At 63.5% G+C, this 54,225-nt stretch carries 56 protein-coding genes and 1 pseudogene (1 of these 57 only partly in view); 31 read left to right on the top strand and 26 right to left on the bottom strand.

Annotated features, from left to right (window positions below; translation table 11 throughout):
• The 3 genes in view from JOZ06_RS02490 to JOZ06_RS02480 are tightly spaced (each overlapping or abutting the next) and all read left to right on the top strand, a layout consistent with a single transcriptional unit that may run on beyond the window.
• Window positions 1-1,370: the 3' portion of an efflux transporter outer membrane subunit gene (locus JOZ06_RS02490; RefSeq protein ID WP_293228307.1), read on the top strand. The gene continues 88 nt to the left of window position 1, outside the view; 1,370 of the gene's 1,458 nt are visible here — the last part of the coding sequence; the start codon falls outside the window, past its left edge; its stop codon occupies window positions 1,368-1,370.
• Window positions 1,363-2,523: an efflux RND transporter periplasmic adaptor subunit gene (locus JOZ06_RS02485; protein ID WP_293228306.1), complete on the top strand. Its 1,161-nt coding sequence runs from the start codon at window positions 1,363-1,365 to the stop codon at window positions 2,521-2,523. Before JOZ06_RS02490 ends, JOZ06_RS02485 begins: the two co-directional genes overlap by 8 nt.
• A complete protein-coding gene (locus tag JOZ06_RS02480; RefSeq protein ID WP_293228304.1) occupies window positions 2,520-4,061 on the top strand; it encodes a DHA2 family efflux MFS transporter permease subunit in 1,542 nt (513 codons plus the stop codon). Before JOZ06_RS02485 ends, JOZ06_RS02480 begins: the two co-directional genes overlap by 4 nt.
• A 63-nt stretch (window positions 4,062-4,124) precedes the next feature.
• Here the strand turns inward: JOZ06_RS02480 and fabI are convergent, their stop codons facing one another.
• Window positions 4,125-4,913, bottom strand: a complete 789-nt coding sequence (gene fabI, locus JOZ06_RS02475) for an enoyl-ACP reductase FabI (RefSeq protein WP_293228303.1) — start codon at window positions 4,911-4,913, stop codon at window positions 4,125-4,127.
• A 192-nt stretch (window positions 4,914-5,105) separates the two neighbouring features.
• Here fabI and trxA point away from each other — a divergent pair, with 192 nt between their 5' ends.
• The 4 genes from trxA to JOZ06_RS02455 all read left to right on the top strand — a co-directional run bounded on the left by trxA (window position 5,106) and on the right by JOZ06_RS02455 (window position 8,143).
• Window positions 5,106-5,432: a thioredoxin TrxA gene (gene trxA, locus JOZ06_RS02470; protein WP_293228301.1), complete on the top strand. Its 327-nt coding sequence runs from the start codon at window positions 5,106-5,108 to the stop codon at window positions 5,430-5,432.
• Window positions 5,433-5,545: 113 nt separating this feature from the next.
• Entirely contained in the window at window positions 5,546-6,802 is a 1,257-nt protein-coding gene (gene rho, locus JOZ06_RS02465; RefSeq protein ID WP_293228300.1) for a transcription termination factor Rho, read from the top strand.
• Between the two features lie 110 nt (window positions 6,803-6,912).
• On the top strand, window positions 6,913-7,530 hold the full coding sequence (locus JOZ06_RS02460; RefSeq protein WP_293228299.1) for a trimeric intracellular cation channel family protein: 618 nt from the start codon (window positions 6,913-6,915) through the stop codon (window positions 7,528-7,530).
• 4 nt (window positions 7,531-7,534) lie between these two features.
• On the top strand, window positions 7,535-8,143 hold the full coding sequence (locus JOZ06_RS02455; RefSeq protein ID WP_293228297.1) for a CoA pyrophosphatase: 609 nt from the start codon (window positions 7,535-7,537) through the stop codon (window positions 8,141-8,143).
• Here the strand turns inward: JOZ06_RS02455 and JOZ06_RS02450 are convergent.
• Window positions 8,129-10,009 (bottom strand): diguanylate cyclase, encoded by a 1,881-nt coding sequence (locus JOZ06_RS02450; protein WP_293228296.1) that lies wholly within the window; start codon window positions 10,007-10,009, stop codon window positions 8,129-8,131. The genes JOZ06_RS02455 and JOZ06_RS02450 overlap by 15 nt on opposite strands.
• Window positions 10,010-10,067: 58 nt before the next feature.
• Entirely contained in the window at window positions 10,068-10,910 is an 843-nt protein-coding gene (gene nadC, locus JOZ06_RS02445; protein WP_293228294.1) for a carboxylating nicotinate-nucleotide diphosphorylase, read from the bottom strand.
• 110 nt (window positions 10,911-11,020) lie between these two features.
• Here nadC and JOZ06_RS02440 point away from each other — a divergent pair, with 110 nt between their 5' ends.
• Together JOZ06_RS02440 and JOZ06_RS02435 are read left to right on the top strand one after the other, a co-directional pair.
• The gene (locus JOZ06_RS02440; RefSeq protein WP_293228292.1) at window positions 11,021-11,680 is read left to right on the top strand and encodes an energy-coupling factor ABC transporter permease; all 660 of its coding nucleotides are present in this window, start codon (window positions 11,021-11,023) and stop codon (window positions 11,678-11,680) included.
• A 15-nt stretch (window positions 11,681-11,695) separates the two neighbouring features.
• A complete protein-coding gene (locus tag JOZ06_RS02435; RefSeq protein WP_293228291.1) occupies window positions 11,696-12,073 on the top strand; it encodes an MAPEG family protein in 378 nt (125 codons plus the stop codon).
• A gap of 28 nt (window positions 12,074-12,101) precedes the next feature.
• Here the strand turns inward: JOZ06_RS02435 and JOZ06_RS02430 are convergent, their stop codons facing one another.
• The 4 genes from JOZ06_RS02430 to JOZ06_RS02415 are packed head-to-tail and all read right to left on the bottom strand — an operon-like array spanning window position 12,102 to window position 15,510.
• The gene (locus JOZ06_RS02430) at window positions 12,102-12,704 is read right to left on the bottom strand and encodes an HAD family hydrolase (RefSeq protein WP_293228290.1); all 603 of its coding nucleotides are present in this window, start codon (window positions 12,702-12,704) and stop codon (window positions 12,102-12,104) included.
• A 14-nt stretch (window positions 12,705-12,718) separates the two neighbouring features.
• A complete protein-coding gene (murB, locus tag JOZ06_RS02425; protein ID WP_293228289.1) occupies window positions 12,719-13,747 on the bottom strand; it encodes a UDP-N-acetylmuramate dehydrogenase in 1,029 nt (342 codons plus the stop codon).
• Window positions 13,725-15,152: an MATE family efflux transporter gene (locus JOZ06_RS02420; protein WP_293228287.1), complete on the bottom strand. Its 1,428-nt coding sequence runs from the start codon at window positions 15,150-15,152 to the stop codon at window positions 13,725-13,727. The genes murB and JOZ06_RS02420 overlap by 23 nt, the downstream gene beginning before the upstream one ends.
• A 55-nt stretch (window positions 15,153-15,207) precedes the next feature.
• Window positions 15,208-15,510 (bottom strand): hypothetical protein, encoded by a 303-nt coding sequence (locus JOZ06_RS02415; RefSeq protein WP_293228286.1) that lies wholly within the window; start codon window positions 15,508-15,510, stop codon window positions 15,208-15,210.
• A gap of 425 nt (window positions 15,511-15,935) precedes the next feature.
• Here JOZ06_RS02415 and pcnB point away from each other — a divergent pair, with 425 nt between their 5' ends.
• The 8 genes from pcnB (at window position 15,936) to JOZ06_RS02375 (ending at window position 23,136) form a co-directional block, all read left to right on the top strand.
• On the top strand, window positions 15,936-17,294 hold the full coding sequence (gene pcnB / locus JOZ06_RS02410) for a polynucleotide adenylyltransferase PcnB (protein WP_293228284.1): 1,359 nt from the start codon (window positions 15,936-15,938) through the stop codon (window positions 17,292-17,294).
• Complete coding sequence (folK, locus tag JOZ06_RS02405; RefSeq protein ID WP_293228283.1) at window positions 17,291-17,800, top strand: 2-amino-4-hydroxy-6-hydroxymethyldihydropteridine diphosphokinase; 510 nt, start codon at window positions 17,291-17,293, stop codon at window positions 17,798-17,800. The genes pcnB and folK overlap by 4 nt, the downstream gene beginning before the upstream one ends.
• Window positions 17,797-18,423 carry a deoxynucleoside kinase gene (locus tag JOZ06_RS02400; protein ID WP_293228281.1) on the top strand — a complete coding sequence of 209 codons (627 nt, stop codon included), beginning with the start codon at window positions 17,797-17,799 and terminating at the stop codon, window positions 18,421-18,423. The genes folK and JOZ06_RS02400 overlap by 4 nt, the downstream gene beginning before the upstream one ends.
• 27 nt (window positions 18,424-18,450) lie before the next feature.
• Window positions 18,451-19,242 carry a 3-methyl-2-oxobutanoate hydroxymethyltransferase gene (panB, locus tag JOZ06_RS02395; RefSeq protein WP_293228279.1) on the top strand — a complete coding sequence of 264 codons (792 nt, stop codon included), beginning with the start codon at window positions 18,451-18,453 and terminating at the stop codon, window positions 19,240-19,242.
• A 16-nt stretch (window positions 19,243-19,258) separates the two neighbouring features.
• Window positions 19,259-20,095, top strand: a complete 837-nt coding sequence (panC, locus tag JOZ06_RS02390; RefSeq protein WP_293228277.1) for a pantoate--beta-alanine ligase — start codon at window positions 19,259-19,261, stop codon at window positions 20,093-20,095.
• Between the two features lie 11 nt (window positions 20,096-20,106).
• Window positions 20,107-20,487 carry an aspartate 1-decarboxylase gene (panD, locus tag JOZ06_RS02385; RefSeq protein WP_293228275.1) on the top strand — a complete coding sequence of 127 codons (381 nt, stop codon included), beginning with the start codon at window positions 20,107-20,109 and terminating at the stop codon, window positions 20,485-20,487.
• Between the two features lie 146 nt (window positions 20,488-20,633).
• Complete coding sequence (locus tag JOZ06_RS02380; RefSeq protein ID WP_293228274.1) at window positions 20,634-22,466, top strand: ricin-type beta-trefoil lectin domain protein; 1,833 nt, start codon at window positions 20,634-20,636, stop codon at window positions 22,464-22,466.
• Between the two features lie 196 nt (window positions 22,467-22,662).
• Window positions 22,663-23,136, top strand: coding sequence for a GFA family protein (locus JOZ06_RS02375; RefSeq protein ID WP_293228272.1), 474 nt, complete (start codon window positions 22,663-22,665; stop codon window positions 23,134-23,136).
• Between the two features lie 25 nt (window positions 23,137-23,161).
• On the opposite strand, the gene rraA is transcribed toward JOZ06_RS02375, so the two are convergent.
• Window positions 23,162-23,647, bottom strand: a complete 486-nt coding sequence (rraA, locus tag JOZ06_RS02370) for a ribonuclease E activity regulator RraA (RefSeq protein WP_293228271.1) — start codon at window positions 23,645-23,647, stop codon at window positions 23,162-23,164.
• On the bottom strand, window positions 23,635-24,366 hold the full coding sequence (locus tag JOZ06_RS02365) for a type 1 glutamine amidotransferase (RefSeq protein ID WP_293228269.1): 732 nt from the start codon (window positions 24,364-24,366) through the stop codon (window positions 23,635-23,637). Before JOZ06_RS02365 ends, rraA begins: the two co-directional genes overlap by 13 nt.
• Window positions 24,367-24,541: 175 nt before the next feature.
• Here JOZ06_RS02365 and JOZ06_RS02360 point away from each other — a divergent pair, with 175 nt between their 5' ends.
• Window positions 24,542-25,378: an aminoglycoside phosphotransferase family protein gene (locus JOZ06_RS02360; protein ID WP_293228267.1), complete on the top strand. Its 837-nt coding sequence runs from the start codon at window positions 24,542-24,544 to the stop codon at window positions 25,376-25,378.
• Window positions 25,379-25,423: 45 nt separating this feature from the next.
• Here JOZ06_RS02360 and JOZ06_RS02355 read toward each other — a convergent pair whose 3' ends face one another.
• The 6 genes from JOZ06_RS02355 to JOZ06_RS02330 all read right to left on the bottom strand — a co-directional run bounded on the left by JOZ06_RS02355 (window position 25,424) and on the right by JOZ06_RS02330 (window position 32,406).
• A complete protein-coding gene (locus tag JOZ06_RS02355) occupies window positions 25,424-26,914 on the bottom strand; it encodes a DegQ family serine endoprotease (RefSeq protein ID WP_293228265.1) in 1,491 nt (496 codons plus the stop codon).
• A gap of 119 nt (window positions 26,915-27,033) precedes the next feature.
• Window positions 27,034-27,666 (bottom strand): endonuclease III, encoded by a 633-nt coding sequence (nth, locus tag JOZ06_RS02350; RefSeq protein WP_293228263.1) that lies wholly within the window; start codon window positions 27,664-27,666, stop codon window positions 27,034-27,036.
• Window positions 27,663-28,355, bottom strand: a complete 693-nt coding sequence (rsxB, locus tag JOZ06_RS02345) for an electron transport complex subunit RsxB (protein ID WP_293228262.1) — start codon at window positions 28,353-28,355, stop codon at window positions 27,663-27,665. Before rsxB ends, nth begins: the two co-directional genes overlap by 4 nt.
• A gap of 86 nt (window positions 28,356-28,441) precedes the next feature.
• Window positions 28,442-29,308 carry a GyrI-like domain-containing protein gene (locus JOZ06_RS02340; RefSeq protein ID WP_293228260.1) on the bottom strand — a complete coding sequence of 289 codons (867 nt, stop codon included), beginning with the start codon at window positions 29,306-29,308 and terminating at the stop codon, window positions 28,442-28,444.
• Between the two features lie 360 nt (window positions 29,309-29,668).
• Window positions 29,669-31,633 (bottom strand): acetate--CoA ligase, encoded by a 1,965-nt coding sequence (gene acs / locus JOZ06_RS02335; protein WP_293228258.1) that lies wholly within the window; start codon window positions 31,631-31,633, stop codon window positions 29,669-29,671.
• Between the two features lie 227 nt (window positions 31,634-31,860).
• Entirely contained in the window at window positions 31,861-32,406 is a 546-nt protein-coding gene (locus JOZ06_RS02330; protein ID WP_293228256.1) for an acetate uptake transporter, read from the bottom strand.
• A gap of 435 nt (window positions 32,407-32,841) precedes the next feature.
• On the opposite strand from JOZ06_RS02330, the gene JOZ06_RS02325 reads away from it, so the two are divergent.
• The 3 genes from JOZ06_RS02325 (at window position 32,842) to JOZ06_RS02315 (ending at window position 35,775) form a co-directional block, all read left to right on the top strand.
• Complete coding sequence (locus JOZ06_RS02325) at window positions 32,842-33,747, top strand: LysR family transcriptional regulator (protein WP_293228255.1); 906 nt, start codon at window positions 32,842-32,844, stop codon at window positions 33,745-33,747.
• A gap of 24 nt (window positions 33,748-33,771) precedes the next feature.
• Window positions 33,772-34,251 carry a hypothetical protein gene (locus tag JOZ06_RS02320; RefSeq protein ID WP_293228253.1) on the top strand — a complete coding sequence of 160 codons (480 nt, stop codon included), beginning with the start codon at window positions 33,772-33,774 and terminating at the stop codon, window positions 34,249-34,251.
• A 72-nt stretch (window positions 34,252-34,323) separates the two neighbouring features.
• Complete coding sequence (locus JOZ06_RS02315; protein ID WP_293228251.1) at window positions 34,324-35,775, top strand: protein adenylyltransferase SelO; 1,452 nt, start codon at window positions 34,324-34,326, stop codon at window positions 35,773-35,775.
• Between the two features lie 67 nt (window positions 35,776-35,842).
• Here the strand turns inward: JOZ06_RS02315 and JOZ06_RS02310 are convergent, their stop codons facing one another.
• From JOZ06_RS02310 to JOZ06_RS02300, 3 genes are read right to left on the bottom strand one after another with little or no spacing between them, the layout of a single operon-like run.
• Complete coding sequence (locus JOZ06_RS02310; RefSeq protein WP_293228249.1) at window positions 35,843-36,565, bottom strand: UDP-2,3-diacylglucosamine diphosphatase; 723 nt, start codon at window positions 36,563-36,565, stop codon at window positions 35,843-35,845.
• A 54-nt stretch (window positions 36,566-36,619) separates the two neighbouring features.
• Window positions 36,620-37,120, bottom strand: a complete 501-nt coding sequence (locus tag JOZ06_RS02305; RefSeq protein ID WP_293228248.1) for a peptidylprolyl isomerase — start codon at window positions 37,118-37,120, stop codon at window positions 36,620-36,622.
• A 54-nt stretch (window positions 37,121-37,174) separates the two neighbouring features.
• Window positions 37,175-37,726 (bottom strand): peptidylprolyl isomerase, encoded by a 552-nt coding sequence (locus JOZ06_RS02300; protein ID WP_293228246.1) that lies wholly within the window; start codon window positions 37,724-37,726, stop codon window positions 37,175-37,177.
• A 142-nt stretch (window positions 37,727-37,868) separates the two neighbouring features.
• Here JOZ06_RS02300 and JOZ06_RS02295 point away from each other — a divergent pair, with 142 nt between their 5' ends.
• Window positions 37,869-39,530: a SulP family inorganic anion transporter gene (locus tag JOZ06_RS02295; protein ID WP_293228244.1), complete on the top strand. Its 1,662-nt coding sequence runs from the start codon at window positions 37,869-37,871 to the stop codon at window positions 39,528-39,530.
• A gap of 567 nt (window positions 39,531-40,097) precedes the next feature.
• On the opposite strand, the gene JOZ06_RS02290 is transcribed toward JOZ06_RS02295, so the two are convergent.
• Together JOZ06_RS02290 and tsaD are read right to left on the bottom strand one after the other, a co-directional pair.
• Complete coding sequence (locus JOZ06_RS02290; RefSeq protein WP_293228243.1) at window positions 40,098-41,990, bottom strand: ATP-binding cassette domain-containing protein; 1,893 nt, start codon at window positions 41,988-41,990, stop codon at window positions 40,098-40,100.
• Between the two features lie 17 nt (window positions 41,991-42,007).
• On the bottom strand, window positions 42,008-43,033 hold the full coding sequence (tsaD, locus tag JOZ06_RS02285) for a tRNA (adenosine(37)-N6)-threonylcarbamoyltransferase complex transferase subunit TsaD (RefSeq protein ID WP_293228241.1): 1,026 nt from the start codon (window positions 43,031-43,033) through the stop codon (window positions 42,008-42,010).
• Between the two features lie 118 nt (window positions 43,034-43,151).
• Between tsaD and JOZ06_RS02280 the strand changes: the two genes are divergently transcribed.
• Window positions 43,152-43,568: an OsmC family protein gene (locus tag JOZ06_RS02280; RefSeq protein ID WP_293228239.1), complete on the top strand. Its 417-nt coding sequence runs from the start codon at window positions 43,152-43,154 to the stop codon at window positions 43,566-43,568.
• Here JOZ06_RS02280 and JOZ06_RS02275 read toward each other — a convergent pair.
• The 4 genes from JOZ06_RS02275 to JOZ06_RS02260 all read right to left on the bottom strand — a co-directional run bounded on the left by JOZ06_RS02275 (window position 43,547) and on the right by JOZ06_RS02260 (window position 46,681).
• A complete protein-coding gene (locus JOZ06_RS02275) occupies window positions 43,547-44,338 on the bottom strand; it encodes a metal ABC transporter permease (RefSeq protein WP_293228237.1) in 792 nt (263 codons plus the stop codon). The genes JOZ06_RS02280 and JOZ06_RS02275 overlap by 22 nt on opposite strands.
• Window positions 44,331-45,125 carry an ABC transporter ATP-binding protein gene (locus JOZ06_RS02270; protein ID WP_293228235.1) on the bottom strand — a complete coding sequence of 265 codons (795 nt, stop codon included), beginning with the start codon at window positions 45,123-45,125 and terminating at the stop codon, window positions 44,331-44,333. The genes JOZ06_RS02275 and JOZ06_RS02270 overlap by 8 nt, the downstream gene beginning before the upstream one ends.
• The gene (locus JOZ06_RS02265) at window positions 45,126-45,995 is read right to left on the bottom strand and encodes a metal ABC transporter solute-binding protein (protein ID WP_293228233.1); all 870 of its coding nucleotides are present in this window, start codon (window positions 45,993-45,995) and stop codon (window positions 45,126-45,128) included. It abuts the gene before it with no gap.
• Window positions 45,996-46,390: 395 nt separating this feature from the next.
• Window positions 46,391-46,681: a hypothetical protein gene (locus JOZ06_RS02260; protein WP_293228231.1), complete on the bottom strand. Its 291-nt coding sequence runs from the start codon at window positions 46,679-46,681 to the stop codon at window positions 46,391-46,393.
• Here JOZ06_RS02260 and JOZ06_RS02255 point away from each other — a divergent pair.
• Together JOZ06_RS02255 and JOZ06_RS02250 are read left to right on the top strand one after the other, a co-directional pair.
• Window positions 46,680-47,006, top strand: a pseudogene (locus JOZ06_RS02255) (ProQ/FINO family protein); the annotation flags it as partial. The gene JOZ06_RS02260 and the pseudogene JOZ06_RS02255 sit on opposite strands and share 2 nt — an antisense overlap.
• Window positions 47,007-47,170: 164 nt before the next feature.
• A complete protein-coding gene (locus tag JOZ06_RS02250; protein ID WP_293228230.1) occupies window positions 47,171-48,274 on the top strand; it encodes a glycerate kinase in 1,104 nt (367 codons plus the stop codon).
• Here the strand turns inward: JOZ06_RS02250 and JOZ06_RS02245 are convergent.
• Window positions 48,271-49,131: an ion transporter gene (locus JOZ06_RS02245; protein ID WP_293228228.1), complete on the bottom strand. Its 861-nt coding sequence runs from the start codon at window positions 49,129-49,131 to the stop codon at window positions 48,271-48,273. The two genes, JOZ06_RS02250 and JOZ06_RS02245, sit on opposite strands and share 4 nt — an antisense overlap.
• A gap of 119 nt (window positions 49,132-49,250) precedes the next feature.
• Here JOZ06_RS02245 and JOZ06_RS02240 point away from each other — a divergent pair, with 119 nt between their 5' ends.
• From JOZ06_RS02240 to JOZ06_RS02230, 3 genes are all read left to right on the top strand, one after another.
• Window positions 49,251-49,721, top strand: coding sequence for a hypothetical protein (locus tag JOZ06_RS02240; RefSeq protein ID WP_293228226.1), 471 nt, complete (start codon window positions 49,251-49,253; stop codon window positions 49,719-49,721).
• Window positions 49,718-50,128, top strand: coding sequence for a YchJ family protein (locus JOZ06_RS02235; protein WP_293228224.1), 411 nt, complete (start codon window positions 49,718-49,720; stop codon window positions 50,126-50,128). Before JOZ06_RS02240 ends, JOZ06_RS02235 begins: the two co-directional genes overlap by 4 nt.
• Before the next feature lie 212 nt (window positions 50,129-50,340).
• Window positions 50,341-50,631, top strand: a complete 291-nt coding sequence (locus JOZ06_RS02230) for a hypothetical protein (protein ID WP_293228222.1) — start codon at window positions 50,341-50,343, stop codon at window positions 50,629-50,631.
• Between the two features lie 270 nt (window positions 50,632-50,901).
• On the opposite strand, the gene dcd is transcribed toward JOZ06_RS02230, so the two are convergent.
• The gene (gene dcd, locus JOZ06_RS02225; protein ID WP_293228220.1) at window positions 50,902-51,471 is read right to left on the bottom strand and encodes a dCTP deaminase; all 570 of its coding nucleotides are present in this window, start codon (window positions 51,469-51,471) and stop codon (window positions 50,902-50,904) included.
• 146 nt (window positions 51,472-51,617) lie between these two features.
• Here dcd and JOZ06_RS02220 point away from each other — a divergent pair, with 146 nt between their 5' ends.
• The 3 genes from JOZ06_RS02220 (at window position 51,618) to JOZ06_RS02210 (ending at window position 54,006) form a co-directional block, all read left to right on the top strand.
• Complete coding sequence (locus tag JOZ06_RS02220; RefSeq protein WP_293228219.1) at window positions 51,618-52,553, top strand: dihydroorotate oxidase; 936 nt, start codon at window positions 51,618-51,620, stop codon at window positions 52,551-52,553.
• A 98-nt stretch (window positions 52,554-52,651) separates the two neighbouring features.
• Window positions 52,652-53,434 (top strand): class III extradiol ring-cleavage dioxygenase, encoded by a 783-nt coding sequence (locus JOZ06_RS02215; protein ID WP_293228217.1) that lies wholly within the window; start codon window positions 52,652-52,654, stop codon window positions 53,432-53,434.
• A 47-nt stretch (window positions 53,435-53,481) separates the two neighbouring features.
• Entirely contained in the window at window positions 53,482-54,006 is a 525-nt protein-coding gene (locus tag JOZ06_RS02210) for a transposase (RefSeq protein ID WP_293228215.1), read from the top strand.
• Window positions 54,007-54,225 lie beyond the last annotated feature (219 nt).

Genomic DNA, 54,225 nt, shown 5'->3' with positions numbered 1-54,225 from the left:
CGCCCGACCCGGCGCCCCGTCTCGTCCAGGCGGGGCAGGCCGATTTCATGCTGCATGGCGACGCCGCCGCGCCCCGGCTCGACTGGTGGTCGCGCTATCACGATGCGCAACTCGATCGCTTGATCGCTCAGGCACTAGAGGGTTCGCCCAGCATGGCCCGCGCAGAGGCTCGCGTGCGCGCGGCGCGGGCCGCGGCAGGCGAAGCCGACGCCGAGGGGGGCGCCAGCCTGTCGGCCAACGCGAGCGCCTCGCGCCAGCTATATAGTCAGACGTCGATCTATCCGCCGCCGGTGGCCGGCAATTACCGCAACAGCGGCCTGCTGCACCTGGACTTCGCCTACGATTTCGACTTCTGGGGCCGCCATCGCAAGGCGCTGGAAGGCGCGCTCGGCCGCGAGGCTGCGGCGCGTGCCGATGGCGCTGCGGCGGCACTTACCTTGTCAGCCAGCGTGGCCACGGTTTACTTCCAGTGGCAGGCGGCTCAACAGCGGCTGGCGCTGACCCAGGACATCGCCACGGCTCAACAGCGCCTCTTGGCGGTGACTGCGGCGCGGGCCGGCACCGGCATCGCCAGCCAAGACGACGTTCAGCCGCTGTACGCCAACGCCGAGGCGCCACGGCAGAATCTCGTGGCGCTACGAACGCGGACGCTGTTGCTGCAAAACCAATTGCACGCGCTCTTGGGGCCGGAAACGCCGCTGCCGGTATTGCAGGCGCAAGCCTTGCCCGCCGACGAGATCCGCTTGCCCGGCGGCTTGTCGCTTGACCGGCTGGCGTGGCGGCCGGACGTCGTGGCGGCCCGTGACCGTGTCGAGGCCGCGCTGGCCGATGTGGATTCGGCGCGCGCCGCGTTCTATCCGGATTTTAGTCTAAGCGCGTTCATCGGCTTGAACAGTTTGCAAATGGACACGCTGCTGCATAGCGCGAGCCGCGAGCAGGCGGTGACGCCGGCGCTGCATTTGCCGCTGTTCGATGCCGGCCGGTTGCGCTCGATGCTGGATAGCCAGCGCGCCGCCGCCGCCCTGGCCGTGGCCGATTACGATCAGGCCGTGACCGATGCCGTCAAGGAAGTGAACGACGCCATGCTGCGTTTGCAGGGCAGTCAGGATCAATGGCCGGCGCTGCGTCATCAACTGGCGGCGCGCGAGCGCAACGTCGTCAACGCGATGGCGCGCCAGGCGGCGGGGCTCGCCGACCAGCGCGACGTGCAGCAAGCTCGTTTGGCTTGGCTCAACGTGCGCATTGAGGATATCGATCGACAGGAACAAACGCTGATGGCTCAGATCGACCTGAGTCGTGCCTTGGGTGGCGGCTACGACCGCGACAGCATGGCCGCCGTCCAACGAGAAGGAGCAAAGAACCATGAGTGAAGCCATTTCGCAGCCGGACGGCAACAACCGTCGACGTAAGCTGACCATCGCCGCCGCCGTGTTCGGGGCCATCGGCCTCGGCTATGGCGGTTGGTATCTGCTGTTTGGCCAATACGCCGAAAGCACCGACGACGCCTACGTCAATGCCAACATGGTGTACGTCAACACCCAGGTCACCGGCACCGTCACCGCGCTCGGCGCGGACGACAATCAGCCGGTGCGCGCCGGCCAGCCGCTGGTCACGCTCGACGGCGCCGACGCGCAGACGGCCCAAGCGCTGAGCGCAGCGCAACTGGGCGAAACCGTGCGCCAAGTGCGCGGCGCCTATGTGGCGGTGGCGGCCGCCGAGGCGACCGTGGCCCAACGCCAGAGCGATCTGACGCGGGCGCAGGGCGACCTCTCGCGCCGCCAAGCCTTGCCGGTGGGGGAGTCGGTATCGCAGGAGGAGCTGGCCCATGCTCGCGATGCCGTCCAGAGCGACCAGAATGCCCTGCTGGTGGCCGAGCGTCAGCTGGATCAGGCGCGCGCGGCAGTTGCCGGGGCCGTCTTGCGCCAGCACCCTAGCGTGATGCGCGCGCGCGCCGCCTATATTCAGGCGACGCTCAACGTGCTGCGCAATCAGATTCCCGCCCCGGTTGACGGCTATGTGGCCCGGCGCAGCGTGCAGGTCGGGCAACGGGTGGCGCCCGGCAGCGCGCTGATGGCGGTGGTGCCGCTGCAGGCGGCCTGGATCGACGCCAATTTCAAGGAACCGCAATTGCACAATATCCGCGTCGGTCAACCGGTGTCGGTGAACGTCGATCTGTATGGCGGTCGCGTGACCTATCACGGCACGGTGGCGAGCATGTCGGCGGGGTCCGGCGGCGCCTTCTCGCTCTTGCCGGCGCAAAACGCCACCGGCAACTGGATCAAGGTGGTGCAGCGGGTGCCGGTGCGTGTGGCGCTCGATCCGCGCGAGCTCGCCGCCCATCCGCTACGGGTCGGCTTGTCGGCGGAGGTCGAAGTCGATACGCACCATCGCGACGGCCGTGTTGACGCGGCGCTGCCGCTGCCTAACGTGGTCTTGAGCACGCCGGTGTTCGCTGCGCAACTGGCGACCGCCGAGCATCAGGCCGACGCTATCGTGGCGCGCGAGGCAGGGAGCGCGCCATGACAGAACTCGCCGCCCATCGCTTGACGCCGGGGGGGCTCGCGCTGCTCACGGTGGCGATGTCCTTGGGAACCTTCATGGAGGTACTGGATACCTCGATCGCCAACGTGGCGGTGCCGACCATCGCCGGCAACCTGGGCGCCAGCGCCAGCGACGGCACCTGGGTGATTACGTCCTATAGCTTGGCCGCGGCGATCGTGGTGCCGATTACCGGCTGGATCGCGCGCCGCTACGGCGAGGTGCGCACCTTCGTCACGGCGGTGGTGCTGTTCACGCTGGCGTCCGCCTTGTGCGGCTTCGCCACCAGCCTGCCGATGCTGGTGGGATTCCGCTTTTTACAGGGGCTTGTGTCCGGGCCGATGGTGCCGCTGTCGCAGACGCTGCTGTTGTCCAACTATCCGCCGCAGAAACGCGGCATGGCCATGGCGTTGTGGTCGATGACCGTGGTGGTGGCGCCGATCTTCGGCCCGCTGTTGGGCGGCTATATCACCGATAATCTGAGCTGGCCGTGGATCTTCTATATCAACGCGCCGGTCGGCGTGTTCGCCGCCATGACCACGTGGACGTTGCTGCACAAGCACGACACCCCGACGGTCAAGGTGCCGTTCGACGCGGTGGGGCTGGTACTGCTGGTGGTCGGCGTCGGCAGCCTGCAGCTGATGCTGGACAACGGCAACGACCTCGATTGGTTCAACTCCAACGTCATCACCACCTTGAGCGTCCTGGCGATTGTCGCGCTGACCTTCCTGGTGATCTGGGAATTGGACGACGCGCATCCGCTGGTGGACCTGACGCTGTTCAAATACCGCAATTTCCGTTTCGGCGTGCTGTCGCTGGCGCTGGGCTTCATGAGCTTCTTCGGCATGACGGTGCTGTTGCCGTTATGGCTGCAGACGGTGATGGGCTATACCTCGACCTGGGCCGGGGTCGCCACGGCGCCGGTCGGCATTCTGGCGCTGGTGTGTTCGCCGCTGTTGGGGCGCTTCATGCACCGCCTCGATCTGCGCGTGTTCTCGACGCTGGCGTTTGTGGTGTTCGCCTGGACCACCTGGTGGTTCTCGCGCATGACCTTGGACGTGTCGATCGGCGAACTGATGTTGCCGCGGCTGGTGCAGGGGGTGGCGACCGCCTGTTTCTTCGTGCCGATCAACCAGATCATCCTGTCGGGCATCGAGCCGCGGCGCTTGGCGGCGGCCTCGGGGTTGTCCAATTTCTTCCGCTCCTTGTCGGGCAGCATCGGCACCTCCATCGTCATCACCCTGTGGGACCATCGAACGCAGATGCACGAGGTGCGGCTATGGGAGAACATCACGCCCAACAGCGTCGAGGCCGACCATTATCTGTCGCAGCTGGGGCAGGTGGCGGGGATACAGGGCGATGGCGCTTGGCGCTACATCGGCAACCTCGTGCATCAGCAGAGCGCCATGTTCGCCACCAGCGAGCTGTTCTGGGGCATCGCCGTCCTGTTCTTCTGCCTGATCGCAGTGATTTGGCAGACGCGGCCGCCGTTCGGCGCGCCTTCCGGCGCCGGCGGGCACTGATCCGCGCGGGCATAAAAAAAGACTCGGCCATGGGCCGAGTCTTTTTTGCGACGGTAAGACGGATCAGTCTTCGTGCACGTTGAGCGCGTTGATATTGTAGCCGGCGTCGACGTACGTGATTTCACCGGTGATGCCCGAGGCCAGGTCCGACAGCAGGAAGGCGGCGGCATTGCCGACCTCCTCGGTGGTCACGTTGCGGCGCAGCGACGATTCCTGCGCGACGTGGTGCAAGAGCTTGGAGAAATCGCGGATGCCCGAGGCGGCCAGCGTTTTGATCGGGCCGGCGGAGATGCCGTTGACGCGAATGCCGTCGCGGCCGAGCGCGCTCGCCATGAAACGCACGGCGGCTTCCAGGCTGGCCTTGGCCAGACCCATCACGTTGTAGTTGGGGATGGCGCGCACCGCGCCGAGGTAGGACAGCGTCAACAGCGCCGCCTTGCGGCCCTGCATCATCGGACGCGCCGCCTTGGCCAGCGCCGGGAAACTGTAGGCGGAAACGTCATGCGAAATCTGGAACGCCTCGCGCGTCAGCGCGTCGAGGAAGTCGCCGTCGAGCGCTTCGCGCGGCGCGAAGGCGATGGCGTGCACCAGGCCGTCCAGGCCGTCCCAATCTTTGTTCAGATCGACGAACAGCTGCGTGATCTCGGCGTCGTTTTGCACGTCGCAACGGTAAACCTGCTTGCTGCCGAATTCGGCGGCCATGTCGCGCACGCGTTCTTCCAGCTTGTCGACGACATAGGTAAAGGCCAGCTCGGCGCCTTCACGATGACAGGCCTGGGCGATACCATAGGCGATGGATCGGTTGGAGATCATGCCAGTGATCAGAATTTTCTTTCCTTGCAGAAAACCCATCGTCAGTCCTTATTAGCTAAATGTAGCGTGCCATTATACCTAAGCGCCGCCTGAAGGGCAGCGGCCAAATTGTAGGACAGCCGAAAAAATCTATCTTGCATGGTATTCGGCCATACTGCGGCCAGGGTTGCCCCCTCCGGGTTGGCTTGCTACCATTTCTGCATCAAATAGACATAAGTAGAGAGCCAAACCATGAGTGATCTGATTCTGCACGTGACCGACAACTCTTTCGAACAAGATGTCCTGAAGGCCGATCTGCCGGTGCTGGTCGACTACTGGGCCGAGTGGTGCGGCCCATGTAAGATGATTGCGCCGATCCTGGAGGACGTGGCCAAGGAGTACGACGGCCGGCTGAAAGTGGTCAAGCTCAATATCGATCAAAACGAGCAGACGCCGCCGAAATACGGCATTCGCGGCATCCCGACGCTGATGCTGTTCAAGGACGGCAACGTGGTGGCGACCAAGGTCGGCGCACTGGCCAAAGGGCAATTGACGTCTTTTGTTGACAGTCACATTTAAAGTGTTTATTCTCGGCTGAATTCTTTAAGCGGGCGGCGGAAGTCGCCCGTGTCGTATCTGCTTCCACATCACAATCTCCCTCGCCAATCGTATTCGAGTCGAAACCGGCTGCTATGCATTTATCTGATCTGAAACATCTTCCAGTTACCCAGCTCGTCGAGATGGCTATTGCCAACGAGATCGACGGTGCCAACCGGCTGCGCAAGCAAGATTTGATCTTCGCGCTTTTGAAAAACCAGGCCAAAAAGGGCGAAAGCATCTACGGCGAAGGAACGTTGGAAGTGCTGCCCGACGGCTTCGGCTTCCTGCGTAGCCCCGATACGTCGTACTTGGCCGGCCCCGACGATATCTACGTCAGCCCAAGCCAGATCCGCCGCTTCAATCTGCACACCGGCGATTCGATCGAGGGCGAGATCCGCACGCCGAAGGACGGCGAGCGTTATTTCGCCCTGGTGAAGGTCGACAAAGTCAACCATGACGCGCCGGAAAATTCCAAGCACAAGATTCTGTTCGAAAACCTGACGCCGCTGTTTCCGACCGAAGCGCTGCATCTGGAACGCGAGATCCGCGCCGAGGAAAACATCACCGGGCGGATCATCGACCTGATCGCGCCGATCGGCAAAGGCCAGCGCGGCTTGCTGGTTGCGCCGCCCAAGTCGGGCAAGACGGTGATGCTGCAGCATATCGCGCACGCGATCACGTCCAATCACCCGGAAGTCGAGCTGATCGTGCTCTTGATCGACGAGCGCCCGGAAGAAGTGACCGAAATGCAACGCTCGGTGCGTGGCGAAGTGGTGTCGTCGACCTTCGACGAACCGGCCACCCGTCACGTGCAAGTAGCGGAAATGGTGATCGAGAAGGCCAAGCGCCTGGTCGAGCACAAGAAGGACGTGGTGATCCTGCTTGACTCCATCACCCGTCTGGCGCGTGCCTACAACACCGTGGTGCCGGCCTCCGGCAAGGTGCTGACCGGCGGTGTCGACGCCAACGCGCTGCAACGCCCGAAGCGCTTCTTCGGCGCGGCGCGCAACATCGAAGAGGGCGGCTCGCTGACCATCATCGCCACCGCCTTGATCGATACCGGCTCGCGCATGGACGATGTGATCTATGAAGAATTCAAGGGCACCGGCAACATGGAAATCCACCTTGACCGTCGCATGGCGGAAAAGCGGATTTTCCCGGCACTCAACATCAACCGTTCTGGCACGCGGCGTGAAGAGTTGCTGATCCCGCAGGAAAACCTGCAGCGGATCTGGGTGTTGCGCAAGCTGCTCTACCCGATGGACGATCTGGATGCGATGGAATTCCTGCAGGACAAGATCCGCGCCACCAAATCCAATTCGGCCTTCTTCGACTCGATGCGTCGCTAAGGCAAGCAAGCGTTTCCCTCAACGCCAGGTCGACACCTGGCGTTTTTTCATGTTCGTTGCACAGCTCAAATCAAATTAGAAAAATGGATACAGCAAGCCGTTTGAATTTAATGGAATGGATCTCGGCCATCGGCACCGTGGCCTTTGCCTTTTCCGGTTACCTGGTGGGCGTGAAAAAACGCCTGGATCTGTTGGGCATCCTGATTGTCGCGCTCTTGACCGGCATCGGCGGCGGGATCATGCGCGACGTGCTGGTTCACCGCGTGCCGTTGGTGTTCTACGATTATACCAACGTCGTCATCATTGCCATCACGCTGCTGCTGTCCTGGCTGACCGGATTGCACAAGCGCGAGAGCCAGACGTTTTACCGCGCTTTTATCGTCGCCGACTCGCTGGGGCTCGTGGCGTTCAGCATCACCGGCGCCCAGGTCGGCCTGATGTACGACCTCAACGCCTTCGGCGTGGTGCTGCTCGGCTTCATCACCGCCGTCGGCGGCGGGGTGGTGCGCGATATGATGGTGAACGACATTCCGTTCATCCTGCACGAAGATTTTTATGGCACCGTGTCGATCCTGGTTGCCGGCGGACTGTTCGTGCTGGATCAGCTGGTGTATGTCAACTATTTGAGTTTGCAATTGCTCTTTGGCATTGGTCTGGCCATTCGCCTGATCGGCCATTGGCGCGATATGACCCTGCCGAAGATCGGGATGGGTGGAGACAAGGAATAATACGATGTTGCCGACTAACCGGGCGGCCGCGTCCGAATGGATCGCGGATCGGCTCGCGCGCGGGCCGGATGATCGCTGGCACGACGCCATGCCGCCGCGGCATGCGTTCGAATCGGCGAGTCCCGCCGCGGTATTGATTGGCCTTGTTTGGCGGCCCGAGGGGCCGACGGTGCTGTTGACGCGCCGTAGCGACGATCTGCCCACGCATGCCGGCCAGGTCAGTTTCCCCGGCGGCAAGCAGGAGGCGCAGGACCAGGGACCCATCGACACCGCGCTACGCGAGGCCGAGGAGGAAATCGGCCTCGACCGTGCGCTGGTGCGGGTGCTGGGCACGTTGCCGCGGTTTGTCACCATCACGCGTTTCTCGGTGGTGCCGGTGGTGGGCATGCTCGACGCGCCGCCGGTCTTGACGCCGCACCCGGGCGAAGTGGCCGCTATTTTCGAGGTGCCGCTCGCGCATGTGCTGCGCGCCGATTTGTATCGGCGTCACGCTTATGAGCGCGACGGCGTGAAGGGTTTCTATCTGTCTCTTAGTTGGCAGGAGCATTTCATCTGGGGGGCGACCGCCGCCATGCTGCACCTGCTGGCGCTGACCCTGTCAGAGGGGCCCTAATGTTTCGTCGCACATCAGTTGATTGCCGCCGGCATGCTTGGCGTCGTTCATCAGATTTTCCGCCCGCTGCGCCAACGCTTCCGCCGAGTCTCCCAATCGCCAGCAGGTGATGCCGCCGCTGAAGGTGACGTTATGTTCGGCAAACGGAAAAATCGTGGCCGCTACCTTGCAACGAATCCGCTCCACAACCTGATAGGCGTAGTCGATCGACGTATTGGTGAACACCACCATGAACTCCTCGTCGGCGATGCGCGCGCAAACATCGGTGGCGCGTGTGCAATCGACCAGCGTGTTAGCCACCGCGATCAAGACGTTGTCGCCGGCCTGGCGACCGTAGCGTTCGTTGAAGTCGTGGAAATGATCGATGTCGAAGCACGCCAGCGATAACGGCAGATCGTAGCGTTGGCTGCGATGAATTTCCCCGCTCAAAGCCTGTTCCGCCGACTTACGGTTGGCCAAGCGGGTCAGCATGTCGGTGCGCGCCATGGCGTCGAGCTGCTGCTGATGATCGGCGAGGCGCTCGGCCAGGCGATAGTGTTCGGAGCGGTCCGTTAGCGTGATCATGCACTGCGTGCGCCCTTCTACCCGCAGATTGTGCATGCTGATCCTGACCCATAGCCGCGTCTGCGTGTCGCGTTCGATCTCGATGTCTTGATCGTGAGCCAAGTGGCCTTGGCGCAGCCATTCAATCACCGGGTGCAGCTGAAAGCGCGGCAGCGGGTCGTCGGTGCCGCCCGCGCGCCAATCGTCATCCGGGTTTCCCCAGTCGAGCAGGGCGCGTGCCGCCGGGTTGGCGAAGTGCACGTGCTCGCTCTCGGTATCCACCAGCACGATGCCGAGCGGCACCGCCGCAAGGAGGCCGCGCCAGCGCTGCTCGCTGTCGTGGAGCGCCTCGCTGCAAGCGAGCAGCCGCTCGCCGACACATAGGTGCTGTACCTGCTGGCGCGCTCCCCAGCGCACCAGCACCGCCAAGAGAAGCCAAACCAATACGTCGCTGCCCAGCTGCCAATAGAAGGCGGCGCGGTCCGCGCTCGTGTCCCGCCCGACCGCCACGGTCAGCGGATAATTGTCCAATTGCCGTTCGCTATAGAGCAGTGGCGTGCGGCCGCTGCTCGCGCCGGCACGATAGATCTGATGTTTGTCTTCCTGCCAGAGCATTTGGCGCGGCGCGGCCGCCGGCTGCGCGTCGGCGCTGTCCCTGGCCGGCCAGGCGGCGGCCTGGTGTCGGAAGCGATCAAAAATCAGGACCTCGCCGCGCTCGCCGGCGGCGGCGTTGGCGAACATCGATTGCATGCTGCTTTCCGCCAGCTCCGCCACGGCCATGCCGATGACGTTATGCTGGGCATCGTACAACCGCGCGGCATGAAGGATCTCGTCGTTGCCGCCCGCGCCGGCCGAGGCGGTAAAGAAAATATCGTTGCGGCGGCCCTCCTCGTGCATCCAGGCGCACAGATCGTCCGGAAGGGATTTGCGCCTCCCGCTTTGGCTGCTGAACGCCGGCGCGCAGTGAAAGTCGACGATGCGGATCTGCGACAGATAGGCGATGCGCTCAATGCTGGTGCTGACGAAATGGCGCAGTTGGTCGCGCTCGCGCTGGGACAGCGGCTGATTGTTCAAATGGGCGGCAACCAGCGGATTGTCGCCGAGCGCGTCGAACACCAAGTCGATGTCGCGCAGGGTGTCGCTTAGCTGATTGGCGAGATATTGGCTGGCGGCGGCGACGCGCTGCTCGGACTCCCGTTCGCGCGCGGCCCGGTCTCGCGCCAAATCGAAGGTCAGAAGCGCCAAAAACGCCAGCAGCAAGGCGATACTGGCGAGCCGAACGCCCAAGGCGCTCTTGAATGCGCGAATGCCGCCCGAGTCCATGGTAGGCCGTTCTTCTTAATGACCCCTTCAGTTTATACCATCGGCCTGGGAGAGGGTCCTAGGATTGGAAGCGCATCGACAAGTCGACGGCACGGATATCCTTGGTCAGTTTGCCGATGGAAATGCGGTCGACGCCGGTTTCGGCGATGGCGCGCACCGCCTCGAGCGCCACGCCGCCAGAGGCCTCCAGTTCGGCGCGGCCGGCGGCCAAATTCACCGCCTCTCGCATGGTGGCATTGTCCATGTTGTCGAGCAGCACCAGCCGCGCGCCAGCGGCCAGCGCCTGGCGCAGTTGGTCCAGCGTTTCGACTTCGATCTGCACGGTAACGTGCGCCGGCGCCAGTCGTGTCGCGGCGGCGAGCGCCTCGGCCACGCCACCGGCCGCCATGATGTGGTTTTCCTTGATCAGAATGCCGTCGAAGAGGCCAATGCGCTGATTGTCGCCACCGCCGACCGTGACGGCGTATTTCTGTGCCAAACGTAGGCCAGGCAGGGTTTTTCGCGTATCAAGGATGCGTGCGCGCGTGCCGGCGACGGCGTCGACGTATTGACAGGTGACCGTAGCCACGGCCGACAGTGTTTGTAGAAAATTGAGGCCGGTGCGCTCGCCCGTCAGCAGCGCGCGCGCAGGCCCGCTCAGGCGGCACAGTACTTGGCCGGGTGCGACGCGTTCGCCCTCACGCGCGAGCCAAGCGATCTCCACCGCGGGATCGACTTGGCGAAAGCATTCGGCAAACCAGGGTGTGCCGCACAGCACGGCCGCTTCGCGCGCGATCACCGTGGCGGTGCCGAGCGCGTCGGCGGCGATCAGCGCCGCGGTCCAGTCGGCGGCGCCGATATCCTCTGCCAGCGCGCGGCTAACGTCCTGAGCGATTCGATGCGGGGGGGGCGGCGTGATCATGGCATATCCTGTGAGGCAAAGAGCGCATTGTACCCAATGCGGCGCCATGATGGACGCGCGGGTTATGGCAAATCGGTTATCATCGGTCATTCGATTGTCATGGTGAACCCATGAATTTCCCGGCCGGCCTGTTTCCCTTGCCGTTTTTGCTGGTGTTGGACTTCGCTACGCTGGCGGCGCTTTGCGTGGCGGCATGGCGTTTCCCCTGGCGCCAATTGACCGCGGCGCAAATCAATGCTTGGCTCGGCGCCTGCGTGGCGGCAATGGTGCTGTGGACGCTGAAATACGATGCGCGGCCCGGGCTCAGTTACCATTTGCTCGGCATGACGGTGCTGACCCTGATGATGGGGCCGGCGTTGGCGATGCTCGCCGCCGCGCTGGTGATTGCCGTGGCGTGTTTGATGGCGGGCGGCGCTTGGCAGCCGCTCGGTCTTGATTGGCTGACCAGCGGCGTGCTGCCGGTGGCATTGACTTGGGCCTCGTTGCGGTTGATCCAGCGCCGGCTGCCTTGCAATTACTTTGTCTATCTGTTCCTGAACGCCTTCCTGACCGGAGGGCTTGCCATGGCGGCCGCGGGGTTGGCGGGGGTGGCGGTGCTGGGGGCGTTCGGCGTTTATGCCTGGGACGGCTTGTTGAGCGAGGCGCTGCCGTACTATCTGCTGCTGGCCTGGTCGGAGGCGTTCCTGACGGGCTTGCTGATGGCGATCCTGATCGTCTACCGGCCGCGTTGGGTGGCGAGTTTCGATGATGCGCGCTATTTGAAGAATTGAGGGGGGAGAAAACCGATGCCTTTCGCGCTATGGAGTATCCTGATTGCCGCTTTTCTGCCGTTGGTCTGGGTCGGGGTCGCCAAATTCGGCGCGCCTTACGACAATAGCCGCCCGCGCGACACCCTGGCGCAGGCCACCGGCTATCGCCAACGCGCCAACTGGGCGCAACAAAACGCCTGGGAAGCCTTTGCGCCGTACGCGGCGGCGGTGATCGTGGCGTACGTCATGAAGGTGCCGCCGGCCCTGCTTAACGCCGCCGCCGGGGTGTTCCTGCTCGCGCGCGTGGCGCATGGCCTGTGCTATGTGGCTAATCTGTCGACGCCGCGCTCGCTGTGCTGGGCGATCGGAGTCGGGTGCGTGGTCTACCTGTTCGTGATGGCCGGCATGCGCTGACGCGCACGGAGCTGGTTGCAACGAGCCCCTACAGCGCGCCCAGCGAATGCAGCGCCTGCTCGACTTGTGCGAGACCCACGGTATGAAACGCCCGCCAGCCGATGGCGCGCGCGGGCAGTACGCACTCGATGTTGTCGTCGAAGAAGGCAATGCGCTCGGGCGGCACGCCCAGCGCGTCGGTCACGTGCCGGTAAATCTCCGGATCGGGCTTTTTCAGGTGGATTTCGTGCGAGGCGAACACCGGGTCGAAATATTGTCCCAGGTCGAGGTCGCGTGCGATGCGCTCGAAATGGGCGGCGTTGTTGTTGGTCAGCGTCGCCAGGCGATAGCGGCCTTTGAGCCGGTCCAAGAGCGCGTGTGTGCCGGGGAAGACCCCCTTGACCCAGCTCAGGTAGGCGGCGATAAACGCTTCGCGGGTGAAATCGAGATCGAGCTCGGCGATGGCGCCATCGGCGAATTCCTCGACCGTGCACAGCCCCAGATCCTGTTTGCCCACCCATGGCGACGTCAACCAGAACCGCCGCGCCGTTTCGCGATCGATGCGCCCGCCGCTGTGTTCGACCAATGGCGACGTGCCGTCCCATTCCACCAGTACGCCGCCCAGATCGAACAGCAAGACTTCGACTTGCATGAGATTCCTCCCGCTTAGATGATGACCGGCTCGGGTGACAGCCGCACGCCGAAGCGCCGCTCGACCTCGGCCTGAATAGCCTGCGCCAGCGCATGGATCTCGCTGCCGCTGGCCGCGCCATAATTGACCAGCACCAGCGCCTGGCGTTCATGCACGCCGGCATCGCCCTGGCGGTGTCCCTTGAAGCCGGCCTGCTCGATCAGCCAGCCGGCGGCGAGCTTGCACTGGCCCGGGCCCGCCGGATAGCGCGGCAGGGACGGGTGCGCGCCGGCCAGCGCGTCGGCGAGCGCTTGCGGCACCACCGGGTTTTTGAAGAAGCTGCCGGCATTGCCAAGCTCACTCGGGTCGGGGAGTTTGGCCTTGCGGATGTTGATCACCGCCTGGCTGACATCGCCTGGCGTCGGCGTCGGCCAGCTGGGCAGGGTGCGCAGCTCGCGCTCGATATCGCCGTAACCGGTTTTGACGTGCGGCGCGCGCGATAGGCGAAAGCGCACCGCGCACACCAGATAACGTTGACCGCCGGCGTGCTTGAACACGCTGTCGCGATAACCGAAGGCGCACTCGGCGTTGGTGAGCGTGACCAGCCGGCCGCCCTGGTCGAGGTCGGCGCACAGAACTTCGGTGAGCGTGTCTTTGACCTCGACGCCATAGGCGCCGATGTTTTGTACCGGGCTCGCGCCGACCGAGCCGGGGATCAGGCTCAAGTTTTCCAAGCCGAACCAGCCCTGCGTCAGCGTGTATCGCACCCAGTCGTGCCAATTCTCGCCGGCGGCGGCCTCGACCAGCACCGATTCACCTTGGTCGGCGACGAGCTTGCGGCCGCTGAGCGCCACCTGCACCACCAGGCCCGGATAGTCGCGCGTGAACAGCAGATTGCTGCCGCCGCCGAGCCATAGCACCGGCCCCTGGCGGTAGGGTTGGCTGGCCAAGAGCGCCGGCAGGTCCGCCAGATCGGTCAGACGGACGAAGTGGGCGGCACGGACATCCATGCCGAATGTATTGAGGGCCTTCAACGGCGCGTTATCGATGAACGTCAAGCTCACGCGGGGACTCCAGGGCGGAAGAGGGCGCGGTCAGTCTCAGGCGGCTTTGCCGCGCCAGATAAGAGATCAATAGCAGAGCGGCGGCGGAAAGACTGATGACCAGCGCCGTCCAAAAACCGTAAACGCCCATCGGCGGCGCGACGAGCCAGTCCGTGCGTCCCAGCAGCACGCCGAGGGCCAAGCCGACGCCCCAGAAGGCGGTGACGTGGATCAACATCGGCACCCGGGTCAGCTTATAGCCGCGCAAGGCGCCGGAGGCGATGGTCTGGGTCGAGTCGGTCAGTTGATAAACCGCGGCGAACAACAGCAGCGAGGCGCCCAGTTCGATCAGGCGGGGATCGTCGGTATAGAGACGGATGATGTCGCTGCGCCAGAGAAAGATTGCCAGCATGATCAGCACGCCGCCCATGAGGCCGAGCGCGATGCCGACGCCGGTGATGCGCCGCGCGCCGCGCGCGTCGTCGGCTCCCAGGCGCTGGCCGACCAGCACGGTCAGCGCGCTGCTGATGCTCTGCGGCACCATGTAGATGATGCTGGAAAAGTTCATCGCCGCCTGGTGGCTGGCCACGGTCAGCGCGCCCAGCGGCGCGATCAACAGCGCAATGAAAGCGAACAGGCTGATTTCGACGAAGAACGACAGGCCGATCGGCAGGCCGAGATGCAAAAATTCACGCAGCGCGCGCCAGTCGGGCCGATCAACGCGGCGCGTCAGGCCATAGGGGCGGAAATGGCGGTTGGCGGCGATGTAGCAAAACAGCGCAGCGGCGTTGAACCAGAAGGCCGCCGCCGTCGCCCAGCCGCAGCCGGCGCCGCCCAGGCGCGGCATGCCAAAGAGCCCATGGATCAGGATGTAGTTGAGCGGGATGTTGAGCAGCAGCGCGGCGATGCTCATGACCATGATCGGCCGCGGCCGGTTGAGACTGGCGGCGAAGGCGTGCAGCGCCCGGTGCACCATGGCCGCCGGCATGGCCAGCGCCGTGCCGGTGATGAATAGCATGGTCTTGTCTTCCACCGCGGCCGGCAGGTGCAGAACCGAGCGCAATAGCGGCTGGACCGCGAAAAGCAGCGCCGTGCCGATCAGCCCGATGATGAGGCCAAACCATAATCCTTGGCGGCCCACCGCGCCGATGCGTTCGTGCTCGCCCGCGCCCAACAAGTGCGACAAGATGGGGTTGAGCGCGGTGACGAGCCCCATCAAGGTCACGTAAGTCGTGAGGAAAATGCTGGAGCCGATCGATACCGCCGCCAAGTCTTCTGTGCTGACGTGGCCCGACATGGCCGCGTCGACGAACCCGGTCGCCACCTGCGCGGTCTGCGCCACCATCATCGGCAGCGCCAGATGAATGATCTGGCGCGCGTCGGCGAACAGGCGGGCGGACGGCGTGCGGTTCAAGTCGAAGTGCATGGCGTGGGCGTGAGACGGAAACCGTCATTATACCCGAGGCAAGCGCTCCCGGTCCTTAGCCGAAGCGGACCGGCGGGTCGCGCCGCAAGTCGCAGCTGATGATCAGTTGGTTGCCGAAGCGGGCGTTGATGGCGAGCGCGTCGGGTAGGCTGACCTCGCGCACGATCACCGCGCCGTCATGGCGCTCGACCGGATACCCGAGACCGTCCGCATAGGCGGCCAGGGTGGCGAGGCTATCGGCATCGGTGGGGGTGGCCGGCGTGGCGGTCAGGGTTCCTGCAAGGGGTCTAGCGCATCCCACGGCATCAAAAAAGGCAAAAGAAAAGTCGGTGCAAGCGTCGGTCTGGCAGTCGTACATGGTTCGCTCCTGTCGGTTACGGGGCTTGCGCGCCCGGCCGACAACCGCCAGGCGACGCTTTAGCAGGATTTTTCGGCGCCCTGCAAGTTGTCGATTAACTCGGCGCCGGCACTCGCGTGAGCGAGGCCGTGAATCACGTGTCGAAATGAAACGGTGGCGGAGCGAATGCCAAAACAAAACCCGCTTGGCCTTGGCGCGAAGCGGGTAGTGACCGTTTCTGACGCTTTAGCTGGCATTTTTACCGCGCCCGCAAGCTGTTTCAAATCGGCGCTATGTCATCATCCGTCGATGGCCGGATGCTGTCAAGCCCGATCATGAGCATCGGATAAAGATGAATCGGGTATTTATTCGCAGCCGATTCAGGCTATAATCCGGCACTTGAGACTGTCGCCCCCGGCACATCCACCCGACAAAACCTATCCCTCATGATCCGCAAGCTTTTCCGTAAAATGCTCGAACTGCCCGCAGGCCTGGGCAAGGGCCGAGTTCGTCCGCGTGTGATTCCACTCGCGCAGCATGGCATCCGCCGCGAAGCGTTGAGCCGCGCGGCGCTTAAAGTGACCGCGCGCCTGCAGGAAGAAGGGTTCGCCGCCTATGTGGTCGGCGGCGCCGTGCGCGATCTGCTGTTAGGCGTTTCCCCCAAGGATTTCGACGTGGCGACCAACGCCACGCCCGAGCAGGTGCATCACTGTTTCCGCCGCTCGCGCATCATCGGCCGCCGCTTTCGCATCGTGCACGTCATGATGGGGCCCGAAACCATCGAGGTCACCACTTTCCGTGGCGGCAGCATCAACGACACCAACGAGACCGGCCGCATCATGGCCGACAATAGCTACGGCACGCAGGAAGAGGACGCGCATCGGCGCGACTTTACCGTCAACGCGCTGTTCTATGACCCGAAGAACGAGACCATTATCGATTATCAGCACGGCGTCAAGGATCTGCAGGCGCGTCGGCTGGTGATGATCGGTCAGCCCGCGCGCCGCTATCAGGAGGACCCGGTGCGCATGTTGCGCGCGGTTCGGCTGGCGGCCAAACTGGGTTTCGAGATCGACGCGCACACGCAAAAGCCGATCCGCGCTCATGCGCACCTGTTGCGGCGCGAGCCGGCCGCGCGCCTGTTCGACGAGATGCTCAAGCTGCTGATGTCGGGCCACGCGTACGCCTGTTTGTTGAAGCTGCGCGACGAAGGCCTGTCGCATGGCGTATTCCCGCTATTGGATGCCGTGTTGGGCGGCGAGGATGACGACCATCGTTTCCTCAAGCTGGCGCTGGCCAGCACCGATGCCCGCATGCGCGAGGACAAGCCGATCTCGGTCGGTTTTCTGCTCGCCACGCTGTTGTGGCGCCAAGTCAACCAGCACTGGCAAGCGCTGATGAGCGAGGGGGAGCGGCCGTTGCCGGCGCTGCTGCACGCGATCGGCGAGGTCGAGAGCGAGCAGGACGAAACGCTGGCCATCCCCCGCCGCTATAGCGTCACCATGCGCGAGATCTGGACGCTGCAGTCGCGATTCGACAGCCGGATCGGCCAGCGCCCCTACCGTTTCCTCGAGCAGCCGCGCTTCCGCGCCGCCTTTGACTTTCTGGTGCTGCGCGCCGAGGCCGGCGAAGTGCCCCGCGCGTTGGTCGATTGGTGGGCGGCGTTCCAGCATGGCGACACCGAAGAACGCGAGGCGCTGCTGGAGCAGGCCAAGACAAGCGATCTGGGCGAGACGCGCGCGCCGCGCAAGCGCCGCCCGCGCCGCCGGCGCAAGCCGGGCGGCGCGCCGGAGAGCGATGCATGACGCGGGCCTTTGTGGCGCTGGGCAGCAATTTGGAATGCCCGGCACGGCAAATCAGGGCCGCCTTCGCGGCCCTTGCCTTGTTGCCCGACACGACGTTGACGCGCACCTCGTCGCTCTTTCGCACGACACCCGTCGGCTATCTGGATCAGCCCGATTTCATCAACGCCGTCGCCGAGCTGGATACCATGCTCGCGCCGGTCGATCTACTGCACGCGCTGTTGGCCATCGAGGCCGATTTCGGCCGCGTGCGCAGCTTCCGCAACGCGCCGCGCATTTTGGATCTGGACCTGCTGTGGTATCAGGATGCCATGCTTGACGGCCCCGATCTCACGTTGCCGCATCCACGCATGCACGAGCGCGCTTTTGTACTCTATCCGCTGGCCGAACTCGCACCGGATCTGCCGATCGGCGCGCACGGCCGCGCGGGCGATCTGGCCGCGCGCTGCCCCGCCGAGGGCATCGGGCGCCTGCCAAGCGAAGACGAAGACAACGAAAGTCCTGAATGAACACAAGACGATATGTGGTGGTGGAGGGGCCGATCGGTGCCGGAAAATCCACGTTGGCCCGGCGCCTGGCCGAGCACTGGGGCATGGCCCTGGTCGCCGAGCGGCCGGAGGACAACCCGTTTCTGCCGCGGTTTTACAGCCAGTTTCAGCACCACGCGCTGTCGGCGCAATTGAGCTTCCTCCTGGCGCGGCGCGACACCGCGCGCCTGATGCAGCAGGGTGAATTGATGAATCAGCCGGTGGTGGCCGATTTCATGTTCGAGCGCGACAACCTGTTCGCCGCCATCAATCTCGACGCCGATGAGCTCGCGCTCTACCGGCAACTGGCTGGGGCACTCGCCATCGAGCCGCCGACGCCGGATTTGGTGCTCTACCTCGACGCTTCGCCCGAGACTCTGACAAGCCGGCTCGCGGCGCGTGGCCAGAGTGGGTTTCCCGATGGCTACATCAAGCGCGTGCACGAAGCCTATAGCCAGTTTTTCTATGACTATGAAGCCGCGCCGCTGCTGATCGTGAACACCGACCACCTGAACCTGATTGATAGTCAGGAGGATTTTGATTTATTGTTGCGCTGCCTCAACGAGATGCGCGGGCAGCGCAGCTACTTCAATAAAAGCGTCTGAGTTTCCGACGCCATGAGGATGAATGGCATGAAAATGACTGTGAGCACGTTGAGCAAAATGGGGCAGGAGGGCGAGAAGATCGCCATGCTGACCTGCTACGACGCGAGCTTCGCCAGTTTGCTGGATGAGGCCGGCGTGGATATTTTGCTGATCGGCGACTCGCTTGGCATGGTGGTGCAAGCCCACGACTCGACCTTGCCGGTTTCGCTGGACGAGATGGTGTACCACACCCGCTGCGTGGCGCGCGGCACCAAACGCGCGCTGGTGTTGGCCGATCTGCCGTTCGGCAGCTACCAGGAGTCGCCGCAGCAGGCCTTCGCCAGCTGCGCGCGGCTGTTGCAGGCCGGCGCTCACATGGTCAAGCTCGAAGGCGGCGCCTTCATGGCGGAAACGACCCGCTTCCTGGTCGATCGCGGCGTGCCGGTGTGCGCGCACATCGGTCTGACGCCCCAGTTCGTCAATACCTTCGGCGGCTACCGCGTACAAGGCAAGAGCGAATCCGACGCCGATCGTATTTTCCAGGATGCCAAAGCGCATGCGGACGCGGGCGCGAGCCTGGTGCTGATGGAATGCGTGCCGGCCGATCTGGCCACGCGTATCAGCGCCGCCATGCCGGTGCCGACCATCGGCATCGGCGCAGGCCCCCATGTCGGCGGACAGGTGCTGGTGCTGCATGACATGCTGGGCGTCTATCCGGGCAAGAAGGCCCGCTTCGTCAAGAATTTTCTCCAAGGGGCGGACAGCATTCAGGACGCTGTGGCCGCTTATGTGCGCGCGGTGAAGGATCAGAGTTTCCCGGCGCCTGAACACTGTTTCTGAAAGGACAGGCATTAAGATGGAAATCATCCGCACAATCGCCGACATGCGCGCCTGGCGCAAGACGGCTGGCCGGGTGGCATTCGTTCCAACCATGGGCAATCTGCACGAGGGCCACCTGGCCCTGGTGAGCGAGGCGCATCGTCAAGCACCGAAGGTGGTGGTCAGCATTTTCGTCAACCGACTGCAGTTCGGCCAGGGCGAGGACTTCGGCGCCTATCCGCGTACCTTCGAGGCCGATTGCCAGAAGCTGAGCGACGCCGGCGTCGACGTGCTGTTCTATCCGGACGAGAAGGAACTGTATCCGCGCGTGAAGCAAGACTTCAACGTCGAACCGCCGCATATTCAGAACGAGTTGTGCGGCGCCTTCCGCCCCGGGCATTTCCGCGGCGTGGCCACGGTGGTGACCAAACTGTTCAACATCGTGACCCCGGATGTCGCTTGCTTCGGCAAGAAGGATTTTCAGCAACTGCACATCATCCGCGCCATGGTGGCCGACTTGAATGCCGACATCGCCATTCAAGGCGTCGATACCGGCCGCGCCGGGGACGGCCTGGCGCTGTCGTCGCGCAACGGCTATCTGAGCCCGGCGGAACGCGCCGAGGCGCCGCGGCTCTATCACAACCTGGATGCGATCCGCGAGCGTCTGCTTAATGGCGACAGCGATTACGCCAGCATGGAGCAGACGGCGCGGCAAGATCTGGAAGCGCATGGCTGGCTGGTGGACTACGTCGAGGTGCGCCAGGCCGATACGCTGGAAATCGCGCATGCCGGCGAACGGCACGTGGTGGTGCTGGCCGCCGCCCGCCTTGGCAAAACCCGACTGATCGACAATGTCGACGTGCGACGCGACTGAAGGAGACCCGTATGCAACGCACCATGCTCAAATCCAAACTGCACCGCGTGACCGCCACGCATGCCGAATTGCACTACATCGGTTCCTGCGCCATCGACGAGAATCTGCTCGAAGCCGCCGACATCCGCGAATTTGAAGAAATTCAAATCTGGAACGTCACCAACGGCGAGCGTTTCGCCACTTACGCCATCAAGGCCGAGCGCGGTTCGGGCATCATTTCGGTCAACGGATCGGCCGCGCGCCGCGCCGCCGTCGGCGACTTGCTGATCATCGCCACCTTCGCGCAATACGAGGAACATGAACTGGCCGGGCTGCGTCCGGTACTGGTGTTCGTCGATGCCAACAATCAGATGACCGAAGTTCAGCACGCCGTGCCCACCCAGCCGGCGTAACCACGACGGGCCGTCGCCGTCCCGGCGGCCCGCGCTGCCTTTCCATATTCGTCAGCCATAAAATATTCCCCCCGCGCAAGCTTGTTGTCTCGTCCGCCGCTGCCTAGCCTTCCCCGGTCATTCGTGTTCCGAGGGAGCAATCCATCATGCAGGCATCGCAGCGTCATCGCACACCCTGGCCAGCCATCCTGATGGTCGGCATGATTTCTCTGTGGCCGACGCTGCCTGCGCAAGCAGGCAGCGTCGCCGACCGTCCCGCCTCCTTTGGCGAAGCCTCGCCGGCGGGACGGGCCGTGATTACCCTCTTGAATAAATGGCCGCTGGCTTATTTCAATTTGACTGCCGCGGACAGTCCGATGCAGCTGGCTGCCAAGGCGCGCGAAAGCTTGATCGGCGGGAAACTGGTGATCCTGGATGCGACGCAGGTGCACGATGCTGCGCTCGTCGATCAGATGACCGCGCCGCTGATGGGGGTGCGCGTGGGCAAGCCGTTGGTTGTCATCGTGCCCTCGCCGAGTGGACGGGATTGGCTTCATGCCGCGGACTACGGTGGCCATCTGCGCATGGCGGGCTTGTTGAGAATGAAGCTTGAGCGCCAACTCCCTTGGCGCGGTAAGCGCGAGACCGCAGCGCCGCGCGCCGAGCCGCTCGTCGGCAAGTCGCTTTACCTGACCTTTACCCATGCGCCGTTGTCGTGCCCGTTCCGGCAAAAGGTCAACAAACACAGCGGCCTGGTTTCCGGTGTGACCTTTTCCGGTCATGTCGATCCTTGCGCGGCCAACGGCGCCTATCATGCCACGGTGCGGCTCGATTATTTCTCCAGCGATAGCGCGGGGGCGCCGGCTGGGTTGCCGCCGGGTAAGTTGCTGCGCATTGGCCAGGGGCTGGAGGGGCCGGGCGGCGCCGGCTGGCATCTGGCCGACAGCCAGCGCCATGACGATCATGTCAGCATCAAGGGATGGGGGCGCCGTGTTCGTTCCACCTGGTTCGGGCCGTATGCGGGGAGCTATGGGGTCACGCTCTCGCCGGACAATGATCTGAATGTCAGCCTGATCGAGCATGTGCCGAAGAATACGCCGCGCGGCCTGGACGTCGACGTGGTGCGCAGCGACATGAAACAGCGCGGATTGACCGCGTCGGTCTCCCTGGGCAGCTCGCCCAGCGGCACTTTCGGTTACGCCGGCACGGACACCGCCATCGCCACCACGACGCTCAAGTACAAGCTCAACGAGTACGAGGTCGTCAACCGCAGCGCCGGCAATCGCCTCGACGTGCAATGGCAAAATGCGCTGGGGGCCGATATGTTCCATGCCAAGAGCGCGGTGGTCGATGGCGCCATGCCGGTCAATCAACGGCTGTTCAGCGCCATGTCGTACGCCAACTTCGTGCCCGGCTTCCTCGTCACCTACCATGCGCCGCCCGGCAAGACCGGCAGCAGCACCTTCACGCTCGTCTCCAGCGCCGAGGTGCGCGCGCCGATGTCCTTCATCGGCGACGGCGAAGTGGATACCTTCGACCAGCCGGTCTCGTTGCGCTTTCGCGATACCTTCAGCGTCGACTGGGGCTCTAGCCATTTTCTGTCGGAAGCTCCGGTCATGCTGAAAGCCTACCGGCAAGAACGGACACATTGCCTCAGTCTTTGGGATGCCGGCCGGCAGGTGGTGACCGCGGTATGCGATGGCTCCCCGCACCAGCTTTGGCGGCATACCCGCCAAGGCCAGTTCGTGTCGGTCGGCACGCCTTCGCTGTGCTTGGATGGCCGACGTGACGGCGTGGTGAGGGCCGCGCCGTGCGAACAAACCGGTTTTCAACAGTGGCGTTGGGCGGGGCGTGAGGGCGATCGGCTCTACAATGTGGCGACACGCACGTCCGTGGTGAGCACCGGCGCCGGCAATAGCGTGGCGCCGCTGTGGCGCGACGCCGACTGCGACGGCGGGGAAGAGCGCGGGCTGTGCGCCTGGCGCGCCTACGAGCCCTAACTGTCTTGACATCCTCCCCCGACTTTAGGCGGGGGAGGATGTCAAGTTGAGGAGGAGGTAGCCGAGCGCACGCGCCGGATCAGCGGTTGCTTTCATGCAAATATCGTCAAACATTTCCGCTTGGCATTATGCGCTGCAACATCCATAGTAAAAAAACGGCCTAGCCTCTACGGGCCGGCAACCGAAGGAGCGCAACATGCAGGAGCAACTGACCGGCGGCTGCTTGTGCGGAGCGATTCGCTACGTGGTGCGCGGCCAGCCCAGCTATCTGACCCATTGTCACTGTCCCACCTGCCGCAAAGCGAGCGGCGCGGCTTTTCTGACTTGGCTCACCGTGCGAACTTCCGAGGTGGAGTGGCGGGGAGAGCCGTTGGCGCTGTATCGCTCTTCCGCGGCGGTGGAGCGGGGCTTTTGCCGTCGCTGCGGCACGTCGCTCACCTACCGGCATGAATCGGACCCGGGCGAAATCGACCTGACGCTGTGCTCGCTCGATCAGCCCGACAGCCTGCGGCCCGAGCATCATACGTGGTGGGAATACCGGCTTGGCTGGGCGGTGCCGGAAGTGCTGGCGAACCTGCCGACCTTTGCCCGTTCGATGGAGGAGGGGCGTCTGCCGCCACGGCGGCGCCGGCGCGAGCACGCGCCGCACGCCGAGGCGCCGCTGGAGTAGGGTTGTTTGCCAATGGCCGGGCGGGCTACGTCGCCGGCAGTGCCTGCGGCGTCACGATCGTGCCGTCCTCGTCGGCATAGAGCCAGTGGCCGGGCTCGAAACGCACGCCGCCGAAATGGAGCGCAAGCGCTTGCTGCCCCTCGCCACGCTTGATCGATTTCATCGGGTGGGTGGCGAGCGCCAGTACGCCCAGCGGCAGACGCCCGAGCGCCGCGGAATCACGCACCGCACCGTAGACCACCACCCCCGCCCAGCCGTTTTTCACCGCGAGTTCTCCCAACTGATCGCCCAAGAGCGCGCAGCGTAGCGATCCGCCGCCATCCACCACCAGCACCCGGCCAAGACCCGGCTGCGAAAGCGCGGTGCGCACGAGCGCGTTGTCCTCGAATAACTTCAATGTCGCCATCGGACCGGCAAAGCGCATCGCGCCGCCATAGTGGCGCAGCATCGGCGCCACCACGGCGATGCGGTCGGCAAAGGCGTCGCATAGATCGGTGGTCATGAAAGACATGGCGTTCTCCCGGGATGAAGCGCCAGCGCCCACTGGCGATAAAGGGCGTCGGCCATGCGGTTGGAGACGGCGACACGCGCGTCGAGCGCCTCCATCATGGCTTCGGGCGATTGCACCGAGGGCAGGTGCGCCCATTGGCGCGCCTCGTCGCCGCTCTCGCGGCACCAGGCGCGGATCTTGTCCGCGGTGATTTCGATGTGAAATTGCAGGCCCAGGTGCGGCCCATGCAGGAACGCCTGATGGGGGCAAGACGCGTTTTGCAGCAGTAGCCTGGCGTTCGCCGGCAGCGAGAAGTTTTCGTTGTGCCATTGAAACACGTCCCCTTGCGCAAGGGGCGCGACCCAGTCCGGCAGCGCGCCGTCCGCCGGCGCGACGCGGGACCAGCCGATCTCGCGTCCGGCCGGAACGAGCGCGCGCACCTCGGCGCCCAGCGTGCGCGCCAGCAACTGGCCGCCCAGACAGTGCCCAAGAATCGGAATGTCGTGGGCGATGGCCTCTTCCATGAGCAGGGTTTCGTATTCGATGAAATCGAGCCGGTCGTTGACGCTCATCGGCCCGCCCAACGATACCAAGGCCGAGAACGGCTTGATCGAGGTCGGCAACGGCTGGCCTTGGTCGCCGCGGAACAAGACGACGGGGACATGGGCGCGCTGGGCAAAATCGAGAAAATGGCCGGGGCCGTCTTCAGGATGGTGCTGAAAAATGGCGATGGGTTTCATTGTCGTTGTGGCTGCGTCAGGATGGACCATCTTAGCAGCAAAGCAACTGCTTATGCCAAATGGGTCGGCGCGCGGACTGTGCTTGCTTGACGCCGCTATTTTTCCCCCTTAGAGGAATTTTCTCTCACGAAGTGGAGTCCATGTCGCTATTCAGCCTCCCCATAGGGTTTGCGTCATGGTCAACTTGGCCTGTCAACCATCCGACTTGTTGGCGCGTTATATCGCCCACTGGCAACTGAAAGCCGAAGGAAGGCCGTTTTATACCGCATCCAGCGTGCTGCAGCCGGTGCGCTGGCGCGGCCAGTCGGCGATGTTGAAAATCGCCATGACCGCCGAGGAGGCGCGCGGCAACCGCCTGATGGCGTGGTGGGACGACCGCCCGGCGGCACAGGTGTTCGGCCAGCACGGCCCGGCGTTGCTGATGGAGTGCCTGGCTGCCACGCCGGGGCTCGCGGCCATGGCGGCGGACGGCGAGGACGACGAGTGTGCCCGCATCCTGTGCCGCACGGTGGCGGGGCTGCATCGTCCGGGGCGCGAGCCTGCGCCGGACCTGATGCCGCTCTCGCGCTGGTTTGAAGACTTGTCGGCCGAGGCCGCCGTGCATGGCATCGCCGTGCGCCAGGCAGCCATGCTGGCTGAAGCGCTGCTGGCCGCGCCGCGCGACGAGGTGGCGCTGCATGGCGATCTGCACCATGGCAACGTTCTGTTCAGCCCGGCGCGCGGTTGGCTTGCCATCGATCCCAAAGGACTCTACGGCGAGCGCGCTTTCGATTACGCCAATCTGTTCTGTAACCCAACGGCCGAGATGGTCGAAGCGCCGGGGCGGTTGCAACGGCTGCTGTCGTTGGTGGCGGCGGAGGCGATACTGGAGCGGCGCCGCCTGTTGTGCTGGGTGGCTGCGTGGGCGGGGCTGTCGGCGGTGTGGCACCGCCAGGATGGCACGGATGACCGTACTGCCCGGTTTGTGCTGGATTCGGCGTTGGACATGCTGGCTAGCGGCGCGCAACCATGAAAAAGGCGCCGGTGGTCCGGCGCCTTTTCTGGCCGACTCTGCCGGCTAGTTGAGCTTGAGCGGGATGTACAGCGTGTCGCTCATGCGCCGTACCAGCAGCGCGATATTGCCTCGCGAACTGGCCAGAGCCTGTTCGAACCCCTTGATCGTGGTGACCTCGGTTTGATTGACGCCGATGATCACATCGCCGCCCATCAGGCCGGAGCGCGCCGCGAGCCCTTTGACCTTTTCCACCAGCAGACCGCCACGCAGACCGATCTGCGCGAGCTGTGCCGGCGGGATTTCGCTGACGATCAGGCCCAGCTTGCCGAATTGATAGCTTTGCGGTTGATTGGGCTCGGCCGCGGGCTGCGCGGCGGTATCGTTCGATAGCTCGCCCAGCGTGACGTTGAGCACCACTTCGCCGCCCTTGCGCCAAACGCGCAATTTGACCTGACTGCCCGGCTTCATGTTGCCGACCAATTGCGGCAGATCCTTGGAGCTTTGGATGGGGCGGCCATCCAATTGCAGGATGATGTCCCCCGGCTGCACGCCGGCACGCGCGGCCGCGCTTTGCGGGTCGACCCGCACGACCAGGGCGCCGCGCGGCTGCGACAGGCCGAACGATTGCGCTAATTCCTGCGTCACCTCTTGGATGCTGACGCCGAGCTGGCCGCGGCTGACCTTGCCCTTCATTTTGATCTGATCGGCGACGTTCATCGCCAAGTTGATCGGAATGGCGAAGGAAATGCCCATGAACCCGCCGGAGCGGCTGTAGATCTGCGAGTTGATGCCGACCACCTCGCCGCGCAGATTGAACAGCGGTCCGCCCGAGTTGCCTGGATTGATGGCCACGTCGGTCTGAATGAAGGGCACGTAGCTTTCATCGGGCAGGCTGCGGCCCTTGGCCGACACGATGCCGGCGGTTACCGAGTTTTCGAAGCCGAATGGCGCGCCGATGGCCGCCACCCATTCGCCCGGCTTGAGCTGATCCGGATCGCCCACTTTCACTACCGGCAAATTCGAGCCGTCGACTTTCAACAGCGCGACGTCGGTGCGCTTGTCCAGGCCGACCAGGCGCGCCTTGAACTCGCGCTTGTCGGTCATCACCACCTTGATCGGGTTGCCGCCCTGCACCACATGGGCGTTGGTCATGATGTAGCCGTCCTGGCTAATGATGAAGCCCGAGCCGTAAGAGATGCTGTCGGTTTGCGGCTGATCCTGCTGCTGGCCATCGTTACCCTGATCGTAGGGGTTGGGCATGAAGCGCTTGAAGAAATCGAAGAAAGGATCGTCTTGCGTGCCGGCATCCGCGCTGTCGTCATCGGCGGCGATGCCGGTGCGCAGTGCCTGGATATTGACTACGGCCGGACCATCCCGCTCCACCAGCTGGGTGAAATCGGGCAGCAGCATGCCGATCTTGCCATCCTGTTGCGCGGGAATCACGACGGGAGCGAGAGGCTCGTCCTTGTGAAACCATTTTTGCACTTGGTCACAGCCGGTCAGCAGTGCGAGCGACAAAGAGGCGGCGAGCAAAACGCGGACACGCACGGTCACAGGGCTATCCTTTATGCAACTTGAATCAGTTGGTCGGGCAAGATATACCCAACGAATTTCGGGGCAAGACGACCATTTTCAAGCGGGAATGTTCCTAAAGAGGCGCATTCCCTTCATCATCATACCGTCTTTGCAGCAAATTCACAGAGATCGACAATGAGGCAGCGCGCGCAATGGGGCTTTCTCGCCGTACAAACGTAACGGCCGTGGAGAATCAGCCAATGATGGGCGTCCTGGCGGTATTCCTTGGGCACTTTGCGCACCAGGCCGTCCTCGACCGCGCGCACGTCTTTGCCTGGCGCGATGCCGGTGCGGTTGGCGACACGGAAAATGTGAGTGTCCACGGCGATGGTCGGCTGGCCGAAGGCGGTGTTGAGCACCACGTTGGCGGTTTTACGGCCGACGCCGGGCAAGGCCTCCAGCGCCTCGCGTTGCGGCGGCACGTCGCCGCCATGCCGTTCGAGCAGTAGGTGGCACGTGGCGATGATGTGGCGCGCCTTGCTGCGAAACAGACCGATGGTCTGGATGTAGGGGATCAGTCCCTCTTCGCCGAGCGCCAGCATCGCCTCCGGGGTCGCGGCCACGGCAAACAGCCGGGTGGTGGCCTTGTTGACGCTGACGTCGGTTGCTTGGGCAGACAGCAGCACGGCGATCAACAGCTCAAACGGCGTGCGATAGATCAGTTCGGTGGTCGGCTTGGGCGTGTGCGCTTGCAGCCGACGGAAAATCTCGCGCCGTTTGGCGTCGTTCATGTCTTGTCTCCGGTTTTGCGCGCCGCCTGTAGTTCGGCGGCACGGCGCATGGCGGCGGCGATAACGGCTTTTTTCTGCTCGTCGAGCATATTGGCCGCGCTGGATTGCGGCGCGGCGGTCGGCGCCGTGGCCGGGGCGGGCGCGGCCGAGCGCGCGGCGAGCCGTGCGGCTTTTTCCTCTCGTTCGCGCTGAAGCCGTGCCAAACGGAACTGGTAACGGCGCCGCGCCAGTGCGGAGCGCTCCGCCGACAGCCCCTCCACCGCGGGGGTGACCGGTTCCATGCGGATGGCGTCGACCGGGCAGGGCGCGACGCACAGCGCGCAACCGGTGCATTCGTCGCCGAGCACCGTGTGCATCGACTTGGCGGCGCCGAGAATCGCGTCGACCGGACAAGCTTGAATGCACAGCGTGCAGCCGATGCAGTTTTCCTCGTCGATCAGCGCAAGCTCGCGCGGCTTCGGTTGCGGCGCGTCTGCCTCGAAAATCCGAAATGCCTGGCCGGTCAGCGTGGCGAGCCGGCGAATGCCGTCGAGCCCGCCGGGCGGGCAGCGGTTGATGTCGGCCTCGCCGCGCGCAATGGCCTCGGCATAGGGCCGGCAGCCGTCGAAGCGACATTGACGGCACTGGGTTTGCGGCAGGATGGCGTCGATGTCATCGGCGCTAATGGGCGGTTTGACGGGCTGAGACATGCGGCAAAGGACAGACGGCTAAAAGGGAGTCATTATCCGATGAAGTGAAGCGGCCTTCAACCGTGCCGCCAAGCGCCTGAACGCGCCTATTTCAGCGGCAGGTAGATGTCGGTCACCAATAGGTGCTCCGGCGTCTCCGGCACAAAATTCAGGTAGTGGAAGAACAAGGGGAAATCGCGCAATTCCTCGCCGCTTTGCGGCAGCCAATCGCGATACAGATAGGGCACTTGCTCGCACAGCCCTTCGTGCGCGCCGGTGTGGCGCAGCACGGCGCAGCGGCCGCCGGGCAGTGTCTTGTTGACTACCCCATGGTGGTTGGGCGGTACCGGCGCCTCGACCGACCTGGCGATGCCAAAGCGGAACGTCTGCGCCGGCGTGGTCTCCGGATTGTCGTAGGCGATGCCGAGGGCCAGGCTGCCGTCGCCCTGCGCGAGTCCGGTTTGCGCGCGCCATTCGATGAAGCGGCGCACGCTGTGGTTGATCTGATGCGGCGAACCGACATGCTCCAGCACGGCCAGCGCCGTGGTGGGGTAATCGACGATGGTCACCTCGCGGTTGAGCTTGCGCTTGCGGCGGTGCTGGTGGTAACGCTGGCACCAGTCCTCCCAGGCCGGGTTGGCGCGAAACTGGCTGGGCGTCTGGCCGAACAGATGCTTGAAGGCGCGGGAGAACGATTCCGGATTTTCGAAGCCCGCTTCGAGCGCGATGTCGATGATGCGCTCCAGCGGGTTGAACGCCAGCCGGTACGAGGCGCGCTTCATGCGCACCAGCTGGATGTAGCGGCTGACGCTGATGCCGCAATAGTCGGTGAATTGCCGTTGGAAATGGAACTTGGAAAAATTGGCCACCTGACTGAGCAGATCGAGCGACAAATCCTCATCCAGATGGTGGTCGATGTAATCGAACACCCGGTTGAAGCGTTTGGCGTAGGCCTGCGCACGTTCATCGGTCATGGCTTTCTCCTCAACCTGCCACTATGCCTGTACCGGCGTCACCTGTCCTGACAGATATTGCTGGTCTAGACGAGTTGCCGGGGCGAAAATCCCGAGCTTAATCCTACTCTCCTTAAGCGTTCCCTAAGAATCTCTAACAAAAGCTCCGCTAAGGCTCTGCTCAAGTTTTGTAGCACGTCTTATGCGAGTCCTGAGGCCGTGCGTTGCTGCGCGAGCGCACGCTACCCAACCACGAAATGTGTTTTGTTAGCGGTTCTAAGGCAATAAAAAGCCCGGCAAGCGCCGGGCTGTCAGTGTCGTTTGTTGCCTTTATCACGCGCCGCGTCTAGGCGCCGGCGTCGTCTCGCTCCCCCCGGAGACTTAGGCGGACTCCTGCAACTGCTGCAGGATCTGCGGATTTTCCAGCGTCGAAACGTCCTGCACGATCTCCTCGCCGCGCGCCAGCGAACGCAGCAAGCGGCGCATGATCTTGCCGGAGCGGGTCTTGGGCAGGTTCTCGCCGAAGCGGATTTCGTCCGGCTGGGCGATCTTGCCGATTTCGTGCGCCACCCATTGCTTGAGGTTGTCGGCCACCTTGCGCGCCTCGTCGCCCTGCGGCCGCGGTCCCTTGAGCACCACGAACGCGACCACCGCCTCGCCCTTGATCTCGTGCGGCTTGCCGACCACGGCGGCCTCGGCCACCAGCGGGTTGGCTACCAAGGCCGATTCGATTTCCATCGTGCCTAGGCGGTGGCCGGAAACGTTGAGCACGTCGTCGATACGGCCCATGATCCAGAAGTAGCCGTTTTCGTCGCGGTGCGCCGAGTCGCCGGCCAGGTAGAACTTGCCATCGAACTCTTCCGGGAAATAGGTTTTCTTGAAGCGCTCCGGGTCGCCCCAGATAGTGCGCACCAGGCTCGGGAACGGCTTCTTGATCACCAGGAAGCCGCCTTTGCCGGCTTCCACCGGCGCACCGGACTCGTCGACGATGTCGGCCATGACGCCAGGTAGCGGCAGTGTGCAGGAACCGGGCTTGGTCGGCACGGCGCCCGGCAGCGGCGCAATCATGGCCGAACCGGTTTCGGTTTGCCACCAGGTGTCGACGATCGGGCAGCGGCCGCCGCCGACCACCTCGTAGTACCACATCCAGGCTTCCGGATTGATCGGCTCGCCGACCGTGCCGAGCACGCGCAGCGACGACAGGTCGAATTGCTTGGGTGCGTCGGCGCCGAGCTTGATCAGCGAGCGGATGGCGGTCGGCGCGGTGTAGAACAGGCTGACCTTGTGCCGCTCGATCATGCGCCAGAAGCGCGTGGCGTCCGGGTAGGTCGGCACGCCTTCGAAGATGACTTGGGTCGCGCCATTGCCCAGCGGGCCGTAGCAGACATAGGTGTGGCCGGTGATCCAACCGACGTCGGCGGTGCACCAGAAGACGTCGTTGGGACGGTAGTCGAAGACCCAGCGGAAGCTGTTGATGGCGCCCAGCAGGTAGCCCGCGGTCGAGTGCTGGATACCCTTGGGTTTGCCGGTCGAGCCGGAGGTGTAGAGGATGAACAGCGGGTCCTCGGCATTCATCCATTCCGGTTCGCATTGTTCCGGCTGCTTTTCCACCAATTGATGCCACCAGACGTCGCGGTTGGCGTCCCAGGCGGGTTCGGAGTCGGTGCGGCGGTAGACCACGACGTGTTCGACGGTGTCGCAGCCGCCCAAGGCGATGGCTTCATCGGTCGTGGCCTTGAGCGGCACGCCCTTGCCGCCGCGCAGGCCTTCGTTGGCGGTGATCAGCAGGCGGGCGCCCGCATCCTGCACGCGGTCGCGCAGCGCGCCGGCGGAGAAGCCGCCAAACACCACCGAATGGATGGCGCCGATCCGGGCACAAGCCTGCATGGCGACGATGGCTTCGATCACCATCGGCATGTATATCACCACGCGGTCGCCTTTCTTGATGCCCAGGCTCTTCAGGCCGTTGGCGAATTGGCAGACGCGACGGTGCAGTTCGGCGTAGGTGACGCGGGTCACTGCGCCGTCGTCGGCTTCGAAGATCAGCGCGATTTTGTTGGCGTTTTGCGCCAGGTGGCGGTCGATGCAGTTATACGACACATTGAGTTGGCCGTCGTCGAACCATTTGAAGAACGGCGCGGCGCTCTCGTCGAGCACGCGCGAGAACGGCTTTTTCCAACTCAGCAGTTCACGCGCCATATCGCCCCAGAAGGACAGATATTGGCCGTTGGCCTGATCGCACAAGGCATTGTAGGCTTCCATGCCCGGGATGACCGCCTTTTGGCGGAAGTCGTCGGAGGGCGGAAAGCTGCGGGTTTCTTTGAGAATGGATTCGATGCCGGACATGCGGTGTTCTCCTCTGTGCAATCTATGGGACGGCCATTTCGTTGTTTAGCTAACGTTACGAGCTTGCGGCTCGGCTCGCCAATCGCATTTTCTGATGTGTTGAATTATTTGTTTCGATGATGCAATGCAAAAACATATATTAATCAATAACATATAGTCGTGTTTTTACTCGAAATCGCCCCTGGGAATGAAAATGGGCGGGGACAACCCCGCCCATGGTCAGGCAATCAGATCGGCAATACCGTCTTGCCGTACGATTCGTTGATGACTTCGGCCGCGGCCAGATAGAAAGCCAGCGCGGCGGTGACCATGCCCAGATAGCCGCCGAGCACGCCCAGGCTCGCCAAACCGAACAGATCCTTGAAGGCGAGCAGGAAGAAGGTCACCGTCAAGGCGGTAAAGATCAGCTTGAGCGCGGTGTTCTTTTTGAGCGACGCCACCCACAGCATGGCGGTGAACAGGCCCCACAGCAGCAGATACCAGCCGACGAACGCGCCTGGCACCTTGTTGGCGAAGAACACGACGAACAGAGCGAAGGTCCACCAGAACGAGCCATAACCGCAGAACGCGACGAACCCGAAGGTGTTGCCGCGCGGCATTTCCATCAATCCGGCGAAGAATTGCGCCGTGCCGCCGAACGCGAACGCGCAGGCGAGCACCATCGGCACCGCGTCACCGCTGAACCAGCCGGCGTTGACCATGCTGAGCAGCCATGTCGTGAGGGCGAAACCGCAGAGCCCGAGAGGGGCGGGGTTGGCCAGTTTGTTGTCCATGTGTGCGTCTCCTTGTGTAGTGTGAGTGATGCAGTCCCATGCCAGTCAGGCATCGTGGTGGATCAAACAAAGGAATGAATCGAATTGCTGGTCCGTTTGTTGTTATTCAGGCGTGGTATCGCCCGCGGCGGTCTTTTGCCCGCGTAGATTCCGCGGGGGGGCGCCGCTTGCTGCAACATATGTGATGTGCATGGATGCTGGCCAATCGCATTTTTTGATGTCGCAAATTTGTGTGACCGATGATGCGTCGCAAAAAATCATATAAATCATTGTAATAGAGTAGATTTTTTGCTCCATTTTGGTGTTTTTCTCTGACGGAAGATGGACCGGGGCCAGGCATAACGGCTGCGTTGTAGTCAAAATGCATAGCTGCTATGCTCGTTGCCATCAAAACATGGGAAACAGGGAGCGGCTCGCGCGGCGGGTGAGATCGCCATGGAAATCTATCAACTGCGCACTTTCGTCACCGTGGCGCAGCAAGGGCATTTGACCCAGGCTGCCGAACAGTTGCATCTGTCGCAACCGGCGGTGACCGCGCAAATCAAGGCGTTGGAAGAAGAGGTCGGACTGCCGTTGTTCGAGCGCACGGCCGGTGGCGTCACGCTGACGCTGGCGGGCCAGGAGCTGTTGCCGCGCGCGCAGTCGATTTTGGCATCGGCGCGGCAACTGGTCGATCATGCGCGCGGCCTGAAAGGACAGCCCGCCGGACTCGCGCGCATTGGCACCTCGTTGTCGCCGGATTGGCTGCGCGTTGGCCCGTGGGTGGCGCGACTGACGCAGCGTTATCCGCTGCTGGACTTGCGTTTGTCGCAAGGCGTGACCATCGACGTGCTCAACAAAGTGCGCAAGCACGAGTTCGAAGCCGGTTTCTTCCTGGGCAAGAACCCTTACGCCAACGTCAACAGCATTTTGCTGTGCCGCTTGCCTTTCGTGCTGGCCATGCCGTGCGCCTGGCGCGAGCGCCTCGACGGCGGGCAGATTCGCGAGCTCGGTAAACTGCCGTGGATCGGCCTGTCACAATTCTCCAGCTTTCATCGTCTTACCAGCGAACTGTGGCGCGAACTCTCCATCGCGCCGCGCAAGGTGGCTGAATGCGACCATCTCGACACGCTGGTGTCGCTCGTGACCGCCGGTGTCGGCGTTGGCCTCCTGCGCGAGGAGATTGCGCTGGGCCTGGAAGCGGAAGGCGCGCTCTATGTGGTGCCGGGCGTGCGTAAGCGCTACGATCTGCAGTTCATCTACCCCGCGGACCGCGAGAGCGATCCGGTCATCCGGCTGTTGCTCGACACGTTAAACGAGGTCTGGCAGTTGCACGATCCCGAAGTGCTCGGTCATCGCTAACTCTTTCATCCCGGCGGAGCGCGCATGCAAGCCTATTTTGAAACCCTGGACCATCATCGTCGCTGCCTGAGCGCGGCACAGCGCGAGGTCTGCCAATCGGTGATGGAGGCGTTCGGCTCCGCCATGTCTTTGCAAGGCCAGGATCTGCAGCACCACGTCGACGACGCGCTCAGCGCCTCGTTGACGCTGTGGCAAGTGCAGGCCGATACCCAGCGCGACATGCAGCGGGCGGTGGAGCAATGGCTGAGCGCGGTGCACGCGTTCTGGCTCACGCCGTGGCAGGATGACGATTATCCGTTCACCCGCGCGCTGCGGCTCTCCGACGCGTCCTGCGGCGCCATCGCCAAAATGACGCGCCAAGTCAGTCATTTCGCCACCGTGCGCTTGTCGGCCGCGGCGGTCAACGCGGCGCGAGAGGCGCGCCGCGCGTGGGAAAGCGGGCAGGGCGCGGCGGCGCCTGCTGGCGGCTATCCGCGCAAGAGCGGTTGTGGCCGCGCCAAGTGACGGGCCCGGCAGGCGGATAGCCCTACTATCATCCACGTTTTTATCCCCTCGTCCGCCCGCTAAAATCCGGGCATGAGCCATCCTTTGCCCCCCTTCGGCCGCCGGTTTCTCGACCTGCCCGAGACCTTCTGGCGCCGCGTGCGCCCCACGCCGCTGTCCGACCCGTATTGGGTGGCGCAAAACGCCCCGTTAGCCGCCGAGCTGGGGCTTTCCGCGGCGACGCTCGACGCCCATCTCGCGCTCTTCGCCGGTAACGACGTGCCGGCGGACATGACGCCGTTGGCGGCGATCTACGCCGGCCATCAGTTCGGCGTCTACGTGCCGCAGCTCGGCGACGGCCGGGCGCTGCTCTTGGGCGATCTGCCGCTTGGCGGCGAACGCATGGAGCTGCAGTTGAAAGGCGCTGGGCGCACGCCGTTCTCGCGCATGGGCGACGGCCGCGCGGTGCTGCGTTCCAGCATCCGCGAGTACCTGTGCTCCGAGGCCATGCATGGCTTGGGCATTCCGACCACGCGCGCGCTGTGCCTGGCGGGGTCGGACGAGACGGTCTGGCGCGAGACGGCCGAGACCACGGCGGTATTGACGCGGGTCGCGCCGAGCTTTGTGCGCTTCGGTTCGTTCGAGGTGTTCTATCATCGCGGTCAGCACGACGCGGTGCGCGAGCTGGCCGATTATCTGCTGCAACACCACTTTGCCGAATGCCGGGACGCCGACCGGCCTTATCTGGCGATGTTCACCGAGGTCGCGCGCCGCACCGCCGAATTGGTCGCCGCCTGGCAGGCGGTCGGCTTCTGCCATGGCGTGATGAACAGCGACAACATGTCGATGCTCGGCCTGACGCTCGACTACGGGCCGTTCGGCTTTCTGGACGCTTTCGACGCCGCGCACATCTGCAACCACTCCGACCACGCCGGCCGCTATGCCTATAACCAGCAGCCGCGCATCGCGCATTGGAATCTGTACTGTCTGGCCAGCGCGCTCACGCCGCTGGTCGAGGAAGCCGACCTGCGCGCGGTGCTGGATCAATTCCCCGACGCGTTCAGCCGCGCTTTTCTCGATCGCTTCCGCGCCAAGCTCGGGCTCTTCGTGGCGCGCGAGGGGGACGACGAGCTGGTGCAGGCGCTGCTCTTGTTGTTGCATGGCCAGTCCGCCGATTTCACCGTGTTCTTCCGCCGTTTGAGCCGGTTTGACGGGCAGGGGGCGGGTGACGACGTGGCGGCGCTCTTCGCCGAGCCGGAAGCCTGGCGCGCCTGGTGCGATCGCTATCGCGCGCGGCTCGCCGACGAGGGGAGCGTCGACGCCGAGCGGCAGGCGGCGATGCTGGCGGTCAATCCGAAATATATCTTGCGTAACTATTTGGCCGAACAGGCGATCGCCCAAGCGCGCGACGCGCGCGACTTCGGCGAGATCGAACGCCTGCGGCAGTGTCTGTCGCGGCCATTCGACGAGGCCCCGGCGTTCGAGGACTACGCGGCGCTGCCGCCCGAGTGGGCGGGCGAGATCTGCTTGAGCTGTTCCAGCTGATAAAGAGATGGCGTGTACGTGCGTTGCTTCGCGAACGCACGGCTACAGGGTGAACGTCGCCGCCGTGTCAGGGCAGCGCGTGCGCGCCGATGCCGTGGCCGTCGATGGCCAGATAGCCGCCTTGGCCGTCATGCCAGTCGGCGATGACCCAGCGTTGGGTCTGGCGCTCGCCGCGCTCGACCACATGGACCGCCGGCCGGTGGGTATGACCGTGCACCAGTACCGGCCAGCCGTGGGCATCCAGCAGTGCCAGCACCGCCGCGTCGGTGACGTCCGAGATGGCGGTCAGGCCGGTCTGGCGCTTTGCCGCCTCGCTTTCCTGGCGCGCCATGCGCGCGATCAGGTGCCGTTCGGCCAGCGGCCGCGCCAGCATCGCCTGCTGCCAGGCGGGCGAGCGGCTTTGCGCGCGGAATTGCTGGTAGGCGGTGTCGTCGGTGCACAGCGCGTCGCCGTGGCTTAACAGATAACGCGCGCCGCCGACCACGAGCGGATGCGGATCGGACAGTAGCCGCGCGCCGCTGGCGCGGGCAAAGCCTTCACCCAGCAGAAAATCCCGATTGCCGTGCATGACGTACAGCGGCGTCTTGTCGGCGAACGCGCGCATGGCCGCCAGCGTGTCGCGCAAGAACGGCGAATCGTCATCGTCGCCGACCCAGTATTCGAACAAATCTCCCAGGATGTACAAGGCGTCGAGCTGACCCTGCCAGGCTTGCAGCGTGCCGAGGAACAGTGCGGTGAGTTCGGGCGTGTCGTCGGAAAGGTGGAGATCGGAAATCAGGTGGATGGCCATGGCGGCTCCGAAGGGCGTCGGGAAGCGCCCCCCGAGGGCGGGGGGCGCGGTGAATCAGGCGGCGTCGATCACTTCGGCCTTAAGGATGGTGACCGGTTCCTTGGGCACGTCCTGGTGACCGCCGTGGCGGCCGGTCGGCACGGTCTTGATGCGATCGACCACTTCCTTGCCATCAACGACCTCGCCGAACACGGCATAGCCCCAGCCCTGAGCGGTCGGAGAGGTGTGGTTGAGGAAGTCGTTGTCGGCGACGTTGATGAAGAACTGGGCCGAGGCCGAGTGCGGGTCCATGGTGCGCGCCATGGCGATGGTGTAGGTCTTGTTGCCCACGCCGTTATTGGCTTCGTTCTTGATCGGCTCGCGGGTTTCCTTTTGTTCCATATCGGCGGTGAAGCCGCCGCCCTGGATCATGAAGCCGTTGATGACGCGATGAAAGATGGTGCCGTCGTAGTGGCCGTCGCGCACGTACTGTTCGAAGTTGGCGGCGGTGTCCGGCGCGCGGTCATGATACAGCTCGAGCATGATGTCGCCGAGGTTGGTGGTCAGTTTGATCATGAGGTCTTCCTTGGGTATGGCAGTGTGGGACACACGGCAGTCAATGGATGGGGATCAGCCCTTGATCGAGGCCTTGATGATGATCACCGGTTTTTCCGGTACGTCGGACATCATGCCGACGTCCACGGTTTTCATGTGCGAGATACGCATTACCACGTCCATCCCGCGCGTGACTTTGCCGAATACCGCGTAACCGATGCCCTCGGGGCTGCTGTCACGGAAATTCAGCGGGTCGTTGTTGGCCACGTTGATAAAAAACTGCGAGGTGGCTGAATTGGGTTCGGGCGTACGCGCCATGGCAATGGTGCCGGCGGTGTTTTTCAGGCCATTGGCGGCCTCGTTGGCGATCGGCGCGCGGGTCGGGCGTTGCTTGAGCTGGGCATCAAAACCGCCGCCCTGGATCATGAAGCCCTCTATAACACGGTGGAATACAGTACCATTGTAATGGCCAGATTTGACATAGGCCAGAAAATTGGCAACGGTTTTAGGTGCGTGCGCCTGATCAAGCGTAATCTCGATATTGCCCACATTGGTGTCGAGTTCCACGACCGGGGCGGCCAATGCCAAAGTTGGCAGGAGCGCGAGGAGCGCGAGCACTTTTTTCATTGCTTGATTCCAGCTGCGGTTGAGACCGGGATTGAGACCGGGAGAGTGTAGCACAGCCATGGCGGGTTTCCGGCAAGTGTTTCAGGTGAATCAGACTGCTTCGGCAGCTATGTCGTTAACGTAAACAGAAAGAAATGAAGTCATGATCGCTTTTCGTCCACGTTTGCTGGACTGCCTTGCCGGCTATGACCGGCTGACCTTCCGTCACGACTTGATGGCGGGGCTGACGGTGGGGATCGTTGCCTTGCCGCTGGCCATGGCGTTTGCCATGGCCTCCGGGGTGACGCCGCAGGCCGGGATTTTCACCGCGGTCGTCGGCGGCTTGCTGGCGGCGCTGTTCGGCGGCACGCGGCTGTCCGTCACCGGTCCCACCGGCGCATTCATCGTCATTCTATACGGCATCGTGCTGAAGTACGGCGTGGCCAATCTGATGATCTGCACGATGATGGCCGGGGTGATGTTGATCTTGATGGGCGTGCTGCGCCTGGGGCAGGTGATCCGCTTCTTCCCGATGCCGCTGATTACCGGCTTTACCAACGGCATTGCGCTGTTGATCTTTCTAACGCAGCTGAAGGACTTTTTCGGCTTGCCGGTCGCGCATATGCCGTCAGGCTTCTTCGCCGTGGCGGTCACGCTGCGCCAGTCGCTGCCGCATCTCGATCCGACCACCACGGTGGTGGCGGTCGTCACGCTGGCGGTGATTCTGTTCTGGCCGCGCCGCCTCAACAAGATTCTTCCCTCGCCGTTCGTTGCCTTGGTGTTGGGCACGGTGGCCTGTACGCTGCTGCATGTGCCGCTGGCGACCATCGGCACCAAGTTCGGCGCGATCCCGCAGGGCTTGCCGAAGTTGACCGTGCCGGCGCTGGATTTCAACCACCTCTCCGACCTTTTGGCGCCGGCCTTCACCATCGCGCTCTTGGGCGCGATCGAATCGCTGTTGTGCGCGGTGGTGGCCGACACCATGACCAACGACAAGCACGACGCCAACCAGGAACTGATGGCTCAGGGCATCGCCAATCTGGTGTCGCCGCTGTTCGGCGGCATTCCGGCCACCGGCGCGGTGGCGCGCACGGCGACCAGCATCAGCAACGGCGGCCGCACGCCGGTGGCGGCCGTGGTGCACGCGGTGGTGCTGCTGTTGATCCTGCTCATTGCCGCGCCGCTGGCATCGTACATTCCGCTGGCGGTGTTGGCGGCGATCCTGGTGTCGGTGTCGCTGAAAATGGGCGATTGGGACGTGCGCAAGGCCAAACTGTTCCCGCGGCGCGATACCGCGATCCTGATCGTCACCTTCGTGCTGACCGTGACCTTCGATCTGACGGTGGCGGTGGAGATCGGGTTGTTGATGGCGGCGGTGTTCTTCATTCAGAACATGGCGCGCAATACCGGCGTGCATCTGCTCAAGCCGGAATACGCGCAGCTGTTCGAGCGTCATTCGATTGCCGGCAAGACCGTGCCGGCCGGCTGCGCCGCCTTCCGCATCGAGGGCGCGCTCTTCTTCGGCGCGGCCGATACGGTCGAGCAACTGCTGCATCAAGCGCCCGATGCGCGCGTGATCATTCTGCAGTTGCACCGGCTGGTGCTATTGGACACCACCGGCTTATTGGCGCTCGATAGCCTCAACAGCAAGCTGCGCGAGCAGGGCCGCGCGCTGATCCTCTGCGGCGCGGCGCCCGAGGTGGTGCAGATGTTGGTCGGTTCCCGCCTGGCGGCCGATATGGGCGAGAGCAACTTGCAGCCGGACCTGGCCGCCGCCCTGACGCGCGCCGAGACCTTGCTGACAGACGGGGTGGTGTGGGGGTGAACGGCCGGGAGGATCGGTTCGCGCTGGATAGAATTTGACCAGTGCGACAAACCTTCGGCGAGACAGGCAATTAACAGGGTTGTCCACAGGCTTATCCCCGTTTGCTGTGGGCAACCTGAAATCATCATTTGAGTTATATGTTTATGACTCTGGTCTAAATGACAGGGGATCTGCCATTTTTCTCCTTGTGGCGGATGTTTGCGAGGAACTTTTGCCGGTCTTGTAGTGACTAAGTATGTTCTTTTTGTGGGTAGAATTTGACCAGTGCGTCAAACCCATGGCGCGACAGGCAATTAACAGGGTTATCCACAGTGTTATCCCGATTTTTTTGTGAACAACCCGGTGGGGAATGTCATTAAGGGGAGTAGGGAGTGGGGAGTAGTAAAACCGGGCGTCGGGGCAACACCTTGAAAGCGGGAGTGGAGGCGAGCTTTTACTCCCGCCGTTAAGGTTTTGCTTTTACTCCCGCCGTTAAGCCTGTGCGATCTTTGACTGCGGGAGTAACGGCAATACCTTGAAAGCGGGAGTGGGGGTGGCGTTTACAGTACGACGCCCGACGCCCGACCGTCAGCCCAGCGCTTCCAGCGCCTCCTGCACCGCCAGCCAGTCTTCTTCCACCTGTTCCAGTTGCGCGCTGACTTCTCCTTGGCGTTTGACGCAGACGGTCAGCCGCTCGCGGTTGCTGTCCGCATAGGCTTCGGTCGAGGCCAGAAACGCGTCCAGTTCCGACTTCTCCGCGCCGAGCGCCTCTAGCTCGCGCTCAAGCTTGGCGAGCCGTTGCTGCAGCGGCTTGCGTTCTCGCGACAGCCGTTGCCGCTCTTCCGCCTCGAGACGCTTTTGCTCCTTGCGGTTGACGCTGGCGTCGCCGCCGGCCGGACGGACATCCTCGGCCAGCTGCGCGAGCCGCCACTGGCGATAGTCCTCCAGGTCGCCGTCGAACGGCCGCACCGTGCCCCCGGCCACCAGCCAGAAGCTGTCGGTGGTGCTCTCCAATAGCGCGCGGTCGTGCGATACCACCAATAGCGCGCCGGGAAAGTCCTGCAAAGCCATGGTCAGCGCGTGGCGCATTTCCAGGTCGAGGTGGTTGGTCGGTTCGTCCAGCAGCAGCAGATTCGGCCGGTCCCAGACGATCAGCGCCAGCGCGAGCCGCGCCTTCTCCCCGCCGGACATCGGTCCGACCGGGTCGTTGACCATGTCGCCGCGGAAATTGAAGCCGCCGAGGAAGCTGCGCAGCTCCTGCTCGCGCGCCTGCGGCGCCTTCTTTTGCAGATGCCACAACGGCGATTCGTCCAGCCGCAGGTGCTCCAGCTGGTGCTGGGCGAAATAGCCGATGCGGATCGTGGGCGAAGCGATGCATTGGCCGGACAAGGGCGCGAGTTCGCCTGCCAGCACCTTCACCAGGGTCGACTTGCCGGCGCCGTTGACGCCCAACAGGCCTATGCGGCTGCCGGCCTCGACCGACAGGGCGACGCCGGACAGAATGGCGCGGCCGTTGTAGCCTGCGGCGACCTCGTCCAGGCGCAACAGCGGATTGGGCAGACTATCGGGCGTGGCGAAATGAAAGTCGAACGGAGAATGCACATGCGCCGGCGCAATGCGCTCCAGCTTTTCCAGCGCCTTGACGCGGCTTTGCGCCTGGCGCGCCTTGCTGGCCTTGGCCTTGAAGCGGCGGATGAAATTTTCCAGATGCGCGATTTGCAGCTGCTGCTTGTCGAAGTCGGCCTGCTGACGCGTCATGCGCTCGGCGCGCATGACCTCGAACTGGCTGTAGTTGCCGGTGTAGAGCGTCAGGTCCTGTTGCGCCATCTCGACGATATGGCTGCAGATCGCGTCGAGAAAGTCGCGGTCGTGCGAGATCACCAGCAGCGTGCCGGGGTAGCTTTTCAGCCATTCCTCCAACCACAGCACGGTTTCCAGGTCGAGGTGGTTGGTCGGTTCGTCCAATAGCAGCAGGTCGGAGCGGCACATCAGCGCCTGCGCCAAGTTCAGCCGCATGCGCCAGCCGCCGGAGAAGCTGGAGACCGGCCGCGCGTGCTCGTCCGTATCGAAACCCAGGCCGCCCAACAGCCGCGCGGCGCGCGCCGGCGCGCTGTAGGCGTCGATATGCGCGAGCGCGTCGTGAAGATGGCCCTGGGCCATGCCGTCGCCGGCGGCTTCTGCCGCGGCGAGGCGCGCTTCGAGCGCGCGCAGCTCGCTGTCGCCGTCGAGCACGAAATCGAGCGCGCTTTGCGCGAGGGCAGGCGTTTCCTGCGCCACGTGGGCGATCACCCAATGAGGCGGAATCTCGGCGCCGCCGGCATCGGCGTGCAACTCGCCGCGCAACAGCGCGAACAGGCTGGATTTGCCGACGCCGTTGGCGCCGGTGAGCCCCGCCTTGTAACCGGGATTCAGGGTCAGCGTGGCGTCGTTGAGCAGTTCTTTCAGGCCGCGCCGAAGCGCGAGATGCTTAATTTGTATCATGGCGGTGCAAAGTGCCTCTAAGCGGCAGGGAGGCTCGCCAGGTCCCAACGCGGTTTGACGCTGAAGCCGGCGGCGGGGTGGGCGAAGGCGAGGCGCATGGCGCCGGCGAAGGCGATCATGGCGCCGTTGTCGGTACAGAGCGCCAAAGGCGGATAGAAAACGTCGAATTTGCGCCGAGAGGCGGCCAAGTCGAGGGCGGTGCGCAATTGGCGGTTGGCGCCGACGCCGCCGGCGACGACCAGACGCTTCATGCCGGTCTGTTTGAGCGCCTTGAGCGATTTCTTCACCAGCACCTCGACGATGGCCTCCTGGAAGGCGCGGCAGATGTCGTTGCGCGTGGCGTCGTCGATGGCGCCGTTCTGGGCCTCTTGCTGGCGCACCAGTGTCAACACCGCGGTTTTCAGGCCGGAAAAACTCATGTCGAGGTCGGGCGAGTTGAGCATCGGCCGCGGCAGGGTGAAGCGCGCGGGATCGCCGCTTTCCGCCAGCCGCGATAGCGTCGCGCCGCCGGGGTAGTCGATGCCGAGAAGCTTGGCGGTCTTGTCGAAGGCCTCGCCGGCGGCGTCATCCAGCGTTTCGCCCAACACTTCGTAGTGGCCGATGCCATGGACCGCCATCAACTGAGTATGGCCGCCGGACACCAAGAGCGCGAGAAACGGGAAAGCCGGCCGCGGCTCGGCCAGCAGCGGCGAGAGCAAGTGGCCTTCGAGGTGATGCACGGCGATGACCGGAATGTCGAGACCGAACGCCAGCGCGTTGGCCACGCTGGTGCCCACCAAGAGGGCGCCGCCGAGCCCGGGGCCCTGGGTGTAGGCGATGGCGTCCACGTCGGTCAGGCGAAGCCCGGTCTCGGCGAGGCAGGCCTCGGTCAGCGGAATGACGCGGCGGATGTGGTCGCGGCTGGCGAGTTCCGGCACCACGCCGCCGTATTCGGCGTGCATGGCCATCTGTGTGTGCAAATGGTGCGCGACCAGGCCGCGTTCGCTGTCGTACAGCGCAACGCCGGTTTCATCGCAGGAAGATTCGATACCCAGTACCAGCATGATGCTCCGCGAGCCGTCTCGGCTGCTTATAACAAAGAAAGCTTTCCATTCTACCGGTGAATCTTTGAAGCCCCAAATCGATCATGTTATTTTCAGGTCATTAATCAAGGGGAATGAGATGAAAGCTGCATTGCAATGGGTCGATGGCGTGTGCTTCATGGGCGAATCGGGCAGCGGCCACGCGGTGGTGATGGATGGCGCGCCGGAAGGCGGCGGGCGCAATCTGGGGCCGCGGCCCATGGAGCTGTTGTTGCTCGGCACCGCCGGCTGCACCAGCTACGACGTCATCACCATTCTGAAGAAGGCGCGCCAGGACGTGCGCGATTGCCGGGTATCGATCGAGGCCGAGCGCGCGGACACCGATCCCAAGGTGTTCACGCGCATCCATTTCCACTTCGAGTTGACCGGGCGCGATTTGAAGCCGGAGGCGGTCGAGCGTGCGCTATCGCTGTCGGCCGAGAAGTATTGTTCGGCGTCGATCATGCTCGGCAAGACCGCCGAGATCAGTCACGACTACGTGCTGCGCGAAGCGTAAAGCGACGCGAGCAGATAGCCGGCGGTACTCAATGCCGTGATCCAGAAGCTGGTTGGCCAATCGGTGACGTAGGCCAGCGTGATGCCGAGCCAGGTTTCCGCCAGCGCGATCGACGCGGCCAGCACAATGCCGGGACCGAGGCGGACCGTGAGCTTCTGCGCCGTGGCGCCCGGCCCGACCATCAGCGTAAATACCAGCAGCACACCAACGATCTGCACCGAGGCGGCGGTCGCCAGCGCGACAATCGCCAAAAACAGCATCGACACCCGACGCAGCGACACCCCTCTGGCTTCGGCGAGCTCGGGCTGCAGACTGACGAACAGCAGCGGCCGCGCGAGCAGCGCCAGCACCGCCAGGCTCACCAGCGCCATGAGCGTGAGCCACCACAGCGTGTCGACGTCGACGCCGAGCACGTTGCCGAACAACAGCGCGGTCGCCTGCGTGGCGTAGCTGGTGTAGAAGTGCAGAAACAGCATGCCGAGCCCCAGCGACAGGGATAGCACCGAGCCGATGGCGATGTCGCTGCCTTGCAGCCGATCGCCGAGATAACCCATGGCCACGCCGCTGGCCAAGGTGACCGCGATCATGCCGCCCATCGGTGACGCGCCCACCAGCGCGGCGCCGGTGGCGCCGGCGAAGCCGACGTGCGACAGCGCGTGCCCGGCGAACGTTTGGCCGCGCAGTACCAGAAAATAACCCACAACGCCTGCCAGCAGGGCAACGATGCCGCCGGCGATCAGCGCATGCTGCATGAAGTCGTATTCAAGCATCGTGACAGTGCTCCTCTTTCTCGACGTCGACTTCGCCGGACATGACAAAGACGCGCCCGTTTTGGCGTACCACGTCGATCGGCGCGCCATACAAGCGCGACAGCACGTCGGGCTGGATCACCTCGTCGACCGGGCCCAACGCCAGGTGGCCGTGGCCGAGATACAGCACTTGATCGATGGCGGGTAGGAGCGGATTGAGTTCATGCGCGGAGAATAGCACCGTGATGCCGAGCGCTTCGCGCACCTGGCGCACCAGCTCGATCACGCCATGCTGATGGCGCGGGTCGAGACTGATGAGCGGTTCGTCCAGCAACAACAGCCGTGGGCGGCCGATCAGCGCTTGAGCGAGCAGCAGACGTTGGCGTTGGCCGCCGGACAGCTCGGCGAGCGGCCGGCGCGCCAAATCGCGGGCGTCGACCAGTTCGAGCGCGCGGTCGACGTCGAGCCACGCTTGCCGATTGAGCCGGGGCCAGCCCCAGCGGTGCCCATGTAGCGCGATGGCGACGAAATCGCGTCCGCACAGCCTGAGGCTTGCGTTGGCGCTGCGCACCTGAGGCATATAGCCGATGTCGGGGTTGCCGCGCAGGCCGCTTTGGCCGAGCACGGTGATCTGACCGGCATCCGGGCGGATCAGTCCGAGAATGGCGCGCATCAGCGTGGTTTTGCCGGCGCCGTTGGGGCCGAGCACGCCGATGAACTGGTTTTGTTCGACCATCAGGCTGACATCGTCGAGTACCCGGCGGTCGCGGAATGTCACGGTGACCCGATCAAGACGCAAAACTTCCATTTAATGACTCAGCGCTTTCTCCAATACGTCCAATTGTGACAGCATCCAATCCTGGTAATGCCGGCCGGCCGGCATGGTTTCGCTGACGCCGACGACGGCGACGCCGGATTGCTGCGCCAGCTTCTGCATGCGCTTGGCCGATGCGTCGGAGGCTTGGTTGTTATAGAACAGCACGCTGACTTGGCGGGTCTTCAAATCGTGTTCGAAGGCGGCGACGTCGGCGGCGCTCGGTTCGGTGTTGTTCATGACGGCCAGCTGGAAGCGCGCGTTGCGCATCGAGAGGCCGAGCGCCTGCGCCATGTAGCCGAACACAGGCTCGGTGGCGGTGACCGTCTTGCCGGCGGTGCGACCGCGCAGCGCTTGAACGCGCGCTTGAATGACGCCGAGGCGTGCAAGCACTTGCGTCAGATTGCGCTGGTAGTCGGCGCGATGCGCGGGATCGATGCGCGTCAGGTTGCCCGCGATGGCGCGAGCGACGGCCGGCATCGTGGCGGGATCGTACCATAGATGCGGATTATCGCCGGATTTCTTGCCCAAGAGTTTCCCGGCGACGATCTCGGCGCGGTTGGGTGCGCGCGCGGCCGACAGCAGCTTGTCCATCCAGGGATCGTAGTCGACGCCATTGTAGACGACCAGGCGGGCGGCGCTCAGCGCGCGCGCCGTGGAGGCGCTGGCCTCGAACAGATGCGGGTCTTGGTCGGGATTGTTCATGATGCTCGTGACCTGCACCAGCGGGCCGCCGACCTGTTGCGCCAGATCGCCGTAGAAATTTTCCGCGGCGACGACCGTGACCGGCTGCGCCGCGCCGGCCCAGGGGGCGAGAGAAAGGAGCAGAGCCGCTAGGGCGAGACCTTTGCGTTGTGAGGACATGGCATTCTCCGATGTTATGTTATAACGGCTGGCAAAATGTTACGGTATAACATCCTGTCGGTCAATCGCGGGCGTGGGGCAAGACGAGGGGGTGGGGCAAAAAAAATGAGCCGCAAAGGCGGCTCATAAGACGTTAGTTCTCCAGCTCAAATCTGCTCCCGAACCCATCTGTACGGAGCAGCCTCTCGTGTTGGCGAAAGACGGTTCGATAGTGCCTGAAAGGGGTGTCGCGCTGTAAATCGTGGCGAAAAAATGATAGTTTATGTCGCGAAAATGTATATTAGCTGGTGTGTTAACGTGGGTTTAATAGCCATGCGTGAAATTTATGGCAGTACTATTGACCAATAGGTTGCAGTGAATGTAGTGATATATGCTTTATATATGACATGGGCAAGTTAATTGCACTTTAACAACAATTTTGAGCAGTAAGCTTTGGCTGCGCTCTCGCTTTGGCGGCGCGGATCTCGCCTGTTGCGCCGTGTGCGGCCGGAAACTGGCGCTTTTTTGCTGCTGAAAGCGTAAAATACTGCGGCTTGCTTCGCTTTTTTCAATGTTTTGACATAAGATACGCGCTTTGCCATCGCGTCGATGGCAAGATGTGGCAACGGTCTGGACGCAGTATCGGGCGGACCGCAGACGGGCGGCTGGGCCGCCGGGGCATTAACTGAATAGATTGAAGTTTTCATGAAGCCAAATACCGAAACGGCACTGGGCGCCGCGCTCAAATCCGCGGTTCAAAGTCTGAGCAAGAAGAAGCAGACCGAGATGATCGCGGAACATGTTTATAGTAAGTTCGACGTATTCCGACAGTTTCGCCCTCTGGCGCTTGGCATTCACGAGAGTCTGATTGCCGCCTTGCCGCAGTTCGACCCGGTGTTGATCGCCCGCGTGGTCGCCAATCACTGCCGTAAGCCGCGCTACATCAAATCGGTGGCGCGCGGCGGCAAACGGTTCGATTTGAACGGCAAGCCGTCCGGCGAAGTCAAGCCGGAAGAAAAGCGGGCGGCAGAGCTGCAATCGCTGCCGAAGCCTACCGCGGCGCCGGGGTCTGTCGCGCCGGCAGCGCAAAGCGCGCCGCCGGCCGAAGCCGAGTAAGCGTTCGCGCCGAGAAGCCACCGCAGGGAAACCTCGGTGGCTTTTTTGTTTTGGTCCGCGTTTTTTGTCGTGAGGTCTGCATGCATTGGATCCTGGCGCCCGATGCCTTCAAGGGCTGTCTGTCGGCGCATCAAGTGGCGCACGCCATGGCCAGCGGCATTTTGCGCGCCGATCCGACCGCGCAGTGCACGCTGCAGCCGATGGCGGATGGGGGCGAGGGCACGCTGGCGGTCTTGCGGCATACGCTTGGCGGCCACTGGCAGCGGACCTGGGCCGACGATCTGAGCGGCCGCCAGCGCCAAGTCGCTTGTTTGCTGCTGGAAGACGGCACCGCCTTGATCGAAACGGCCCGCATCGTCGGCTTGCCGTTGGCGGGCGGAACCCCGTTGATGCAGCGCACGAGCCGCGGTGTCGGCCAGCTGATGCGCGCGTGCCTCGATGCCGGTTGCCGGCGGCTGGTGCTGACGCTTGGCGGATCGGGCACCAACGAGGGCGGCGCCGGCTGTCTCTCGGCGTTGGGCGCGGTGTGGCTCGACGCCCAGGAACAGGCGCTGGACGGCTCGCCGGCGTCGTTACCGCTTGCCGCGCGGGTCGATCTGACCGGGCTCGACCCGCGGCTTGGCCAGGTGCCGATCGAGGTATGGTGCGACGTCGACTGTCCTTTACTGGGCGAGCATGGCGCGACGCGCACCTTCGGGCGGCAAAAAGGCGCGGTGGCGTCGGATTTGCCGCAGTTGGAGGCGGCGCTGGCCCGCGTGGCCGATTTGCTCGCGCCCGATTTGGCCGTCGTGCCGGGTGCCGGCGCCGCCGGCGGCCTGGGTTTCGCTTTGCGCTTTCTCGGCGCCGCGAGCCGGCCCGGCGCGGCGGCGGTGGCCGATCTGTGCCGCTTCGATCAGGTGCTCGCCGGCGCGGACTGGGTGTTGACCGGCGAGGGGCGCTCCGATGCGCAGACGTTGGCGGGCAAGGCGCCGTGGGAAGTGGCGCGCCGCGCCCGCGCGGCCGGCGTACCGGTCAGCCTGCTCTCTGGCGGCGTCGAGGCGCTGCCGGCGCTTTCCGCCGCTTTCGACGGGACGTTTTCCCTGTGCCGCGGCCCGGTCACGCTGGCGTATGCCAAGGCCAACGCGGCGGCGCTGATCGCCGACACCGCGGAACAGATCGCGCGCCTGGCGCGCCGCTCACGTTAGGGACCCTCTGAACCCGTTATTTGCCACTGCGTTTGGTCAACAAGCGGCCGGCCGCAGTATTTGCAGTAGCGCGCGTCGCGGTCGTGCTCGCCGAGCGCGCAAGGGCGGCAGACCGCCTCGATGGCCTGCACGCCATCGCGCCGGGCGATTTCCGAACTGACGATGCCGGTGGGTACGGCGATCATGCCATAGCCGATAATCATCACCAGACTAGCCAGCGCCTGGCCGAGCGGCGTTTGCGGCGCGATGTCGCCATAGCCGACCGTGGTGAGCGTGACGATCGCCCAATAAATGCTGACCGGAATGCTGGTAAAGCCGTTTTCCTCCCCCTCGATGACGTACATCAGCGTGCCCAGTACCATCACCATGACCAGCGCCGCCACCAGAAAGACGGTGATCTTGCGCTGGCTCGCGCGTAGCGCGTCGCGCAGGCTCTGCGCCACCCCGAGATAGCGCGTCAGCTTGAAGACGCGGAACATGCTCAAGAGGCGCAGGATGCGGACCACCGACAAAAAGCGGCTTTGCGGCAGAAATAGCGCGATGTACTGCGGCAGGATGGCCAAGAGATCGATGATGCCGAAAAAGCTGCGCGCGTAGTGGAGCGGTTTTCTCGCACAAAATAGACGTAGCAGATATTCAACGGTGAAAAGCAGGGTGAGCCCCCAGTCGACGGCGTGCAACAGCGGCGCGTGCTCTGCGCGAATACTGGGCACGCTCTCCAGCGTGACTGTCAATACGGCCAGGAGGATGGCGGCGATCAGCACTTGATCGAACAGGCGGCCGCGCCAAGTGTCGGGCGCGAACAGCAGCGTGCGTAGTGTGCGCCGTAAGGCGCGAGCGAGGTCGGGCAAAGACATGAAGAGTAAGATTCCGACAGGTTGGTCAGCGGGCGGGAAACCCTTGAATGACGGAGTCTGACGCGGTGCGCGCGGGGATGGTTCCCTTTTGCGAGTTGTAATGTATTACACTCCAAAACATGAAAGCGCTGACGATCCTGTTGTTGACGTCGCTGATGCTGACCGGTTGCGGCAGCTTCAAACAATGGCCGAGTCCGATCTTTTCCGGACACGGCAGCGCGGCGCGTCCCGCCGCGGCGCAGCCGTCTCACGTCAGCCTGATTTTCCGCGAAGCCAACCGGCTTGCCGGCGAAGTCGAGGCCGGACGCCTGTCGCGGACCGAGGCGGCCGATCAGCTCAATGTGTACCGGGTGCGCGTGGCGGGGAGCAACCGCGTCGACGATTCGACCTTCGCCACTTACCGTTATCTGGCGATCTCGCGTGACCGCAACGAAATGACGGCCGAGGAGAGCCATGCGCGCATGGAGATGAAACTGCGCGATTGGCAACGCAAGTGGCCGGCATTGAGCAACCGCCCCGCCGATCCGGCGTTTACCAATTTCCTGATGCAGCTATTCGATCTGCCGCCGTTGCAAAACCCATCGCCATGAAACGCAAGACACCGACAAATTGCCCCTGTGGCCTCGCCACGGCCTACGCCGATTGCTGCGGACGCTATATCGACCACCCCGAGACGCCGGCGCCCACCGCCGAGGCGCTGATGCGCTCGCGTTACGTGGCTTATACCCGCCAGGCGGTCGACTATCTGCTGGCGACGTGGCACGCCGATAGCCGTCCGGATCGGCTCGATTTATCGGATGAAAGTCCGGCGCTGAAATGGATCGGGCTGGACGTGCTGCGCACGGCCGGGGGCGAGCCGGGCGATCTGGAGGGCGTCGTCGAGTTCGTCGCCCGCTACAAGCTCGGCGGGCGCGCGGCACGGCTGCACGAGGTTAGCCGTTTCGTCTCGGTCGACGGCCGCTGGTATTACCGTGACGGCGATCTGCGCGAGCAATAGCTTCGCTGCGGCGCGTGCGCCGGCTTGGGCTATAACGTGAATTATCCGTGAAGCGAGACGATTTCTCTCTGTGGCTAATAAATGCTTTTGAATCAAGCGTTTGAGTGGCATCAATCGCCTAAGATAAAAACACCATCCCGGCCGCCGGCCGACTATGCTTGGATAGAAGCCATTGAAGTGGGGGAGACGTAGGCGACAAGGAGGTGATGATCATGGGCGAGGCATTGAAGGGTCTCCTGGACGAATTGGAGGCCTGCCGCGGCGAGGATACCGCGTGCAAGCTGCTGTTGGGCGAGACGCCCCACAGCGTGCAACTGCCGATGGATGGACAGACGTGCCACGAACTCAAGGCGCTGGCCGAAGTGTTCGGCTGCGAGCCGGCGCATTTGGGGTTTGTGATTTTACGCTCGGCGTTGAAGGATATTCACGCCGGGCTCGACGATGATCTGGATGCGCTGGCGCGCTCGGCCAGGGAGGCCGCCGGATCGCATTGCTGCTTCTGAGCGCGAAGGAGACAAAAAGGGCGGTGACGCGTTGGCGTCATCGCCCTTTTGTTGGCACAAAAAAAAGACGTGGCGGCAAGGGGGAACCGCAACGCCTCAAGAAGGCGCCAGAGGCGCCAGGGTGATGTGTGCAGAAGCATCACCCTGAAATTATCGTAGGACATTAGGGCAAAAAAAGCGATGTATGAATTGGGGGTTCTTTTAGTTAAGTGATTGATAAAATGTAAAAAAACCGCGCTGGGCGCGGTTTTGCGGGGCGGCGCGACGGGGTCACGGTTTGGGCAGCGTGACGCCGCTTTGCCCCATGTATTTGCCCTGACGGTCGCGATACGACACGTCGCAGTCTTCGTCGGACTCGAAAAACAACACTTGCGCCACGCCTTCGTTGGCATAGATCTTGGCCGGCAGCGGCGTGGTGTTGGAAAACTCCAAGGTGACGTAGCCTTCCCACTCGGGTTCGAACGGCGTCACGTTGACGATGATGCCGCAACGCGCGTAAGTCGACTTGCCCAGGCATACCGTCAGCACTTGGCGCGGAATGCGGAAATATTCGACCGTGCGCGCCAGCGCGAACGAGTTGGGGGGGATCAGGCAAAAGCCTTTGCCGGAGACTTCGACGAACGATTGCGGGTCGAAATTCTTCGGGTCGACGATGGTGCTGTTGATGTTGGTGAACACCTTGAATTCGTCGGCGCAGCGGATGTCGTAGCCATAGCTCGACGTGCCGTAGGAAATGACCTTCTGGCCGTCCACGCTCTTGATCTGACCCGGCTCGAAGGGTTCGATCATGCCGTGCTCTTCTGCCATGCGGCGAATCCACTTGTCGGATTTGATACTCATTGCGTCGACTTCCTGAAGGTAAATGCGTCGATTTTACCCGGATGTGTTTAGCGCCGCCAGCGGCAGGGCCTGCTGGCGCAGATCAAATCGCCCGGTGGTCGGCTATGGCATACTGCGCGCTTTCATTGGTCGCAGGAGAAGGTGTCATGGCGGTGGATTTGTCGCTTCAATGGTTGGGGCTGTCGATGGCGTCCCCGCTTTACAACGCTTCCGGGGTGATGTGCCGCACCCGTGACGAGTTGGATGCCGTGGCCGGCTCGGCCGCCGGCGCGGTGATGACCAAGAGCTGCACGCTAGTAGCGCGCGAGGGCAACCCGGAGCCGCGCTACCGGGCAACGGCGTTGGGCAGCATCAACTCGATGGGGTTGCCCAACGAGGGTTATCAATACTATTTCGACTACGCCCAAGCTTTCGATTACCGCAAGCCGCTGTTCGTGTCGATTGCCGGCATGACGCTCGAAGACAACCTGTACATGCTGGCCGCCTTGCGCGACCTGCGCTTGCCGTGTCTGCCCGAAGTCAATCTGTCCTGCCCCAATCTGCCGGGCAAGCCGCAGCTGGCATACGATTTCGCCGCCACGGCCGAGGCGTTGGCGGCGTTCTGTCAGGTGTATCCGGGGCCTTTCGGGGTCAAATTGCCGCCGTATTTCGATCCGGTGCATTTCGCCCAGATGGCGGCGTTGCTCAACCGTTTCGATAGCCTGCGCTTCGTGACTTGCATCAATTCGGTCGGCAACGGGCTGTTGATCGACCTGGAGAGCGAAACCACGCTGATCAAACCCAAGGGCGGTCTCGGCGGGCTCGGCGGCGACTATGTGCTGCCGACGGCACTGGCGAACGTGCGCGAGTTCGCGCGCTTGATGCCGGAGAAACACGTCATCGGTTGCGGCGGCATCAAGAGCGGCGCGGAAGCCTTCATGCATATCCTGTGCGGCGCCACGGCGGTGCAGCTGGGCACCTGCTTGCAGGAAGAGGGCGTGGCGGCCTTCGCGCGCATCGAGCGCGAATTGGCGGACTTGATGGCGGCCAAGGGCTACACGACGCTGGCGGATTTCCGCGGCCGGCTGAAGACGTTTGATTGATTACTATAAGTAAACAATAACTGCACATTTGCATGATTTGTTGATCTACAAATTCGTACTATGATTAGGACTAATACGAACTAACTGGACATCGCATCATGCAAACCTTCACGCAACCCGCTCTGTTTGTGTCGCATGGCGCGCCCACGCTGGCGCTGGAAGATAGCCCGACCGCCCGTTTCCTCGATGAGTTCGGGCGGTCGCAACCTCGCCCGGCCGCGGTCGTCGTGATTTCGGCGCACTGGGAGAGCGCGCGTCCGCTGATGGCGACGCAGGCGGCGCCCGGCACGATCCACGATTTCGGCGGTTTCCCGCGCGCGCTGTATTCGCTGCGCTATCCGGCACAAACGACGGCGCCTTGGCTCGAACGGGTGCGTGCCGCCTTGTCGGCCGGTGGTTTCGCCTTGGAGGACGACGCCGCGCGCGGGCTCGATCACGGCGCTTGGACGCCGCTGATGCGGCTTTTCCCCGAGGCGGATGTGCCGGTGGTGAATCTGTCGCTGCCGCGCAACCTGGACGAGGCGGGTCTACGCGCCTTCGGCCGCGCTCTGCGGCCGCTGCGCGACGAGAACATCCTGATTCTTGCCTCCGGCAGCTACACCCATAATCTGTGGCAGATGCAGCCCGACGGCAGCGAGCCGCCGGCCTGGGCGCGCGAATTCGCCGGCTGGGTCGACGCGCGGCTGCTGGCGCGGCAGGATGAAATGCTCGACGATTGGCTCCGCCAAGCACCGCAGGCGCGCACCAATCACCCCAGCGACGAACATTTCCTGCCGCTGTTCATCGCGCTCGGCGCGGCCAGCGACGGCGTGGCGCCGACGCGCATCCACGACGATTGGCGCTATGGCGGCTTGTCGATGGCGTTGTGGCGGTTTGATTAAACTTTCCTATGTTGCGATGGGGAATGGCTTGGGCGAGGATCGTGCCCATGAGTTACCGTCGCGCATGGTGTCCTGGCGGCACCTATTTTTTCACGGTCAATCTGCAAAAACGGCGTAACAACGCGCTGTTGATCGAGCAGATTGACCGTTTGCGTGCGTCGGTTCGCGCCGTGAAACGTCGTCACCCCTTTATCATCCATGCATGGGTTGTTCTGCCCGATCACCTTCATTGCATTTGGCAACTACCGGAGGGGGACGAAGATTTTGCGTCACGCTGGCGTTTGATTAAGTTACAGTTCTCGCGCGGTGTGCCCCATGACGATATGGACAGCGCCTCCCGGCGTAGCAGAGGGGAGCGATGTATCTGGCAACGCCGTTATTGGGAACATCTGATCCGCGATGATGAGGATTTCACGGCGCACATGGATTACATCCATATCAATCCGGTCAAACATGGCCTGGTGAAGCGCGTGGCCGACTGGCCTTACTCAACGTTTCTCCGATTGGTGGCGCAGGGTGTGTATCCGCTCGATTGGGCGGGCAACGGCGCCGATTTACCTTATCTGGATTAGGACAGGTGTAGCGTGCGTTCGCGCAGCAACGCACGGCTACCCCTCGGTGCATGAATGCCGTGCGTTGCCTGCGGCGAACGCATGCTACAACCACTCGTCAACGGGCCTATCGACCTGTTCATCATGATTGCCCGCCGCGGCTGTGGCATCATGCCCATCTGTTAAGCCGAAAAGCTTATAAAAACCAATAAACTACCCCAACCGCGATGATTCGACAGT

It is taken from the genome of Paludibacterium sp. (assembly GCF_019232825.1).
Lineage (GTDB): Bacteria > Pseudomonadota > Gammaproteobacteria > Burkholderiales > Chromobacteriaceae > Paludibacterium.
This window is presented reverse-complemented; position numbering and strand designations above follow the sequence as displayed.

Excerpts from the sequence above, each read along its gene's own strand:
- JOZ06_RS02485 (WP_293228306.1), top strand. The coding sequence starts at position 1,363 with ATGAGTGAAGCCATTTCGCAGCCGGACGGCAACAACCGTCGACGTAAG.
- JOZ06_RS02480 (WP_293228304.1), top strand. The coding sequence starts at position 2,520 with ATGACAGAACTCGCCGCCCATCGCTTGACGCCGGGGGGGCTCGCGCTG.
- fabI (WP_293228303.1), bottom strand. The coding sequence starts at position 4,913 with ATGGGTTTTCTGCAAGGAAAGAAAATTCTGATCACTGGCATGATCTCC.
- trxA (WP_293228301.1), top strand. The coding sequence starts at position 5,106 with ATGAGTGATCTGATTCTGCACGTGACCGACAACTCTTTCGAACAAGAT.
- rho (WP_293228300.1), top strand. The coding sequence starts at position 5,546 with ATGCATTTATCTGATCTGAAACATCTTCCAGTTACCCAGCTCGTCGAG.
- JOZ06_RS02460 (WP_293228299.1), top strand. The coding sequence starts at position 6,913 with ATGGAATGGATCTCGGCCATCGGCACCGTGGCCTTTGCCTTTTCCGGT.
- JOZ06_RS02455 (WP_293228297.1), top strand. The coding sequence starts at position 7,535 with ATGTTGCCGACTAACCGGGCGGCCGCGTCCGAATGGATCGCGGATCGG.
- JOZ06_RS02450 (WP_293228296.1), bottom strand. The coding sequence starts at position 10,009 with ATGGACTCGGGCGGCATTCGCGCATTCAAGAGCGCCTTGGGCGTTCGG.
- nadC (WP_293228294.1), bottom strand. The coding sequence starts at position 10,910 with ATGATCACGCCGCCCCCCCCGCATCGAATCGCTCAGGACGTTAGCCGC.
- JOZ06_RS02440 (WP_293228292.1), top strand. The coding sequence starts at position 11,021 with ATGAATTTCCCGGCCGGCCTGTTTCCCTTGCCGTTTTTGCTGGTGTTG.
- JOZ06_RS02435 (WP_293228291.1), top strand. The coding sequence starts at position 11,696 with ATGCCTTTCGCGCTATGGAGTATCCTGATTGCCGCTTTTCTGCCGTTG.
- JOZ06_RS02430 (WP_293228290.1), bottom strand. The coding sequence starts at position 12,704 with ATGCAAGTCGAAGTCTTGCTGTTCGATCTGGGCGGCGTACTGGTGGAA.
- JOZ06_RS02420 (WP_293228287.1), bottom strand. The coding sequence starts at position 15,152 with ATGCACTTCGACTTGAACCGCACGCCGTCCGCCCGCCTGTTCGCCGAC.
- JOZ06_RS02415 (WP_293228286.1), bottom strand. The coding sequence starts at position 15,510 with ATGTACGACTGCCAGACCGACGCTTGCACCGACTTTTCTTTTGCCTTT.
- pcnB (WP_293228284.1), top strand. The coding sequence starts at position 15,936 with ATGATCCGCAAGCTTTTCCGTAAAATGCTCGAACTGCCCGCAGGCCTG.
- folK (WP_293228283.1), top strand. The coding sequence starts at position 17,291 with ATGACGCGGGCCTTTGTGGCGCTGGGCAGCAATTTGGAATGCCCGGCA.
- JOZ06_RS02400 (WP_293228281.1), top strand. The coding sequence starts at position 17,797 with ATGAACACAAGACGATATGTGGTGGTGGAGGGGCCGATCGGTGCCGGA.
- panB (WP_293228279.1), top strand. The coding sequence starts at position 18,451 with ATGAAAATGACTGTGAGCACGTTGAGCAAAATGGGGCAGGAGGGCGAG.
- panC (WP_293228277.1), top strand. The coding sequence starts at position 19,259 with ATGGAAATCATCCGCACAATCGCCGACATGCGCGCCTGGCGCAAGACG.
- panD (WP_293228275.1), top strand. The coding sequence starts at position 20,107 with ATGCAACGCACCATGCTCAAATCCAAACTGCACCGCGTGACCGCCACG.
- JOZ06_RS02380 (WP_293228274.1), top strand. The coding sequence starts at position 20,634 with ATGCAGGCATCGCAGCGTCATCGCACACCCTGGCCAGCCATCCTGATG.
- JOZ06_RS02375 (WP_293228272.1), top strand. The coding sequence starts at position 22,663 with ATGCAGGAGCAACTGACCGGCGGCTGCTTGTGCGGAGCGATTCGCTAC.
- rraA (WP_293228271.1), bottom strand. The coding sequence starts at position 23,647 with ATGTCTTTCATGACCACCGATCTATGCGACGCCTTTGCCGACCGCATC.
- JOZ06_RS02365 (WP_293228269.1), bottom strand. The coding sequence starts at position 24,366 with ATGAAACCCATCGCCATTTTTCAGCACCATCCTGAAGACGGCCCCGGC.
- JOZ06_RS02360 (WP_293228267.1), top strand. The coding sequence starts at position 24,542 with ATGGTCAACTTGGCCTGTCAACCATCCGACTTGTTGGCGCGTTATATC.
- nth (WP_293228263.1), bottom strand. The coding sequence starts at position 27,666 with ATGAACGACGCCAAACGGCGCGAGATTTTCCGTCGGCTGCAAGCGCAC.
- rsxB (WP_293228262.1), bottom strand. The coding sequence starts at position 28,355 with ATGTCTCAGCCCGTCAAACCGCCCATTAGCGCCGATGACATCGACGCC.
- JOZ06_RS02340 (WP_293228260.1), bottom strand. The coding sequence starts at position 29,308 with ATGACCGATGAACGTGCGCAGGCCTACGCCAAACGCTTCAACCGGGTG.
- acs (WP_293228258.1), bottom strand. The coding sequence starts at position 31,633 with ATGTCCGGCATCGAATCCATTCTCAAAGAAACCCGCAGCTTTCCGCCC.
- JOZ06_RS02330 (WP_293228256.1), bottom strand. The coding sequence starts at position 32,406 with ATGGACAACAAACTGGCCAACCCCGCCCCTCTCGGGCTCTGCGGTTTC.
- JOZ06_RS02325 (WP_293228255.1), top strand. The coding sequence starts at position 32,842 with ATGGAAATCTATCAACTGCGCACTTTCGTCACCGTGGCGCAGCAAGGG.
- JOZ06_RS02320 (WP_293228253.1), top strand. The coding sequence starts at position 33,772 with ATGCAAGCCTATTTTGAAACCCTGGACCATCATCGTCGCTGCCTGAGC.
- JOZ06_RS02315 (WP_293228251.1), top strand. The coding sequence starts at position 34,324 with ATGAGCCATCCTTTGCCCCCCTTCGGCCGCCGGTTTCTCGACCTGCCC.
- JOZ06_RS02310 (WP_293228249.1), bottom strand. The coding sequence starts at position 36,565 with ATGGCCATCCACCTGATTTCCGATCTCCACCTTTCCGACGACACGCCC.
- JOZ06_RS02305 (WP_293228248.1), bottom strand. The coding sequence starts at position 37,120 with ATGATCAAACTGACCACCAACCTCGGCGACATCATGCTCGAGCTGTAT.
- JOZ06_RS02300 (WP_293228246.1), bottom strand. The coding sequence starts at position 37,726 with ATGAAAAAAGTGCTCGCGCTCCTCGCGCTCCTGCCAACTTTGGCATTG.
- JOZ06_RS02295 (WP_293228244.1), top strand. The coding sequence starts at position 37,869 with ATGATCGCTTTTCGTCCACGTTTGCTGGACTGCCTTGCCGGCTATGAC.
- JOZ06_RS02290 (WP_293228243.1), bottom strand. The coding sequence starts at position 41,990 with ATGATACAAATTAAGCATCTCGCGCTTCGGCGCGGCCTGAAAGAACTG.
- tsaD (WP_293228241.1), bottom strand. The coding sequence starts at position 43,033 with ATGCTGGTACTGGGTATCGAATCTTCCTGCGATGAAACCGGCGTTGCG.
- JOZ06_RS02280 (WP_293228239.1), top strand. The coding sequence starts at position 43,152 with ATGAAAGCTGCATTGCAATGGGTCGATGGCGTGTGCTTCATGGGCGAA.
- JOZ06_RS02275 (WP_293228237.1), bottom strand. The coding sequence starts at position 44,338 with ATGCTTGAATACGACTTCATGCAGCATGCGCTGATCGCCGGCGGCATC.
- JOZ06_RS02270 (WP_293228235.1), bottom strand. The coding sequence starts at position 45,125 with ATGGAAGTTTTGCGTCTTGATCGGGTCACCGTGACATTCCGCGACCGC.
- JOZ06_RS02265 (WP_293228233.1), bottom strand. The coding sequence starts at position 45,995 with ATGTCCTCACAACGCAAAGGTCTCGCCCTAGCGGCTCTGCTCCTTTCT.
- JOZ06_RS02260 (WP_293228231.1), bottom strand. The coding sequence starts at position 46,681 with ATGAAAACTTCAATCTATTCAGTTAATGCCCCGGCGGCCCAGCCGCCC.
- JOZ06_RS02250 (WP_293228230.1), top strand. The coding sequence starts at position 47,171 with ATGCATTGGATCCTGGCGCCCGATGCCTTCAAGGGCTGTCTGTCGGCG.
- JOZ06_RS02245 (WP_293228228.1), bottom strand. The coding sequence starts at position 49,131 with ATGTCTTTGCCCGACCTCGCTCGCGCCTTACGGCGCACACTACGCACG.
- JOZ06_RS02240 (WP_293228226.1), top strand. The coding sequence starts at position 49,251 with ATGAAAGCGCTGACGATCCTGTTGTTGACGTCGCTGATGCTGACCGGT.
- JOZ06_RS02235 (WP_293228224.1), top strand. The coding sequence starts at position 49,718 with ATGAAACGCAAGACACCGACAAATTGCCCCTGTGGCCTCGCCACGGCC.
- JOZ06_RS02230 (WP_293228222.1), top strand. The coding sequence starts at position 50,341 with ATGGGCGAGGCATTGAAGGGTCTCCTGGACGAATTGGAGGCCTGCCGC.
- dcd (WP_293228220.1), bottom strand. The coding sequence starts at position 51,471 with ATGAGTATCAAATCCGACAAGTGGATTCGCCGCATGGCAGAAGAGCAC.
- JOZ06_RS02220 (WP_293228219.1), top strand. The coding sequence starts at position 51,618 with ATGGCGGTGGATTTGTCGCTTCAATGGTTGGGGCTGTCGATGGCGTCC.
- JOZ06_RS02215 (WP_293228217.1), top strand. The coding sequence starts at position 52,652 with ATGCAAACCTTCACGCAACCCGCTCTGTTTGTGTCGCATGGCGCGCCC.
- JOZ06_RS02210 (WP_293228215.1), top strand. The coding sequence starts at position 53,482 with ATGAGTTACCGTCGCGCATGGTGTCCTGGCGGCACCTATTTTTTCACG.